This is a genomic window from Sulfitobacter sp. 1A12779, from assembly GCF_043557315.1.
GTDB classification, from domain to species: Bacteria; Pseudomonadota; Alphaproteobacteria; order Rhodobacterales; family Rhodobacteraceae; genus Sulfitobacter; species Sulfitobacter faviae.
Map to the genome: position 1 here is coordinate 113,445 of NZ_JBIFFU010000004.1, position 53,621 is coordinate 167,065.

General features: G+C 63.4%; 63 protein-coding genes and 1 pseudogene (2 of these 64 cut by a window edge). 20 read left to right on the forward strand and 44 right to left on the reverse strand.

The window, feature by feature from the left end:
* The 23 genes and pseudogenes from ACGYLQ_RS06875 to fabD all read right to left on the reverse strand — a co-directional run.
* On the reverse strand, positions 1 to 1,998 hold the 5' portion of the coding sequence (locus tag ACGYLQ_RS06875; RefSeq protein WP_394441441.1) for a glycoside hydrolase/phage tail family protein. Its footprint begins 1,932 nt before the window's first position; 1,998 of the gene's 3,930 nt are visible here — the first part of the coding sequence; the start codon lies at positions 1,996 to 1,998; the stop codon falls past the left edge of the window.
* Positions 1,998 to 2,444, reverse strand: a complete 447-nt coding sequence (locus ACGYLQ_RS06880) for an NlpC/P60 family protein (protein ID WP_394441444.1) — start codon at positions 2,442 to 2,444, stop codon at positions 1,998 to 2,000. The genes ACGYLQ_RS06875 and ACGYLQ_RS06880 overlap by 1 nt, the downstream gene beginning before the upstream one ends.
* Positions 2,441 to 3,328: a DUF2163 domain-containing protein gene (locus ACGYLQ_RS06885; RefSeq protein ID WP_394441447.1), complete on the reverse strand. Its 888-nt coding sequence runs from the start codon at positions 3,326 to 3,328 to the stop codon at positions 2,441 to 2,443. Before ACGYLQ_RS06885 ends, ACGYLQ_RS06880 begins: the two co-directional genes overlap by 4 nt.
* Entirely contained in the window at positions 3,328 to 3,960 is a 633-nt protein-coding gene (locus tag ACGYLQ_RS06890; RefSeq protein ID WP_394441450.1) for a TIGR02217 family protein, read from the reverse strand. Before ACGYLQ_RS06890 ends, ACGYLQ_RS06885 begins: the two co-directional genes overlap by 1 nt.
* 27 nt (positions 3,961 to 3,987) lie before the next feature.
* Positions 3,988 to 4,647, reverse strand: coding sequence for a phage tail tape measure protein (locus ACGYLQ_RS06895; protein ID WP_271691527.1), 660 nt, complete (start codon positions 4,645 to 4,647; stop codon positions 3,988 to 3,990).
* A complete protein-coding gene (locus ACGYLQ_RS06900) occupies positions 4,640 to 4,852 on the reverse strand; it encodes a rcc01693 family protein (RefSeq protein ID WP_394441453.1) in 213 nt (70 codons plus the stop codon). Before ACGYLQ_RS06900 ends, ACGYLQ_RS06895 begins: the two co-directional genes overlap by 8 nt.
* A complete protein-coding gene (locus ACGYLQ_RS06905) occupies positions 4,849 to 5,163 on the reverse strand; it encodes a gene transfer agent family protein (protein ID WP_394441454.1) in 315 nt (104 codons plus the stop codon). The genes ACGYLQ_RS06900 and ACGYLQ_RS06905 overlap by 4 nt, the downstream gene beginning before the upstream one ends.
* A gap of 2 nt (positions 5,164 to 5,165) precedes the next feature.
* Positions 5,166 to 5,588 carry a phage major tail protein, TP901-1 family gene (locus tag ACGYLQ_RS06910; protein ID WP_067263135.1) on the reverse strand — a complete coding sequence of 141 codons (423 nt, stop codon included), beginning with the start codon at positions 5,586 to 5,588 and terminating at the stop codon, positions 5,166 to 5,168.
* A 35-nt stretch (positions 5,589 to 5,623) separates the two neighbouring features.
* Complete coding sequence (locus ACGYLQ_RS06915) at positions 5,624 to 6,034, reverse strand: DUF3168 domain-containing protein (protein ID WP_394412611.1); 411 nt, start codon at positions 6,032 to 6,034, stop codon at positions 5,624 to 5,626.
* Positions 6,031 to 6,369 carry a head-tail adaptor protein gene (locus ACGYLQ_RS06920; protein WP_394441457.1) on the reverse strand — a complete coding sequence of 113 codons (339 nt, stop codon included), beginning with the start codon at positions 6,367 to 6,369 and terminating at the stop codon, positions 6,031 to 6,033. The genes ACGYLQ_RS06915 and ACGYLQ_RS06920 overlap by 4 nt, the downstream gene beginning before the upstream one ends.
* Positions 6,366 to 6,965 carry a head-tail connector protein gene (locus ACGYLQ_RS06925; RefSeq protein ID WP_394441460.1) on the reverse strand — a complete coding sequence of 200 codons (600 nt, stop codon included), beginning with the start codon at positions 6,963 to 6,965 and terminating at the stop codon, positions 6,366 to 6,368. The genes ACGYLQ_RS06920 and ACGYLQ_RS06925 overlap by 4 nt, the downstream gene beginning before the upstream one ends.
* Positions 6,966 to 7,131: 166 nt before the next feature.
* On the reverse strand, positions 7,132 to 8,310 hold the full coding sequence (locus tag ACGYLQ_RS06930) for a phage major capsid protein (protein ID WP_394441463.1): 1,179 nt from the start codon (positions 8,308 to 8,310) through the stop codon (positions 7,132 to 7,134).
* 29 nt (positions 8,311 to 8,339) lie between these two features.
* Positions 8,340 to 8,954 carry an HK97 family phage prohead protease gene (locus ACGYLQ_RS06935; RefSeq protein WP_394441466.1) on the reverse strand — a complete coding sequence of 205 codons (615 nt, stop codon included), beginning with the start codon at positions 8,952 to 8,954 and terminating at the stop codon, positions 8,340 to 8,342.
* Positions 8,955 to 8,977: 23 nt separating this feature from the next.
* Positions 8,978 to 9,202 (reverse strand): hypothetical protein, encoded by a 225-nt coding sequence (locus ACGYLQ_RS06940; protein WP_067261871.1) that lies wholly within the window; start codon positions 9,200 to 9,202, stop codon positions 8,978 to 8,980.
* Positions 9,195 to 10,373, reverse strand: coding sequence for a phage portal protein (locus ACGYLQ_RS06945; RefSeq protein ID WP_394441469.1), 1,179 nt, complete (start codon positions 10,371 to 10,373; stop codon positions 9,195 to 9,197). The genes ACGYLQ_RS06940 and ACGYLQ_RS06945 overlap by 8 nt, the downstream gene beginning before the upstream one ends.
* Positions 10,374 to 10,504: 131 nt before the next feature.
* Positions 10,505 to 11,876: pseudogene (locus ACGYLQ_RS06950) on the reverse strand (DNA-packaging protein).
* The gene (locus tag ACGYLQ_RS06955; protein WP_067261859.1) at positions 11,785 to 12,129 is read right to left on the reverse strand and encodes a hypothetical protein; all 345 of its coding nucleotides are present in this window, start codon (positions 12,127 to 12,129) and stop codon (positions 11,785 to 11,787) included. Before ACGYLQ_RS06955 ends, ACGYLQ_RS06950 begins: the two are co-directional and overlap by 92 nt.
* 222 nt (positions 12,130 to 12,351) lie before the next feature.
* Positions 12,352 to 13,536, reverse strand: coding sequence for an endolytic transglycosylase MltG (gene mltG / locus ACGYLQ_RS06960; protein WP_394441472.1), 1,185 nt, complete (start codon positions 13,534 to 13,536; stop codon positions 12,352 to 12,354).
* Positions 13,537 to 14,796 (reverse strand): beta-ketoacyl-ACP synthase II, encoded by a 1,260-nt coding sequence (gene fabF / locus ACGYLQ_RS06965; RefSeq protein WP_394441474.1) that lies wholly within the window; start codon positions 14,794 to 14,796, stop codon positions 13,537 to 13,539. It abuts the gene before it with no gap.
* A 142-nt stretch (positions 14,797 to 14,938) separates the two neighbouring features.
* On the reverse strand, positions 14,939 to 15,472 hold the full coding sequence (locus tag ACGYLQ_RS06970; RefSeq protein ID WP_394441476.1) for a GNAT family N-acetyltransferase: 534 nt from the start codon (positions 15,470 to 15,472) through the stop codon (positions 14,939 to 14,941).
* Positions 15,473 to 15,631: 159 nt separating this feature from the next.
* Positions 15,632 to 15,865, reverse strand: a complete 234-nt coding sequence (locus ACGYLQ_RS06975) for an acyl carrier protein (RefSeq protein WP_067261852.1) — start codon at positions 15,863 to 15,865, stop codon at positions 15,632 to 15,634.
* A gap of 202 nt (positions 15,866 to 16,067) precedes the next feature.
* Positions 16,068 to 16,805, reverse strand: coding sequence for a 3-oxoacyl-ACP reductase FabG (gene fabG, locus ACGYLQ_RS06980; RefSeq protein WP_209218758.1), 738 nt, complete (start codon positions 16,803 to 16,805; stop codon positions 16,068 to 16,070).
* 68 nt (positions 16,806 to 16,873) lie between these two features.
* The gene (fabD, locus tag ACGYLQ_RS06985; protein WP_394441479.1) at positions 16,874 to 17,806 is read right to left on the reverse strand and encodes an ACP S-malonyltransferase; all 933 of its coding nucleotides are present in this window, start codon (positions 17,804 to 17,806) and stop codon (positions 16,874 to 16,876) included.
* 223 nt (positions 17,807 to 18,029) lie between these two features.
* Here fabD and rpsF point away from each other — a divergent pair, with 223 nt between their 5' ends.
* From rpsF to ACGYLQ_RS07015, 6 genes are all read left to right on the forward strand, one after another.
* Complete coding sequence (gene rpsF, locus ACGYLQ_RS06990) at positions 18,030 to 18,383, forward strand: 30S ribosomal protein S6 (RefSeq protein ID WP_067261847.1); 354 nt, start codon at positions 18,030 to 18,032, stop codon at positions 18,381 to 18,383.
* 29 nt (positions 18,384 to 18,412) lie between these two features.
* Entirely contained in the window at positions 18,413 to 18,640 is a 228-nt protein-coding gene (gene rpsR, locus ACGYLQ_RS06995; protein ID WP_005852865.1) for a 30S ribosomal protein S18, read from the forward strand.
* Positions 18,641 to 18,651: 11 nt separating this feature from the next.
* Entirely contained in the window at positions 18,652 to 19,278 is a 627-nt protein-coding gene (rplI, locus tag ACGYLQ_RS07000) for a 50S ribosomal protein L9 (RefSeq protein ID WP_067261846.1), read from the forward strand.
* Between the two features lie 161 nt (positions 19,279 to 19,439).
* Positions 19,440 to 19,730 (forward strand): hypothetical protein, encoded by a 291-nt coding sequence (locus ACGYLQ_RS07005; protein WP_394441481.1) that lies wholly within the window; start codon positions 19,440 to 19,442, stop codon positions 19,728 to 19,730.
* A 127-nt stretch (positions 19,731 to 19,857) separates the two neighbouring features.
* Positions 19,858 to 20,343 (forward strand): transglycosylase SLT domain-containing protein, encoded by a 486-nt coding sequence (locus ACGYLQ_RS07010; RefSeq protein WP_394441484.1) that lies wholly within the window; start codon positions 19,858 to 19,860, stop codon positions 20,341 to 20,343.
* 72 nt (positions 20,344 to 20,415) lie between these two features.
* On the forward strand, positions 20,416 to 22,374 hold the full coding sequence (locus ACGYLQ_RS07015) for a bifunctional 2',3'-cyclic-nucleotide 2'-phosphodiesterase/3'-nucleotidase (RefSeq protein ID WP_394441487.1): 1,959 nt from the start codon (positions 20,416 to 20,418) through the stop codon (positions 22,372 to 22,374).
* Positions 22,375 to 22,667: 293 nt separating this feature from the next.
* Here ACGYLQ_RS07015 and tig read toward each other — a convergent pair whose 3' ends face one another.
* The 3 genes from tig to ACGYLQ_RS07030 all read right to left on the reverse strand — a co-directional run bounded on the left by tig (position 22,668) and on the right by ACGYLQ_RS07030 (position 25,483).
* The gene (gene tig, locus ACGYLQ_RS07020) at positions 22,668 to 23,999 is read right to left on the reverse strand and encodes a trigger factor (protein WP_067261839.1); all 1,332 of its coding nucleotides are present in this window, start codon (positions 23,997 to 23,999) and stop codon (positions 22,668 to 22,670) included.
* Positions 24,000 to 24,153: 154 nt separating this feature from the next.
* Entirely contained in the window at positions 24,154 to 25,071 is a 918-nt protein-coding gene (locus ACGYLQ_RS07025; protein ID WP_394441489.1) for a calcium/sodium antiporter, read from the reverse strand.
* A gap of 127 nt (positions 25,072 to 25,198) precedes the next feature.
* Complete coding sequence (locus tag ACGYLQ_RS07030; RefSeq protein ID WP_067261835.1) at positions 25,199 to 25,483, reverse strand: DUF2312 domain-containing protein; 285 nt, start codon at positions 25,481 to 25,483, stop codon at positions 25,199 to 25,201.
* A gap of 108 nt (positions 25,484 to 25,591) precedes the next feature.
* Between ACGYLQ_RS07030 and ACGYLQ_RS07035 the strand changes: the two genes are divergently transcribed.
* Together ACGYLQ_RS07035 and ACGYLQ_RS07040 are read left to right on the forward strand one after the other, a co-directional pair.
* Positions 25,592 to 25,831, forward strand: a complete 240-nt coding sequence (locus tag ACGYLQ_RS07035; protein WP_168612596.1) for a hypothetical protein — start codon at positions 25,592 to 25,594, stop codon at positions 25,829 to 25,831.
* 67 nt (positions 25,832 to 25,898) lie between these two features.
* A complete protein-coding gene (locus tag ACGYLQ_RS07040) occupies positions 25,899 to 26,321 on the forward strand; it encodes a TIGR01244 family sulfur transferase (RefSeq protein WP_394441492.1) in 423 nt (140 codons plus the stop codon).
* A gap of 32 nt (positions 26,322 to 26,353) precedes the next feature.
* On the opposite strand, the gene ACGYLQ_RS07045 is transcribed toward ACGYLQ_RS07040, so the two are convergent.
* The 4 genes from ACGYLQ_RS07045 to ACGYLQ_RS07060 form a co-directional block, all read right to left on the reverse strand.
* Positions 26,354 to 29,053, reverse strand: coding sequence for an ATP-binding protein (locus ACGYLQ_RS07045; protein WP_394441494.1), 2,700 nt, complete (start codon positions 29,051 to 29,053; stop codon positions 26,354 to 26,356).
* A complete protein-coding gene (locus tag ACGYLQ_RS07050; RefSeq protein ID WP_394441497.1) occupies positions 29,053 to 29,343 on the reverse strand; it encodes a hypothetical protein in 291 nt (96 codons plus the stop codon). The genes ACGYLQ_RS07045 and ACGYLQ_RS07050 overlap by 1 nt, the downstream gene beginning before the upstream one ends.
* 6 nt (positions 29,344 to 29,349) lie before the next feature.
* Positions 29,350 to 29,718: a response regulator transcription factor gene (locus tag ACGYLQ_RS07055; protein ID WP_067261826.1), complete on the reverse strand. Its 369-nt coding sequence runs from the start codon at positions 29,716 to 29,718 to the stop codon at positions 29,350 to 29,352.
* Between the two features lie 117 nt (positions 29,719 to 29,835).
* Positions 29,836 to 31,128, reverse strand: a complete 1,293-nt coding sequence (locus ACGYLQ_RS07060) for a helix-turn-helix domain-containing protein (RefSeq protein ID WP_394441499.1) — start codon at positions 31,126 to 31,128, stop codon at positions 29,836 to 29,838.
* Positions 31,129 to 31,362: 234 nt separating this feature from the next.
* Between ACGYLQ_RS07060 and ACGYLQ_RS07065 the strand changes: the two genes are divergently transcribed.
* The 8 genes from ACGYLQ_RS07065 (at position 31,363) to aat (ending at position 39,319) form a co-directional block, all read left to right on the forward strand.
* Positions 31,363 to 32,709: a substrate-binding protein gene (locus tag ACGYLQ_RS07065; RefSeq protein WP_209218749.1), complete on the forward strand. Its 1,347-nt coding sequence runs from the start codon at positions 31,363 to 31,365 to the stop codon at positions 32,707 to 32,709.
* 104 nt (positions 32,710 to 32,813) lie between these two features.
* Positions 32,814 to 33,842 (forward strand): branched-chain amino acid ABC transporter permease, encoded by a 1,029-nt coding sequence (locus tag ACGYLQ_RS07070; RefSeq protein ID WP_394441501.1) that lies wholly within the window; start codon positions 32,814 to 32,816, stop codon positions 33,840 to 33,842.
* 3 nt (positions 33,843 to 33,845) lie between these two features.
* Positions 33,846 to 35,051: a branched-chain amino acid ABC transporter permease gene (locus ACGYLQ_RS07075; protein ID WP_394441503.1), complete on the forward strand. Its 1,206-nt coding sequence runs from the start codon at positions 33,846 to 33,848 to the stop codon at positions 35,049 to 35,051.
* Between the two features lie 10 nt (positions 35,052 to 35,061).
* Complete coding sequence (locus ACGYLQ_RS07080; protein ID WP_067261818.1) at positions 35,062 to 35,826, forward strand: ABC transporter ATP-binding protein; 765 nt, start codon at positions 35,062 to 35,064, stop codon at positions 35,824 to 35,826.
* A gap of 32 nt (positions 35,827 to 35,858) precedes the next feature.
* A complete protein-coding gene (locus ACGYLQ_RS07085) occupies positions 35,859 to 36,611 on the forward strand; it encodes an ABC transporter ATP-binding protein (protein WP_209218746.1) in 753 nt (250 codons plus the stop codon).
* 197 nt (positions 36,612 to 36,808) lie between these two features.
* Positions 36,809 to 37,315 (forward strand): acetyl-CoA carboxylase biotin carboxyl carrier protein, encoded by a 507-nt coding sequence (accB, locus tag ACGYLQ_RS07090; RefSeq protein WP_394441506.1) that lies wholly within the window; start codon positions 36,809 to 36,811, stop codon positions 37,313 to 37,315.
* 9 nt (positions 37,316 to 37,324) lie between these two features.
* A complete protein-coding gene (accC, locus tag ACGYLQ_RS07095) occupies positions 37,325 to 38,677 on the forward strand; it encodes an acetyl-CoA carboxylase biotin carboxylase subunit (RefSeq protein ID WP_394441508.1) in 1,353 nt (450 codons plus the stop codon).
* Between the two features lie 6 nt (positions 38,678 to 38,683).
* Positions 38,684 to 39,319 (forward strand): leucyl/phenylalanyl-tRNA--protein transferase, encoded by a 636-nt coding sequence (gene aat, locus ACGYLQ_RS07100; protein ID WP_394441511.1) that lies wholly within the window; start codon positions 38,684 to 38,686, stop codon positions 39,317 to 39,319.
* On the opposite strand, the gene ACGYLQ_RS07105 is transcribed toward aat, so the two are convergent.
* The 14 genes from ACGYLQ_RS07105 to ACGYLQ_RS07170 all read right to left on the reverse strand — a co-directional run bounded on the left by ACGYLQ_RS07105 (position 39,283) and on the right by ACGYLQ_RS07170 (position 50,723).
* Positions 39,283 to 39,645, reverse strand: coding sequence for a DUF2155 domain-containing protein (locus ACGYLQ_RS07105; RefSeq protein ID WP_394441514.1), 363 nt, complete (start codon positions 39,643 to 39,645; stop codon positions 39,283 to 39,285). The genes aat and ACGYLQ_RS07105 overlap by 37 nt on opposite strands.
* Positions 39,646 to 39,700: 55 nt before the next feature.
* Positions 39,701 to 40,084: an NADH:ubiquinone oxidoreductase subunit NDUFA12 gene (locus ACGYLQ_RS07110; RefSeq protein WP_394441516.1), complete on the reverse strand. Its 384-nt coding sequence runs from the start codon at positions 40,082 to 40,084 to the stop codon at positions 39,701 to 39,703.
* A 103-nt stretch (positions 40,085 to 40,187) separates the two neighbouring features.
* A complete protein-coding gene (locus ACGYLQ_RS07115) occupies positions 40,188 to 40,556 on the reverse strand; it encodes a Rid family hydrolase (protein WP_394441519.1) in 369 nt (122 codons plus the stop codon).
* Positions 40,557 to 40,623: 67 nt separating this feature from the next.
* Positions 40,624 to 41,892, reverse strand: coding sequence for an ATP-dependent Clp protease ATP-binding subunit ClpX (clpX, locus tag ACGYLQ_RS07120; protein ID WP_067267540.1), 1,269 nt, complete (start codon positions 41,890 to 41,892; stop codon positions 40,624 to 40,626).
* A gap of 124 nt (positions 41,893 to 42,016) precedes the next feature.
* The gene (locus tag ACGYLQ_RS07125; protein ID WP_067267539.1) at positions 42,017 to 42,673 is read right to left on the reverse strand and encodes an ATP-dependent Clp protease proteolytic subunit; all 657 of its coding nucleotides are present in this window, start codon (positions 42,671 to 42,673) and stop codon (positions 42,017 to 42,019) included.
* Between the two features lie 121 nt (positions 42,674 to 42,794).
* Complete coding sequence (locus ACGYLQ_RS07130) at positions 42,795 to 43,853, reverse strand: c-type cytochrome (protein WP_394441522.1); 1,059 nt, start codon at positions 43,851 to 43,853, stop codon at positions 42,795 to 42,797.
* Entirely contained in the window at positions 43,837 to 45,099 is a 1,263-nt protein-coding gene (gene soxC, locus ACGYLQ_RS07135; RefSeq protein ID WP_394441525.1) for a sulfite dehydrogenase, read from the reverse strand. The genes ACGYLQ_RS07130 and soxC overlap by 17 nt, the downstream gene beginning before the upstream one ends.
* A gap of 73 nt (positions 45,100 to 45,172) precedes the next feature.
* A complete protein-coding gene (gene soxB / locus ACGYLQ_RS07140; RefSeq protein ID WP_394441527.1) occupies positions 45,173 to 46,873 on the reverse strand; it encodes a thiosulfohydrolase SoxB in 1,701 nt (566 codons plus the stop codon).
* Positions 46,874 to 46,960: 87 nt separating this feature from the next.
* Positions 46,961 to 47,812 (reverse strand): sulfur oxidation c-type cytochrome SoxA, encoded by an 852-nt coding sequence (gene soxA, locus ACGYLQ_RS07145; RefSeq protein ID WP_394441530.1) that lies wholly within the window; start codon positions 47,810 to 47,812, stop codon positions 46,961 to 46,963.
* Between the two features lie 44 nt (positions 47,813 to 47,856).
* Positions 47,857 to 48,186 carry a thiosulfate oxidation carrier complex protein SoxZ gene (gene soxZ / locus ACGYLQ_RS07150; RefSeq protein ID WP_168613464.1) on the reverse strand — a complete coding sequence of 110 codons (330 nt, stop codon included), beginning with the start codon at positions 48,184 to 48,186 and terminating at the stop codon, positions 47,857 to 47,859.
* Between the two features lie 31 nt (positions 48,187 to 48,217).
* On the reverse strand, positions 48,218 to 48,637 hold the full coding sequence (gene soxY / locus ACGYLQ_RS07155) for a thiosulfate oxidation carrier protein SoxY (RefSeq protein ID WP_168613463.1): 420 nt from the start codon (positions 48,635 to 48,637) through the stop codon (positions 48,218 to 48,220).
* 122 nt (positions 48,638 to 48,759) lie between these two features.
* Positions 48,760 to 49,236 (reverse strand): sulfur oxidation c-type cytochrome SoxX, encoded by a 477-nt coding sequence (gene soxX / locus ACGYLQ_RS07160; protein WP_197471006.1) that lies wholly within the window; start codon positions 49,234 to 49,236, stop codon positions 48,760 to 48,762.
* A 136-nt stretch (positions 49,237 to 49,372) separates the two neighbouring features.
* A complete protein-coding gene (locus tag ACGYLQ_RS07165; protein ID WP_394441533.1) occupies positions 49,373 to 49,957 on the reverse strand; it encodes a thioredoxin family protein in 585 nt (194 codons plus the stop codon).
* 28 nt (positions 49,958 to 49,985) lie between these two features.
* The gene (locus ACGYLQ_RS07170; protein ID WP_394441536.1) at positions 49,986 to 50,723 is read right to left on the reverse strand and encodes a cytochrome c biogenesis CcdA family protein; all 738 of its coding nucleotides are present in this window, start codon (positions 50,721 to 50,723) and stop codon (positions 49,986 to 49,988) included.
* 97 nt (positions 50,724 to 50,820) lie between these two features.
* Here ACGYLQ_RS07170 and ACGYLQ_RS07175 point away from each other — a divergent pair, with 97 nt between their 5' ends.
* The 4 genes from ACGYLQ_RS07175 to ACGYLQ_RS07190 all read left to right on the forward strand — a co-directional run.
* The gene (locus tag ACGYLQ_RS07175; RefSeq protein ID WP_394441538.1) at positions 50,821 to 51,192 is read left to right on the forward strand and encodes a hypothetical protein; all 372 of its coding nucleotides are present in this window, start codon (positions 50,821 to 50,823) and stop codon (positions 51,190 to 51,192) included.
* Positions 51,189 to 51,527 carry an ArsR/SmtB family transcription factor gene (locus ACGYLQ_RS07180; RefSeq protein ID WP_394441540.1) on the forward strand — a complete coding sequence of 113 codons (339 nt, stop codon included), beginning with the start codon at positions 51,189 to 51,191 and terminating at the stop codon, positions 51,525 to 51,527. Before ACGYLQ_RS07175 ends, ACGYLQ_RS07180 begins: the two co-directional genes overlap by 4 nt.
* The gene (locus ACGYLQ_RS07185) at positions 51,520 to 52,578 is read left to right on the forward strand and encodes a YeeE/YedE family protein (protein ID WP_394441542.1); all 1,059 of its coding nucleotides are present in this window, start codon (positions 51,520 to 51,522) and stop codon (positions 52,576 to 52,578) included. The genes ACGYLQ_RS07180 and ACGYLQ_RS07185 overlap by 8 nt, the downstream gene beginning before the upstream one ends.
* 65 nt (positions 52,579 to 52,643) lie before the next feature.
* Positions 52,644 to 53,621 carry the start of a PhoX family protein gene (locus tag ACGYLQ_RS07190; protein ID WP_394441545.1) on the forward strand. 1,044 nt of this gene lie beyond the right edge of the window, so the window shows 978 of its 2,022 coding nt (coding positions 1–978); its start codon is at positions 52,644 to 52,646; the stop codon falls past the right edge of the window.

The window sequence follows — 53,621 nt, forward strand, 5'->3', positions numbered from 1 at the left end:
CTGGTTCGCCCCTTTGTCGATGGCCGCGCAGCCGTATTCCGTGAACCAGATCGGTTTCGACATCGGCTGCCATTCCGTTGGAGCGGCTTGCCGCTGCCCGCCGATACGCGGGTGGTGCGGGCTCTCCCACCAACGACGCAGGTCTTTGTAGCGGTACACCCACGGCTCATCATGCGCGCCATCGGTGATCGGCGTGCGGATCTGCGCGTCGCGGGCCTCAAGCGAATGGTAGTACCAGTCATAGCCCTCGCCGCCTTCGATGTTGGATTTCAGATAGCCGACATCGTAGATCGCGGGCCAGTTCTCGCCGTCCAGATGCCCTTCCTCATCGCGCCAATCGGACAGCGGCATGTAGTTGTCGATCCCGATGAAATCGATCTGCGGATCAGCCCATAGCGGATCGAGGTGAAAGAAGACATCGCCGCTGCCATCCTGCGGGTGATAGCCGAAATACTCAGACCAATCAGCGGCATAGCTGATCTTAACCTCCGGCCCCAATAAAGCGCGCACCTCTCCGGCCAAGGCCCGCAGCGCGGCCACTGCCGGGAAACTGTTCCCCGCCGCGCGTATCTGCGTCAGCCCCCGCATCTCCGAGGAGATGCAAAACGCCTCGACCCCGCCTGCGGCGGCGCAAAGCGCGGCATAGTGCAAGATGAAGCGCGACAGGGTCCATTCCTCGGGGCCGTTGTAGATGACCGAGCCTTCGCCCACCGCGAAATCCGCAGCCGTGACGGTTCCGAAAAACGCCGCCACCTCGGCCTCTGCCGCCGCCGTACCATCCGGGCTGCCCGGCCGCCCCGGGGCCACCGAAAGCGTGATCCGTCCGCGCCACGGCAAGCGGGGCTGGTCCTCGGCATCGCTATAGGGGTCCGGCAGCCCGTTGCCTTCGATCTGATCCATCAAGATAAACGGATAGAACATCACCGCCTTGCCCGCTGCCTTCAGCAAGTGAATGGCCTCGACCACCGCGGCATCGGCTGGCGTGCCGCCGTAGATCGGGCGCGCGTCTTGCTGGGTGATCACCTGTGCCGTGCCACGCGTCACGCCAGAGACCCGCCAAGGCATGTTCTCCCCATCGATATCCGGGTCTTCGACCTTGGGCCGCAGGCGACAGTCACGGCAGCGCAAATCGCCGCCAAACCACGACACGACGAGAGAGGCCGCTTCCAACCGTGGCAATTCCTCGGTCAGACTTTCCAAGGACACCACGAAATCGGTCTTGGCGGCGGGCGAGTTCACATTGGCGCTCCACCGGCTGCCGGGGCCGTCGGTGTAATGCACCGGGGTCGTCGCCAGCGCGTATTCCCCTGTGCCGGGGATCAGGGCGACCCCCTGAACCCCATAGGCGGGCGCATGCTCCCAGCCCGGCGCTTGCGGCTGCTCGGGGCGCATCACCTCAAACGAGAACTGCGGCACCCGGTTGCCAAATTGCGCAAGCGGGAGGTCTTCCATCACCACATAGGCCGTGCCGCGATAGGCCGGCACCCGGTCCGCGCCCTCGATCGCGGCGATGGTCGGGTCGGGCTGCTGGTCCGCCGCGCCCCGGTAAACGCGCATATTCAGATCGTCCGGGGCAATCTCCTCCCCATCCGCCCAGATGCGCCCGACGCTGGTGATCTCCCCTTCGCAGAGCGCGATGGCAAGGCTGACGGTATAGCTGTATTCGGTGGTCTTTGGCGTCGGCGGGCCGCCCTTTCCGCCGCCACTGACTTCGGTGACTTCTTGGAACTGCGACGCCCAGATGACATGCCCCGCCAGTCGCATCCGCCCGTAAAGCTGCGGGATCGCGGCCCCCTCGCCCGAGCCTGTCAGGCGAAAGCGATCCACCTTACCGGTTTCGACCGCCTCCCCGCCTTGGCCCAGCAAGCGTTGATCCATCAATCGCCCAAGGCTCGCCCCCACTGCGCGGCCCACCGCGACCGAAGACAGCCCCGCCAGCGTGCCCCCAATGGAGCCGCCAACCGCCGCCCCCGCTGCCGAAAGAACAATCGTCGCCATCAGGAGACCTCCTTAGGAAATACAAAACGCGCCACGATGCGCTGTTGCCATGGCGGGCTGAACGGGCTTTCCACCACCCCGTGCCGCGCATAGGCGTGAATGAAACTGGCGCTGGCCCCGACGCGGGCTTGCAGCCCAAGGTGCTTTGCCACCGCGCCCTGCCGCATTCGAAAAAGCAGCACGTCACCGGGGGCCGCATCACCGCTGTCTTTCACCGCCATATGCCGCAGTGCCGCCGCCCAGAGCCGCTCCTCCCCCTGCGGCTCGGACCAATCCATCGAATAGGGTGGCACCGCCTCAGGCTCCGCGCCCAGCAACTCCCGCCAAAGCCCCCGGATCAGCCCCAGACAATCGCAGCCCGCCCCCTTTGTCGCGGCCTGATGCACATAGGGCGTGCCGATCCATCCGCGGGCGGCCTGCACCAAACGCTCTCCCGTAGCACTCATCGGCGCGACCCGCCGCCATTCGCACCGTCCGACCGGGGCACGGCCATCATCCAATCCTCCCCCGGCAGATCGGGAAAGCCGCGGTAGTTCAGCAGGTTGTTGAATTTCAGCCGACAGGTCTCCATCCGCTTGTCGCAGCCTGCGGTAAGCCGGATACGGGTGCCCGCCGCCACTGCGCCGCGGATCGGCTGCCAAAGCTCGATCACGCGCTGCCCGTCCTCATGGTAGTCACGTTTGACCATGCCCCAGAGCCCCGCCGCCGGCCCCTCCAGCACATCAAGCCGCCCCCGGGCGAACCAACCCTCCTCGTAGCCCGGAAAAGCGGCCCAACGAAAATACTGCGCCTCCGACACCGTCTCGACCGAGCGCGTCTCGGCATAGCCGGGCGCGGTGAGATCGAACCGGCAATCGCTATCCCCCAACACCGCCGAACAGGGCTTTTGATAGACCCGCCCCATAGGCCGGTTGAGCGGTTCCGTCAGCCCGCGCAACTCAGCGCGAAAGCTGCCTCCCGCACGGTGCATCTCACCGATTGAGCCGCGAAATTGCAGCCGTCGCTGCGCGGGATCCGCCCAGTTCACCAGCCACGCCTGCACCTCGGCGCCGTCAAAGCGGCCCTGTTCGATCTCATCCTCGCGGATCGCATCATCGCTGAGCGCGCCAAGCGCTTCAGTGTTATCAACCGCCAGCCCGCTGGTCTGGGCCAGCGCCCGCGCGCTCAGCCCGGTATCGGCGCGAAAGGTGATCCCGTCGAACACCAGCGGCATGTCGTGATCGGTAAAGGCAAACACCACCCCATCCGCGCGCGTCACCTGCCAGCAATGGCAGAGCGTCGTCACCCCCTGCGCGATATGGGCTGCAAAGCCCCTGTCCAGCCCCGCCATCAGACCCGCACCTCGATCACCGGCACGTCGGGCACCTGTCCGGCCTGAAAGCTCTCGACCGAGACCAGAATGCGGTCGGTATCAAAGCGCACCGGCACGTCGAACTCGAAGCCCGCGAAAATCTCGATCTCAGGGTCGGGCGGATGGGCGAAGGTGATGATCCCGCTTTCTGCGTCGACCTCATATTCGACACCCTCGCGCAACTCATCCTGCTCAAGCCCCACGCGCACGGTCCCCGCGACCGGTTTGGTGATCGGACGGCGATAGGACTGCGTGCCCGAGCGGTAGGTCTTGGTCAGTTGAAACGCCGCCCGGGCCCCATCCCCATAGCCGATGCTCTGATCGTCGAAAGCCACCGGAAGCGCCATTTTGCCCGACTTATAATCGGCCCAATCCTTCCAGCGAAACCCGTACATCTGCCCCATACGCGCCTCGAAAAAGGCAATCAGCACCTGTAGATCATCGATTGAGCGCATCCCCAGCCCGGCATCATAGACCCGCCGCGAATGGGCCCAGGGCGTGTTGCGCTCCTCATGACCGTTGGCCAAGGTGACCACATCTGTCTGCCGCCTCGGCCCCCCGACAGAGCCAAAGCTTAGCGACGGGGGAAATCTGACCTCGTGAAACTGCATGATCTACTCCTTTATCCGCCGCGTGGCCTATCGGTTGCGGTTGCCGGTGCTGAGGGCACGGCTCAACTGCGCGGCAATCTGGCTTTGGCTGCGCTGAAACCCCTGCACATCGGGGGTGGTGATATTCATCACGATGGTCGTCGCCCCGCCGCCGTTGCCGCGCACGCCCAGCTTGCCATCCGCCCCCCGTGCCAAGGGCATGATCGCCTCCGGCCCGGCCTCGCCCATCAGCCCCGTGCCGCCGCGCATGGGAAAGGCCGTCGCCGAGGTGACCACCCCGCCCTGCGCGAAGGGCATGACCTTACCTTGCGAGAAAGGCGCACCATCGGCGAAGGGCAATATCCCCTCTACGATGCTGCCCACGCCCTCGCTGATCAGCCCGCCGAAATGGTCCGTCACCGGGCGCATCGCGGCATTGTAGGTCGTGCGGATCATCGACTGCGCCAAGTCGCTCAGCGCGTCCGAGAGTTTGGCCCCGTCAAAGACCACCCCATCAAAGGCCCGCCGCAACCCACGGCTTAGCCCTTTCTCAAGGGTCGCCACGTCTTTGCCCGTCGCGGCAAGCGCGCCGCGCATCCGCCGCAGCTCACCATCGAACCCGGCCACCAAACCGTTGGTCTGCGCCAGCGTCTCATTCAGCCCCTCGGCGCGGCTCTCAAGGTTCTCGAAATCGTCAAAGTCAGCCATCACCGGCCCCTTTCGTCTCATCTGGATAGGCCGACATCAGCGCGGCGAGACCGTCGCTCAGCAGCGGCGCGGGTCCGGACTTCGGCCCCAGCATCAACTGCAACTCCGCCGGCGTCAGCGCCCAGAATTGATCCGGCGGCAGCCCCAATCGCGACAGCCCCACCCGCAGCAACGCGGGCCAGTCAAAGCCTCGTGCCGCGCTCACGCCTGCACCGTAAAGGCGCGCGCCAGCAATTCCGCCGCGGCCCGTGCCGCCGCCATCGGCCCACCCTCGATCTGCGCGTGCTCAAGCGTGGCGGCATCCATCTCCGCCCCACCCCCGCGCAGCCCGGCAAGCAACAGGGCCACGACATCACGGCTCGAAAAACGATTGCTTTCAAACCGTTCCACCAGAGCCACGAGGCTGTCGGCCTGCAACGCCGCCTCCAACTCGGCCAAGGCCCCGAGGGTCAGCCGCGCCCCATAAAGTTCGCCATCAATCACGAGGCTCACCTCGCCACGCCATGGGTTCGTCATGCTCACACCACCACATCGGGGGTAAAGATCAGCTCCCCCGCCGATTGCAGGCTAAGCTCAAAGGTGGCCTCCCCATTCAGCGACCCCGCGTATTCCAAAGCGGAGACCTGAAACGGCCCCTGCACCACGCCGAAATCCGGAATGATCACCTGAAAATCCGGCGTCAGCCCGTTGAAAAACAACTGCCGCGCCCGTTCATCCGTGCCCGCATCGCGAAACACCCCCGACCCGCTGATCGCGGCTGAACGGACACCCGCACCCGCCAGCAACTCCCGCCACCCGCCGCTTGAATCGAGCGAGGTCACATCCACCGTTTCGGCGTTGAAACTCACCCGTTTGGCCCTGAGCCCGGCGATCGTCTCGAACTGCCCATCGCTGGTCATATCCACTTTGACCAAAAGGTCCTTGCCCGCTTGAACTGCCATCACTGTCTCCTCGCACCAATCTGAAATCTAAAGTCTTATGCGTCCGCGACCCGGGCGCGGAATTGCAGGTCGATCCGCCGGGCAGAGGCCCCGTCGATCCGCCGCGCCGTCGCTTTGAGAAAGGCCATATCCACCACGCGCCCCCGGCTGAGCGCCGGCTCCGCCCCATGCAGCAGGTCTGAGATCACCGCCGCGCAGCCCTTCGCCGTGCTGAACCCCGGCGCGCTGGTGACCACCGACAGGGTCAGCCGATGCTCCGCCCCCGCGCCCTGCGGGTCCGACAGGTCCTTCGCCACCTCTTGGCCCAGCAGTACATAGGTCTCTGGCAGGCTCCCCCCCGGCACCGCGTCAAAGACCGCGTCACCGATCAGCGCGGTGAGCCCCGGATCGCTCTGCAACAGGTCATAAACCGCCGCCTGCAATGCCCCTGAAAGCGCATAGGTCATACCGCCACCTCCTCATCGGCAAAACAGATCAGATGCCGCCCGCCCGCATCGCTTTCGGCCACCGCCCGGATCACGAAGACCCGCGTGCCCTCGCGAAACCGCTGCTCGGGGGTTGGTCGCTGCGGGGCACCTTCCGGCGCCGCACGCACTGTGATCTTGACCCCCATCCGGCTGACGGCCACCCCGCCCTGCGCAGTCTCCCGCCCCGTCCGCGCGCGCACCTCGGCCCAGAGAGTGCCCACGGGCTGCCAGACCTCGCGATGCCCTCCCGCGCCATCGCTCACGCGCTGCGGCGCTTCCAATACAAGGGGCCGGTTCAACTGCGGGCGGCTCATGCCGTCCCCCCAAAGCCGAGGCGCACTCGGCGGTAGCGTTCGATCAGGCTGCTGACTCCAAAGGGCATGCACCCTTCGCCGAGCGCCGTGTCGTCGCGGTATTCGTAGTAATGCGCCGCCAGCAGCATCACCGCTTGGGCCAAATCATCCGGCAACCCGCCCCAATCAGCGGCCATGCCCGCGTCAAAACTGATCAGCGCGGCCCCCGCGCTTGGGATGCGCGGCAGGGCGGCGGTGCTGGCCCGCAAACGCGGCGTTTGCGCATCGCGCTCCAGCCAGTAGCGCTCGGGGTCCACCGCCGTCTCCACCCCATCCCGCGCCACCAGCGCCACCCGCGCGATCTCTTGCACAGGGGCCACGGGCAAGACCTGCACCGCCGCATCGCGCCAAAAGGTCAGCGACAGGGCAAACCGCCGAATGATCAACACCTTGCCCGTCCGCGCCTCCACCGCCGCCATCGCCGCGCGCAGGAAGCTGCGCAATACCGGGTCTTGAAGGCCGTCCTGCGCAAAGCCGGTGCCAAGGCGCAGATGCATTCTGAAGGCCTCAACCGGCAAGACCGCATCCGGCACATTTGTCTCTTCGATCAACATCATCGAACGTCTCCAAAAATCGCTCCCGCGCCCCTTGGGGCCATGCGGTTATTCCCGGACGCGCACCGGTTGCATTGCTCGGTCGGAGGGGAGCAGCTAGACAACGCAACCTCGCAGGCGCACGTCCGGACCGGGGCCAAGTTGCCCCGGCCCCGGCTTCGGCACCGGCTTAGGCCAGGCCGAATTTCATCAGCTTGATCGCCGCGAAATCGCTCACGTCGCCGCCGACACGTTGGGTGGCATAGAACAGCACATGCGGCTTGGCGCTGAACGGGTCGCGCAGGATCCGCAGATCGGGGCGCTCGGCCACGGTGTAGCCTGCGGAAAAGTCGCCAAAGGCGATGGCCATCGCATCGGTCGCCGGATCGGGCATGTCCTCTGCCACCAGCACCGGATAGCCCATAAGCCGCGCAGGCTCGCCTGCCGCCAACCCGTCGGACCACAGGAACCGCCCATCGGTGTCTTTCAACTTGCGCACCTTGGCCGTGGTCTTGGAGTTCATCACGAAGACCGCATTCTTGCGGTAAGCCGCGCCAAGGGCATAGACCAACTCGATGATCGCATCGGCCTCGGGGTTGGCGTTGGTGCCGCTGGGGACATAGCCTAGATTGCCCCAAGTCCAGACGTCGTTGTCCACCGCCGGATGGCTCAGAAAACCTGTAGGCTTGTCGATGCCGTCACCGCTGACAAAGGCCGCCGCCTCGGCCCGAGCAAATTTGTCGGCGATACGCCCCGCCAGCCAACCTTCGATATCAAAGGCGCTGTCATCCAGCAGACGTTGGCTCGCCTTGGGCAGGGCGCTCAGCTCATGCAGCGGCACGGTGATCCGGTCGATCTGGGGCGTGTCCGTCTCGGCCTGCGCGCCGCTTTCGGTCGCCCAACCAGCGCCCACATCGGCGTGATCGACCAGCACGTCATAAGACGTGGCCTCCACCTGCACCACCGAGGCAATCGCGCGGATCGACGCCCCCGCATTCAGCACAGACTGCACCCGGTCGGCGGTTTGCGGATCCACCAGATAGCCGCCGTCCGAATTGACCGCCGTCGACATCGATTTGCCGTCCAGTTCCAGCCCCCGCAGCCCGTCGTCATCGCCGTTGCGCAGATAGGCGCCAAAGGCTTTCTTATGCGGCGCATCGTGATCGATCGCGCCCCCCAAAGGGCTGCGGGCAGGCAGGGTCATCTTGCGGTCCATCATGGCAATTCGCTCTTCTGATTGTTGAAGTTTCGTATTGATCTCGGCCCGAAAGCCGTTGAAGTCACTGACAAAACCGCTCACGGCCTGCCGCACTTCCTCCGCCGGAGACAGGTCTTTGCCCGCCTTTGTGCTCATCTCACTCTTGGTCATCGCTTTTCCTTCGATCTGCTCAGTCAAACTCAGGCTCTGCCCCGCACCATCTCGGCCCGCGCGGCATCAAAGGCCGCCGCCATCTCGCGCAGGACATGGCCTACGGCCCTGAACTCCCCCTTGGCCCCGACCCGCGCCGAGGGCAGCATCGGAAAGGTCACCAAGGACACCTCCCAAAGCTCCAGTTCCGACAACAGCCGCAGCCCTTTGGTGGTCTTGCCCGCCTTCACGGTGCGGTAGCCGATGCTGAGCCCGTCGATGGCCCCCGCCTCGATCAGCGCCGCCGCCTCCCGGCCCTTGGCCACAGTGCTAAGGATGCGCCCCTTGACCCAAAGACCCCGGCCATCCTCGCGCACCTCGTCCCAAACGCCGATGGGCTGGGCCGGATCGTGCTGCCACAGCATCTTGACGCTGCGTCCCGCCTTCGCGACCGCCGCAAGGCTCGCCGCATAGGCCCCCGCCTGAACCACATCGCCGCCCTGATCGACCGCGCCAAAGAGGCTGGCATAGCCGCTGATCTCCAGCCCATCCTCCACCGGCGTCACCCTGCCGAAATGGGCAAATTTATGCTCCAACCCGCCGCCCGCAGGCACAGCTTCCCCGTTCTCCGGCCAGCCGCCGGAGGCATCCAATTGATAAGTCATCGTATTTTCCCTCGTTCAGCCCGCTATGGCGCCACCGCCAGAAAGGATTGCACCGCCTGCGCCAAGATCACCGCCACCACGCCGTAGACCGTCAGCCACAGCCGCCGTTCCAACCGCTCCATCATCTGCTCGATCCGGTCGAGCCGCTTTTGCATGTTCTCGCGATGCACCGCGCTGAGAGTCTCATGCGCCTGAAGCCGCAACCCCGGCGCGCATTCGAAGCGCTCGATCTCACGCAGCTCAGGCATTATCGGCCACCGCCGGAAGCCCCAACAGGCTGCGTTTCTCTGCATCGCTCAGAAACGCCGCCGCAGACACCCGCGCCCATTGCGCATCACGCTCCGCCGCCAATGCAGGCACTTGGTCGAGGTCCGGCTTCAAACTCACCGCCGCCCCCAGATACCCGCTCAGCCACTCCGCCAGCGCCGCCGTCACCCGTGTCGCCAAAGGCAGCACCGTCAGACGATAGAACGCCCGATGCGCCTCTTGATAATTCGCGTAAGTGGCATCGCTTTGCACCCCGATCAGCATCGGCGGCACCCCAAAGGCAAGCGCGATCTCCCGCGCCGCACTCTCCTTGGTCTTTTGAAACTCCATATCCGAGGGCGAAAAGCCCATCGGCTTCCAGTCGAGCCCACCCTCCAGCAGCATCGGCCGCCCGGCATTGCGCGCGCCCTGATGATGGCTCTCCATCTCGCTCACCAGCCGGTCATACTGATCCTCACTCAGCTTGCCCTGCCCCTCGGCCCCGCGATAGACGATCGCACCAGAGGGCCGCGCGGCATTGTCCAACAGCGCTTTCGACCAACGGCTCGCCGCGTTATGCACATCCATCGCCATGGCCGCCGCCTGCATGGGGCTGAACCCGTAGTGATCGTCCTGCGGGTGAAAGTTGCGGATATGACAAACCGGCGTCGCCGCACCGCTCGCATCGAAACGGTGCTTGCGCCCGCCCACCGCGTATTCATAGGCCACTGGCCAGCCATCTGCCCCCGGCACCACGCTCATCCGGTCCGAGCGCAGCACATGCAGTTCTACCGGCAAACCGCTCTCACCGCCCACGGCTTCGACATAGCCATCGCCGCTCAAAAGCATCTGCCCATAAAGCGCCTCAAGCATCTCCGCCCGGCCCTGGCCCGCATTCGGGCGGCGCATCAGCTCGATCAGCGGGTGTTCGTCATAGCGCCGCGCGCTGTCCTGCACGACCAGCGGCAACGCCGCCGCAGCCTCGGCAATCAGCTTGACCGAGCGAAACCCAACCGGATTGCCGCAGAACCCGGCACGCGTCAGGCTCACGCTATCGCGCGGGCTCCAAGCGACACGGCCCGAGGTCTGATAGGCGACGACCGGCCCCGTGGCGGATGCTTTGCGCTCCGCTGTCTCACCTGCCGCGCCACGCCGTAGAAAATCGAATACCATGTCGTCGCTCCTCATTCTGCCCTGCCCCGGCGGCGAAGACCTGCCCCGCATTGCCCGGCGTTGTCAGACTTTCCCCGAAATCCATTAACGCTGAAGAAACCCACCGTGCGCTGTCCCACGCAACAGCCCGATCAGAGGCTCCGCACCCCTGGGCTGCGCCACTGCGCGGCAGGCTCGATCATCAGCTCATGCAGCGCCCAAACCAGCGCATCGACGCGGTCCGGGCTGCCCTTGCCCTCGTAGCCCCGCGCCGTCATCAGACACATCTGATCCTCCAGCGCATCAAGCCCCGGCAAATGGCTCACCCGCCCCTGCTCATAAAGCGCGGCCACAGGCTCCGCCCGCGCCACCTTGCCCCGGGCCGCATGCACGGTCTTGAGCGAGACCAGCGGATCGACCTGTCGCAAGACCTCGGCCACCAACTGCCCGCCCTGATTGACCTCAGCCACCAACCGATCCGCTCCGTAGCGCGTCATCGCCGCAATCGCCGCCTGCGCCCAGCCATTGGGCGTGGCCCCCTGCACCGTGCAATCGGCCAGCACCACCGCCCGCCACTCCTGCGGCGACCCCTTGGTCAGCGCCCCCACCACCACGATCCCGCACTCATCCGAGCCCGCTCCACTCGTCGTCGCCGGGTCGAGGCCCACCACGATCCGGTCCAGATCCGGCACCTCTCGCACCCGCCCCGCCTCCAGCAAAGCCGAGGTCCACAGCGCCCCCTCCGCGTCCGCCAAGAGCACGCCATCCAACTCCTGCCGCCCTAGCCGCGTGCCACGGTAGCGCGCCCGCACTTCTTCCAGAAACGACCCCGCCAGATTGGCCGCATTCGCCTCCGTCGGCGCATGGGTCGTCACCGTCGAAGGCGCGGCCAAAAGCGCCTTCAACACATCCACGTTGCGCGGCGTCGTCGTCACGCAGACCTGAGGCCGCTCGCCCAAGCGCAGCGCAAACTGCAACTGATCCCAAGCCTCCTGCCCGCGCTTCCATTTCGCCAATTCATCCACCGAAAGCCGCATCAAACTGCGGCCCGCGCAGCCCTTCGGGGTCATGCGCCGTATGCACCGTGGCAATCGCCCCATTCGGCCAGACCAACCGCTTGCGCGTCGCCTCCCAATCGGGCCGCCGATCCGGCGGGCTACAGGCCAGAATGCCGCTGTCGCCAAAGATCATCACCTCGCGCACCTGCTCGATGGTCTCGCCCACCAGCGCCACGCGGCTGCACGCACCGGGGTCGAGCGGCAGGCTCCCTTCAACCTTGCTGCGCACCCATTCCGCACCGGCCCGGGTCTTGCCCGCTCCGCGCCCGCCCATGATCACCCATGTCCGCCAATCGCCCTCAGGCGGCAGTTGGTGGTCAAGCGCCCAGAACTCAAACAAAAAAGGGAGAGCCAGAAGCTCTCCCTCACCGAGTTCATTCAGAAACTGCGCCTGGGTCTGAGCATCGGCGCAGGCGATCCAGCTTGCACCCGATGTCAGCCCGCGCTTTGTCCATGTCGAGGGCATAGCCCCCGCGCGCGATTCCAGCTTGTCGGTTTCTACAGTCATTCAGCGTGTTCTCCGCTTTCAGGCAATGCGCCAGCAGTCCCGCCACTTTGGACGTTTTGCCAGACACCGCAGTTTCCTTGAGTTCCCCCCCGGACCGGGCCTGTTCCGTCAGACCTTCGATTTCCCGACGCAGCGCGCCGATTGCTTCTTGGAGACCGCGCAGGATTTCCGCGCTGTCTTCCGTCTCTTGCTCCGGGGTAATGATCGTCATCGCTTTACCTCTTGTTGGTTATCCCCAACCGAGCAGACACAAAAAAACGACCGCCGGGTCACCCCGGGGCCGTTCGCCCATGTCCTCTAGCGTGCCACAAGTCCTACGTCAGACCGTGCGCAAAGTCAAGAAAAACTGCGTTAACAATACCTTACAGCGCCGCGCGGCAAGCTCTCCGCGCAAATAAAAACCCCGCTGTTTCCAGCGGGGTTTTTAGTGGTCTCAGTTTCCGCCGGTTGAGGCATTGCCCGCAGCTTCCGCACCGCGCTCCGCCTCGATCTGACGCCAGCGCGCAACGTTGCGGTTATGCTCGTCCAAGGTTTCCGCAAAAGCGTGCCCCCCGGTGCCATCCGCCACGAAGAAGACGTAGTCCGTCTCCGCCGGTTGCGCTGCGGCCATCAGGCTCGCCCGGCCCGGGTTGGCGATGGGCGTGGGCGGCAGACCGTCGATCACATAGGTGTTCCACGGCGTCTCTGCCCGCAGTTCCGAGCGCCGCAGCCCCCGGCCCAGCACGCCCTTGCCTTCAGTCACCCCGTAGATCACCGTGGGGTCGGTCTGGAGCCGCATGCCTTGGTTCAAACGGTTCACGAAAACGCTCGCCACCTGCTCACGTTCGGCGGCGACACCGGTTTCCTTTTCGATGATCGACGCAAGGATCAGCAGGTCCTCGGGCGTCTCAATCGGCAGATCGGGGTCGCGCGCTTCAAAGGCTTCGGCCAAGAGCACCTCCTGCGCCGCGGCCATCCGTCCGATCACCTCGGCGCGGTCGTCGCCCGGACGCACCTCATAGCTATCGGGCGCGAGGCTGCCCTCTGCCGGAAGCTCCTCAACCTCGCCGGTCAATTGCTCGACCTGCTTGAGCGCTTCGACAACCTGCCAGCTGGTCACCCCTTCGGCCAATGCCACACGAAACCGAGTGTCATTCGCGCTTGAGATTTCGGTATAGGCTTCGGGAGCCTCTTCCTCACCCGGGGTGAATTCCGCGCGTTCGACAAAACGGCTGGTGACCGGGTCCAACTCACGGACCTGCACGCTCACCCGGTTCACGCCCACCCGGTAGACAACCTCAGTGCCGCAGGTGCTGGCCCCGCCTTGGGTCACGATGTCCACGATCCCCTGCATCGACGTGCCGGGCTGAACAAGAAAGCTGCCCGCTTTCAGGCTGCTCGACTTCTCCTCATAATCCGCGCCCATGCGAAAGATCGCAGGCGAGGAAACCGCGCCCTGCTCCTCAAGGTTCTGGCTGACCTGCCGCATGTTCGAGCCGCGCTCGACCTGCACACAGATCGCCTGTTCCAACGGCCCTTCGGAGACATAGGTCGACTTGCCCCAGAGGATGATCCCCCCAAGCAGAAACAGGCCGACCAACAGAAACGTCACGGCGTTAGAGGCGATATGACGCCACATTTAGCTGACTTTCCCGAACAGAACCGATGCGTTGGTGCCGCCGAAACCGAAGGAATTGCTGAGCGCCACATCAATCTTGCGCTCGACCTTCTTGTTCGGCGCCAGATCAATCGGGGTTTCCACCGCCGGATTGTCGAGGTTGATCGTCGGCGGCGCCACCTGATCGCGGATCGCGAGCATGCAGAAGATCGCCTCGATCGCGCCCGCGGCACCCAAAAGGTGCCCGGTCGCGGATTTGGTCGACGACATGGTCACATTGTCCGCCGCATCGCCCATCAGACGCTCGACCGCGCCCAGCTCAATGGTGTCGGCCATGGTCGAAGTGCCATGCGCGTTGATGTAATCGACATCCGCAGGCTCCAGCCCCGCGTTCTTCAGCGCCGCACGCATGGAGCGTTCGCCGCCCTCGCCATCCTCGGAAGGGGCGGTGATGTGATGCGCATCGCCCGACAGACCATAGCCCAGCACTTCGGCGTAGATCTTGGCACCGCGCGCCTTGGCGTGTTCATACTCTTCCAGCACCACGATGCCCGCGCCCTCGCCCATGACAAAACCGTCGCGGTCCACATCATAGGGGCGGCTGGCCTTTTGCGGTTCGTCGCCGCGTTTGGTCGAAAGCGCCTTGCAGGCGTTAAAGCCCGCCATGCCGATCTCACAGATCGCCGCCTCGGCACCGCCTGCGATCATCACATCCGCATCGCCGTATTTGATCAGCCGCGCCGCATCGCCGATGGCATGGGCGCCGGTCGAACAGGCGGTCACGACCGAGTGGTTCGGCCCTTTGAAACCATAGCGGATCGACACCTGACCCGAGATCAGGTTGATCAGCGCGCCCGGCACGAAGAAGGGGCTCACGCGGCGCGGGCCCTTTTCGTGCATCATGACGGCGGTATTGGCGATGGAGTTCAGCCCCCCGATGCCCGAGCCGATCAGAACGCCGGTGCGCTCCTGATCTTCCTGTTCGGTCGGCTTCCAGCCCGAATCCTCAACCGCCTGCTGGGCGGCGGCCATGCCGAAGAGGATGAAGGTATCGACCTTGCGCTGCTCTTTCGGCTCCATGTATTTATTGGCGTCGAAGGTGCCATCGCTGCCATCGCCCAAGGGCACTTCGCAAGCGTATTGAGTCACCAGTTTGCTGGCATCAAAGCCGGTGATCGGCCCGGCCCCGGATTTCCCATCAAGGATCCGTTTCCAGCTTTCTTCCACGCCGTCCGCGAGCGGGGTAACCAAACCCAAACCCGTTACTACAACTCTGCGCATCTCAGTGCCCCTTGCCGATAATGTCTCGGCGAACCTCTTACCCTGCAAAAGCCTGTAGGCACAAGCATATCGGCGGGGGTCCGCAGGCAGAGCGCAAAAATGCCGATGGGTCGAATCTCAGGGCCCGTCGCCCGATTGGGGCTCAGCCCGGCGGGCCGCGCCGGGTCATCAGATGCACCGCACCGCCCGCCGTCTTGACGTCGCGCAGTCCCTGATAGCCAAGCGCCCTCGCGATCCGCAAAGCGGCCTCATTCCCCGCAAAGATCATGCAGACCGTGCGGCCCGTGATCACCCGATCAAACCACTCATGCGCCGCCCGGGCGGCTTCTGCCCCAAGTCGCTGGTCTTGGGCCTGAGGGGCCAAGACCAGCCGCGCCTCGGGGTAAGTGTCGAAATCCTCACCGAAATTGCGGGAGCCGAAAACGAAACCCGTCTGGCCCAACATCTCGCGCTGGCGGTGAAGCTGCACCGCCCACTGCCCAAAGCCGGTGATCTGCCAATGGCCCGCGTTGCGCAGAAAAGCGTCCCATGACTGGCCCTTGGGCCGGGGTTGGTCGAGGATCCGGTCCGCCACATCGGGCATCGCCCAAATCTCGGCATAGCGCTGAAAATCCTCGGCGCGCATGGCGCGCAGGGTCAGTCTAGCGGTGTTGATGGTCGGGATCGTGCGGGACATGGGGTGAATTGCCTTCACGCTTGAAACTTCTTGGCGCAGACATGCGACCTCCGGCTCCAAGGGACAAGCCCGCCCCGTTCAGACAAATAAAAACGGCGTCATTCCGCTAGGAACAACGCCGTTTTCAAAACTCAAATCCGCCGGTTGCCCGGCAAAGCCTTAGGAGGCTTCTTTGATGAACTTGACCGCATCGCCAACGGTCTGGATGTTCTCAGCCGCGTCATCGGGGATCTCGATGCCGAACTCTTCTTCGAACGCCATCACCAGTTCCACGGTGTCGAGGCTGTCTGCGCCGAGATCGTCGATGAACGACGCATTCTCAGTCACTTTGTCCTCTTCCACGCTCAGGTGTTCTACAACGATCTTTTTCACGCGGTCTGCGACGTCGCTCATAATAAGTCCTCATGTCTTCGGGCCATTCAAGGCCCCTTTTGGTTTCCGCCCGCCGATGATCAGCGTTTGGAGGATGCCCCAAAAGGGGCGGCTATTTCCTTGTTCGCACAAGGCGCAGGGGGTGATCAAGCACCCTCCGTTTCGATTCTGCGCCCCCTTTAGCACATGCGCCGGGCTTGGCAAACGCTATTGAGGCGCAGGGTCACAACATGGCCATACCGCCGTTCACATGCAAGGTGGTCCCTGTCACGTAAGCGGCCTCGGGGCTGGAAAGATAGACCACAGCGGCGGCGATCTCATCCGGGTCGCCCATGCGGCCTGCGGGAATTTGCCCCATGATTCCAGACTTTTGCTCATCCGTCAGCTTGTCGGTCATGGCGGTGGTGATGAACCCCGGGGCCACGGCGTTCACGGTGATCCCGCGGCTTGCCACCTCATAGGCCAGCGACTTGGACATGCCCACGACACCCGCCTTTGAGGCCGCGTAATTCGCCTGACCGGGGTTACCCGTGGCGCCCACCACGCTGGAGATATTGATGATCCGGCCCCAACGCGCCTTCATCATGCCGCGCATCACCCCTTTGCAGAGCTTGAAGGTCGCGGTGAGGTTCACGTTCAGCACCGAATTCCATTCGTCATCCGACATGCGCATGAAAAGATTGTCGCGGGTGATGCCCGCATTGTTCACCAGAATATCGACCGAGCCCATGGCCTCTGCCGCCTGTTTCGGCAGCGCGTCGACCGCCTCCATATCGCTGAGGTTGCACGGCAGCACATGGGCGCGTTCGCCCAACTCGGCCTTCAGCGCCTCAAGCGGTTCGGTCCGCGTGCCCGACAGGCCAACGGTAGCCCCTTGGGCGTGCAGCTTGCGCGCGATATCCGCGCCGATGCCGCCCGAAGCGCCGGTGATCAGGGCATTCTTTCCTGTAAGATCGAACATGTCTCTTCCTTTATTCTCTTAAAGGGCGCGAGGCCCCGACGCGGCGGAAATGCCGCCTATTTCATGCCTCAGGCGTCAGACGTGGCCTTTACCTCATCCGGCGTGCCGATGCTGCGGGTAGCCACGCTCTTGTCGATGCGCCGGATCATGCCCGAAAGCGCCTTGCCCGCGCCGATCTCCCACGCCTCGGTCACGCCCTGCGCGGCCATCCACTCGACCGAGGAACGCCAGCGCACGCGGCCTGTGACCTGTTCAACCAGCAACTCGCGAATGCGGGCGGCCTCCGTCACCGCCTCGGCGGTGACATTGGCCACCAGCGGCACGGCGGGATCGTTGAAGGTCACCTCGCCCAGTGCTTTCGCCATCTCTTCCGCAGCCGGCCTCATCAGCAGGCAATGGAAAGGGGCGGAGACGGGCAGCAGCAGCGCGCGCTTGGCCCCGGCCTCTTTCGCCATGGCAACGGCCCGCTCTACCGCGGCCTTCTCGCCCGAAAGCACGTTCTGGCTCGGGTCGTTTTCATTGGCGACCTGACAGACGGCCCCTTCGGCAGCGGCTTCGGCCAGTTTCTCGGTCTCTTCGATGCCGAGGCCGAGAATCGCTGCCATGGCGCCCTCGCCCACCGGCACGGCGGCCTGCATGGCTTTGCCGCGGATGCGCAGCAGCCGCGCGGTGTCAACCAGCGACAGCGCGCCGGCAGCACAGAGTGCGGAATATTCACCAAGGCTGTGCCCCGCCACGAAAGCTGCCTTCTCTACACTAACACCCTCGGCCTTCAACGCGGCCATGGCAGCCATTGAGGTCGCCATCAGCGCGGGCTGGGCGTTCTCGGTCAGGGTCAGCGTCTCGATGTCGCCCTCCCAGATCAGCTCCGACAGTTTCTCGCCCAAGGCCGCATCGACCTCGTCGAAAACGGCGCGGGCTTCGGGGTAGGCTTCGGCCAGATCGCGGCCCATGCCGATGGTCTGGGCGCCCTGCCCGGGGAAAACGAATGCGATGCTCATGGTTGCAGCCTCTTATTAGCGATTTCATCCGATGTATCGCGTCCCATGCCGCAAGGGCAAGCCCGTCCCGACCCGCGCGCCCGCGCCGGGGGTTGCCGTGGCCGGGAAACCGTGTATACGGGCGCTTCCTTGCAAAGCATATGAACCGCGCAGACTCTCGTGGTGGGGAGCAAGGATGAACGCCCCGCCTATGAAATGCGCCTTGATACAAATAGGAGTGCACATGCCGCTTTATGAGCATGTTATGATTGCGCGTCAGGACCTGTCCAACACGCAAGCAGAAGGCCTCATCGAACACTTCGGCACCGTTCTCGCGGACAACGACGGCAAGCTCGTCGACAGCGAGTACTGGGGCGTCAAGACGATGGCCTACAAGATCAACAAGAACCGCAAGGGCCACTATGCCTTCCTGCGTTCGGACGCACCCGCGACCGCCGTGCAGGAAATGGAACGCCTGATGCGCCTGCATGATGACGTGATGCGCGTTCTGACCATCAAGGTCGACGAGCATAAGGAACTGCCCTCGGTGCAGATGCAGAAACGCGACGAACGCGACAACCGTCGCGAGCGCCGTTGATCGCCAGCTTGAAGAAGAGGACATAAACCATGGCTGCAAAACCATTTTTCCGCCGTCGCAAAGTCTGCCCCTTCTCGGGCGACAACGCACCTGCGATCGACTACAAGGACACACGTCTGCTGCAACGCTACATCTCTGAGCGTGGCAAGATCGTTCCTTCCCGCATCACCGCCGTATCGGCCAAGAAACAACGCGAGCTGGCCCGTGCCATCAAACGCGCCCGTTTCCTCGCCCTGCTGCCCTACGCCGTCAAGTAAGGAGAGAGCACATGCAAGTTATCCTTCTGGAACGTGTGGCCAAACTGGGCCAGATGGGCGAAGTCGTGGACGTAAAGCCCGGCTATGCCCGCAACTACCTGCTGCCGCAGGGCAAGGCGCTGTCGGCCTCCAAGGCCAACGTCGAAGCCTTTGAGGGCCAGAAAGCCCAGCTCGAAGCACAGAACCTTGAGACCAAGAAAGAAGCCGAGAAACTCGCCGAGAAGCTGAACGGTCAGCAGTTCGTCGTGATTCGCTCCGCTTCCGACGCCGGCGCGCTCTACGGCTCCGTCACCACCCGTGACGCCGCCGAAGCCGCGACTGCCGAAGGTTTCTCGATCGACCGCAAGCAGGTCGTTCTGGGCAACCCGATCAAGGAACTGGGCGTGCATGACGTGCGCATCATCCTGCACCCCGAAGTCGACGCCACAATCGAGCTGAACGTTGCACGTTCGCCCGAAGAGGCCGAGCTTCAGGCATCGGGCAAATCGATTCAGGAACTGGCCGCCGAAGAGGAAGCCGCCGCTGAATTCGAGATCTCCGAACTCTTCGACGACATCGGCTCTGCCGCTGACGAAGACGGCGACTCGGACGTGGTGCGCACCCCCGAGGGCGACGCACAGGACGACAGCAACAGCTGATCCGGCCTGTTCGATCTGACATGAAACGCCGCGCGGTCCTCCGCGCGGCGTTTTCTTTTGCGCATGCCTTCCAACCGCCCCGCACGCGCCTCTGACGCAAACCCCTGCAAAAACAGCGCGATTTATGCTATGATACCTCCATCCAGCATGGAGGATGACACATGCGCTACATCACCATCACCACTTGGGAACTTGCCGACGGGGCGGATTACGACGTGGCCCTGCGCGCCATCGAAAAAAAGCGCCTGCCCGCCCTAAAGGGCTTTGGCGCCAGCCGCATCACCGTGGTCCGCACCTCTGAGCGCACGAGTGCCGCAATCACCGAATGGCCCGACAGGGCCACGCGCGACGCCGCCGAACTCAAGATCGACGAGGTCCGCCGTTCGGTAAAACGCGAAGATCAGAGCCGCATGACCGGCGAAATGAAAGGCGAAATCGTCGCCGACGTTTAAGCATGGCGAAAAGCCGCGCCTGAGGGTCCAAGGCTTGGGCAAGGGGCCGCGTATCCTGCGCCTCCGCTCTTGCCCGATGGCCCCCTTGGGGCGATCCTCGGAGCGAGATAACAAGCCCCGGTGCATCATGCCTCAGACCACACGCCGCATGCTCCTTTCCCTCATCGCCGCCAGCACGCTCACCGCCTGCAACGCCGCGCCCGAAGTCTCCCCCACGCCGCCGAAGCGCCCCGCCCTGCCGCTGCACCCGAATGAGACGCCCGAGTTGCGGCGCAAGATCAACCACTGGGCCGACGTCTACGACCTGCCGCGCCCATTGGTGCACCGTCTGGCCATCCGCGAAAGCAGCCACAACCCTCGCGCCCGCAACGGCCCCTACTACGGGCTGCTGCAAATTCTCCCCGCCACCGCGCGGTCGATGGGGTTCCAAGGCAAACCTTCCGATCTTTTAGACGCCGATACCAATCTGAAATACGCGCTGAAATATCTGCGCGGCGCCTGGCTCCTGTCGGACGGTGACCATGGCACCGCCATCAAATGGTACGCCCGCGGCTACTATTACGAGGCCAAGCGTCGCGGCATGCTTGTGGAAACCGGCCTACGGGGCGGGTGATTAATTTTCGGGCTTGCGCGGCCTCTCGCTTCGCCTCAGGTAGGTGTTAATCACGTCAAGAAGGAACGCCGCATGACCCTCCGCCTTAACCGCCGTCACTTCCTCGCCGGCACTGCCGGATTGCTGGCCCTCCACCCCTTCTCTCTCCGCGCCGCGGCCAATCAGGCGCATCTGCGGTTGATGGAGACGACTGACCTGCATGTGCATGTCTTTCCTTACGACTATTACGCCGACAAAGAGGTCGACACCGTGGGCCTTGCCCGCACCGCCAGCATCGTCAAATCGATCCGCGCCGAGGCGACCAATACCCTGATGCTCGATAACGGCGACTTTTTGCAGGGCAATCCGATGGGCGATTACATCGCTTATGAGCGCGGCATGAAAGAGGGCGACATGCACCCGGTGATCCAAGCGATGAACACGCTTGGCTATGACGCCTCGACCCTTGGCAATCACGAGTTCAACTACGGGCTTGATTTCCTGATGAAATCCCTCGCCGGGGCCGAGTTCCCGGTGGTCAGCGCCAATGTCGTCAAAAAGATCGGCGCCAAGCCGAGCGACGATGAGACACTGGTCAAACCCTATGTCCTGCTCGACCGGATGCTGACCGATGGCGCAGGTGAGACGCATCCGATCAAGATCGGCATCATCGGCTTCGTTCCGCCCCAGATCATGAGCTGGGACCGCCGCCATCTCGAAGGCAAGGTGCAGGCCCGCGATATCCTCGAGTCCGCCCGCGCATGGGTGCCTCAGATGAAAGAGGCAGGGGCCGACATCATCATCGCGCTGTCGCACTCGGGCATCGGTACGGCCAAGGAAGAGGATATGATGGAGAACGCCTCAGTCCCTCTCGCCGCCGTTGAGGGGATCGACGCCATCATGACCGGACACAGCCACCTCGTCTTCCCCTCGGGCAGCTATGCAGACTATCCGGGCGTGGACGTTAGCGAAGGCACGATCCACGGCAAACCCGCCACCATGGGCGGCTTCTGGGGCAGCCACCTCGGCCTGATCGACCTGATGCTTGAGCGTGACGGCAGCGGCTGGCGCATCGCCAGCCACAGCGCCGAGGCCCGCGCGATTTCGCAGCGCAACGAAGACCGCTCTGTAATGCCGCTGGTGGAAAGCGATGCCGAGGTGCTTGCCTCCGTCCAGCAGGAACACGATGAGACGCTGGCCTATGTTCGCCGCGCCGTGGGCAAGACCGACGCCAATCTGCACAGCTATTTCGCGCTGGTCGCGGATGACCCTTCCGTGCAGGTCGTCTCCAACGCGCAGCGCTGGTATATCGAACAGATGCTGAAGGGGACCGAACATGAGGGGTTGCCGATCCTCTCCGCCGCCGCCCCCTTCAAGGCCGGTGGCCGTGGCGGGCCAGAGTATTACACCGATGTGCCGAAAGGCGATGTAGCGATCAAGAATGTCGCGGACCTCTACCTCTACCCCAACACAGCCCGCGCGGTGCGCGTGACCGGGGCGCAGGTGAAGGATTGGCTTGAGCGGTCAGCGGGGATGTTCAACCAGATCACCCCCGGCAAGGCCAACCAACCGCTGCTGAACCCCGAGTTCCCCAGCTACAATTTCGATGTGATCGACGGGGTGACCTATCAGATCGACCTTAGCCAGCCTTCCAAATTCGGTCCCAAGGGCACCGTGGCAAACCCTGAGGCGAGCCGGATCGTGAACCTTGAGTTCGAAGGGCAACCCCTTGATCCCGAGGCCGAATTCATCATCGCCACCAACAATTACCGCGCCAGCGGCGGCGGGGCTTTCCCCGGCGCGATGGGCGATACCATCGTCTTTGAAGGGCCCGACACCAACCGCGATGTGATCGTGCGCTACATCGTCGAAAAAGGCACCATCAGCCCCCGCGCCGATGGCAACTGGCGCTTCGCGCCGTTGGAGGAAACGAGCGTGATGTTCGAAACCGGGCCAAAGGCGGCGGACTACGTCGATGAGGTGACAGGGGTAGAGATGGAACAGGTCGGCGACACGGAAGACGGCTTCGCGCAGTTCCGGATTACTTTGTGACGTCCCCGATACGTATCAGCATCTGACACTGACACAAAAGGCAGCGCCTTCCCTGGGGGGCGTTGCAACGATGGTGGCCTGCGGTCGCCCCCATCGCATGAGACCGCTGCGAATTTTCGAGACCTTGCAAATCGCCCCCCGGGGTGCCCCCGGGCGGGACCTCGACAGTAGGGTCGGTAATCCTTCACGCCCATCCAGAGTGACAGGCAAAGGCCCCGCTTCTCACACAGCCCAAACGAAACAGGGGCGACGGTTTCCCGTCGCCCCTGCTCCAAAATCCGAACCGGTAAGACTTACTCGTCTTCCAGCTCTTCAACAGCTTTCTGAAGCTCTTCTTTCGAGATTTCTTTCTCGGTCACCTTGGCCTGCTCGACCACGTGATCGACGACCTTGTCCTCGAAGATCGGCGCGCGCATCTGCTGCTGCATCTGCTGGTTCTGCTGCACGAATTCAAAGAACTGACGCTCCTGACCCGGGTACTGACGCGCTTGGTTCATGATCGCTTGGGTCATCTCGGCGTCGGTCACCTGAACGTCGGCTTTCTGGCCCAGCTCGGCCAGCAGCAGGCCCAGACGGACGCGGCGCTCGGCCAATGTCTTGTGCTCGTCTGTCGGCTCGATCTCGGGGTGGTCGTGGCCTTCCACATCGGGGTTTTCCTCGTGCCACAGCTGATGCGCGATCTGCTTGGCTTCGGCATCGACCAGCGACGGCGGCAGGTCAAAGCTGACCTCTTTGTCGAGCGCGTCCAACAGGTTACGCTTCATCACGGCGCGCGATGCACCGGCATATTCCGCTTCCAGACGCTCAGCAATCTGACCTTTCAGCGCGTCGAGATCCTCGGCACCGAATTTCTTGGCCATCTCGTCGTTAACCTCGGCGGCGACGGGCTCTTTCACTTCTTTCACGGTGCAAGCAAAGGTCGCTTCCTTACCGGCCAGATGTGCGGCCTGATACTCTTCGGGGAAGTTCACGACGACGGATTTCTCTTCGCCCGCTTTCACGCCGACCAGTTGCTCTTCGAAGCCGGGGATGAAGGAGTTGGAGCCCAGCACCAGCGGGTAATCTTCCGCCGCGCCGCCTTCGAATTCCTCGCCGTCTACGGAGCCTTTGAAGTCGATCACAACCTGATCGCCATCTTCGGCCTTGGCACCCTCTTCGCGGGCTTTGAAGTCCTGCGCGGTTTCGGCAAGGCTTGCCAGCGCTTCTTCGACAGCCGCATCGTCAGCTTTGACCACCATCTTTTCCAGTTCGATCTTGCTCAGATCAACTTCGGGAATCTCAGGCAGTTTTTCGTAGGACATGGAGACTTCGACGTCGTCGCCTTCTTTCCAGTCCTCATTGGTCATCTTGACCTCGGGCTGCATCGCGGGGCGGTCGCCGGTCTTTTCGAAATGCTCGTTCATGGCGCCGTCGATGCTTTCCTGCATCGCTTCACCCATGATCCGCTGGCCGAACTGCTTTTTCAGCAGCGCCATCGGCACCTTGCCCTTGCGGAAGCCCTTCATCTCGACTTCGGGCTGCGCTTCGGCCAGCTTCTCGTTGACCTTGGCTTCAAGCTCATCGGCGGTGACGGTGATGTTGTAACCGCGTTTCAGACCTTCGTTCAGCGTCTCGTTGACCTGCATGTGTGCTCCATAGGGTAAGGCCGCGCGGCGGGGGCGCGGGCGAAAATTTGTGTCCTTCTATGGGTGTTGAACCGCCTGCGCAAGGGGGTCCGCGGCCCATCGCGCCACATCCGCAGAAATCGCCCCCACCCCCGCCGGACAACCCTGTGCCGGGTTACACCAAAAGCACGGCAACATAGGCCACATAGGCCAGCGCAAAGAGCGCCCCCTGCCCGCGTGTCACGCGCCCGCCAAAGGCGCAGGCGATCAGCGCCACCGTGGCCCCCAGCATCACCCAGATGTCGAGCGTGGCGATCTGCGCAGCCACCCCCACCGGCTGGATCAGCGCGGTGATGCCCAGAACGCCGAGGATGTTGAAGATGTTGGAGCCGACCACGTTGCCCAATGCCACATCGCTCTGTCCGCGCCTTGCGGCGATGACCGATGTGACCAATTCCGGCATGGAGGTGCCCACGGCCACGATGGTCAGGCCGATCACCGCCTCGGACAGCCCCACGGCCTGCGCAAGCGCCACGGCGCCGGTGACCAGAAACCGCGCCGAAAGAATGGTCAGCAAAAGCCCACCCAGCAGCCAGACGAGCGCCAGCCAAAACGGCGCTTGATCCGGCAGCGGCGCCATCGCCTCTGCCCCGCTTCGATCGCTGCGAAAGGTGTAAATCAGATAGGCCGCCAGCCCCACGAGGGCGGCGCCCCCCGCCAGCCGATCCACCTGCCCCAGCAGCACAGTGCCGAGGCAGAGCAGGCTCGCCGCCAGCATGACCGTCCCGTCCCGCGCGAAACTACGTCCGGAGATGGCCACCGGGGCGATCACCGCGGCGAGCCCGAGAATCAGCAGGATATTCGCGATATTCGACCCCACCACATTGCCAAGCGCGATGTCCGGCGCGCCCAGCAAAGCCGCCTGAACCGAGGTCACCAATTCCGGGGCAGAGGTGCCAAAGCCCACCACCGTCAGCCCGATCACCAAGGGCGACAAGCCTACCCTCTGCGCCAGCGCCACGGCGCCGCGCACCAGATACTCACCACCGAGCACGAGCCCCAGCAGACCACCAAGGACAAACAGAATGTTCACGGGAAAAATCTCACCGGCCTCAGACCATCGGGCGCCGCAGAGACCGCGCAGACGCCCGATGCAAATGGGGATGGGCCGGAAGCATTCAAGGCCGCGCGGAAAATTCAGTCCCGCCGCGGCAGGGCGCTCACATGCCCAAGGCTTCTTTGTACATTTCCATCACCGCTTCTTCTTCGGCGATGTCGTCCTTGTCCCGCTTGCGCAGGGCGATCACCTTGCGCAGCACCTTGGTGTCGTAACCGCGCGATTTTGCTTCGGCCATCACCTCTTTTTGCTGTTCGGCAAGGTCTTTCTTCTCGGCGTCCAAACGCTCGATCCGCTCGACGAACTGGCGCAGCTCATTGGCGGTGACCCGGTAGGTCGCATCACCTTGGGATTCGACGACATCGGGATTGGTGCTGGTATCGCTCATGGGAAGTCCTCACGGAATGGCTGGCTCTGGCGGGTTTGACTACAGGCTGCACGCCCAGCCCGCAAGCGGGACTTGCCCCCCTTGGCGGTTTGGCGTAGCTCTGCCGCCATGGAAAGCGCAAACACATCTATTTTCGATCTCATGGTCTGGGGCGGCGCCGGCCTGTCCCTCTTGGGATTGCTCGGTCTGGGCTGGTGCATCATCAAGGTGAGCCGTGCAAAACGCGCGCAGCTCGACGATGAGGAGATGCGCGTGGTGCTGCGCAAAGTCGTGCCACTGAATATGGGCGCGCTGTTTCTCTCCGTGATCGGCCTGATGCTGGTGATCCTCGGGATTTCGCTGGGCTGATCGGCGCGTTTGAACGGCCCGCCCCGGCGGTGCTGGACAGGGCCGCTGCATCTGCTTAAATCGGCCCATGGATATTCGCCAAATCACCCCCCGCTATTTCGTCGCCCCGCAGATCGAGCCCGGTGACATGGAAAGCCTGCGCGCCCAAGGCATCACCCGCATCCTGTGCAACCGCCCCGACGCGGAAGTGCCGCCCAGCCATCAGGCCGCCGCCATGCGCGACGCCGCCGAGGCCGCGGGGATTGCCTTTGCCGAACAGCCGCTGACCCACCAGACCATGACCCCAGATGTCATCGCCAAGAACCGCGCCCTTGGCGTGGAGACCGATGACACCGTGCTGGCCTATTGCGCCTCGGGCACCCGTTCGACCATCGCTTGGGCCTTGGGCCAAGCCGGTGAGATGGACAGCGACGCGATCATCGAAGCCGCACGTCAAGGCGGATATGACCTTGAGAACATGCGCCCCATGCTGGGGCAAAGCTATACCTGAGGTCTCTGCCGGTCCCCTTGGGGGCCGGTATTCTACGCCGCCGCGGTCAGGGCGCTGGCGGGCAGTTGCACACGGAAGGCCGTGCCGGGCACATCCCGCAGGAAGCTGATCTCTCCGCCCAAGCGGCACATGATCTCGCGACAGATGGCAAGGCCAAGGCCCGCGCCATCGCCCTCCCCCGTGATGCGCGAGAACTTCTCGAAAATCAGCGCCTCCGAGCCTGCGTCGATCCCATGGCCGTTGTCGACGAAATCAATCACCAGCCCCTGCGCCGTCACCCGCGGCGTGATCACCAGTTGCGGGTCATCCGCAGCGCAATATTTGCGGGCGTTGGTGACGAGGTTGATAAAGACCTGCACCAGCCGGTCGAGATCGCTGGTCAGCACAATATCCTCGGCCTGCGGATCACGCAGCACCTTGAGCGGCCGTGTAGCCCCCGCCTGCGCCGTGGTCACCGCCAGATCCAGCAGATCGCGCAGGTTGCCTTCGCGCTGGTTCAGCGTCACCTGCCCGTTTTCCAAAACCGACAGATCCAACAGATCGTCGAGCAGCCGCGTCAGACGGATCGTCTCGCTATGGATGATCGTGGCATAGCGGTTCTTGTCGGCGTCCGTGAGACCGGGCGCATCGCGCAGGATCTCGGAGAATGACCGGATCGAGGTCATCGGCGTGCGCAATTCATGGCTGATCTGGCTGAGGAAACTGTCCTTTTGCAGCGACAACTGCGTCAGCTTCTCATTGGCCGCGCGCAACTGCGCTGCCGTCTCGGTCAACTCGCGCGACTTGGCCTCCAACTGGCTGGAATACTCCAGCATCTGCGCGGATTCGTCGGCCACAGCCAAGAGGTCTTGGACCGAGACCGAGGCCCCGCCGACGATCTGCGCCACCATCGCATGGGCCGTGGCCGCCCCGACTGAGGCTGCCAACTCCCGCTCCAGCGCCTGCACGAATCGTGGTGTGGGCTCGGGCAGACGTTGCCCCTGCCCCTGCCGTTCTGCCTCGCGGGTGAAAAACGCTTGCGCCTCCGTCGCGCCCAAGATGCGCTGCGCCATGATCATCAGGTCTTCGCTGCCCGCGACCGAGGCCGTCCACCCCCGCGCCGGGCCGGAATGGTCAAAAACATTAACGAATTGCGCGCCCTGTAGCCGCTCCAACGGTGTAGGGAAGCTAAAGAGAGAGACGACGACGAAAACCAGCGTGTTGAGCGCGAGGCTCCAGACCACCGCATGCACCGTCGGGTCGATCCCCGCGATGCCGAAAAGCGCCTCGGGGCGCAGCCAAGCGAGCCCCCAAAGCCCCTGTTCCAAGGTCGTGCTCGACAGGGCCACATCCGCGCCAAAGCTGGGCAGCAGCATGGTAAAGACCCAAAGCACAAAGCCCGTGCCCAGCCCGCAAAGCGCGCCAGTCCGCGTGGCCCCGCGCCACAGCACCCCGCCCAGCATCGCGGGCAGAAACTGCGCCACCCCGCCGAAGGAAATCGTGCCAATCGCGGCCAGCGCCCCGCTGCCGCCTGAGGCCCGATAGTAGAGATAACCCAAGCCCACCACGCAGAAAATCGACAGCCGCCGCGCAAGGATGACGATATTGCGCACATCCCCCGACTGCGTCGCCCCATCGCGGCGCAGCGCCAGCCAGATCGGCATGACGATATGGTTGCTGACCATGGTCGAGAGCGCCAGCGTGGCGACGATCACCATCGAGGTCGCCGAAGAAAAACCGCCCAAGAAAGACAGCATCGCCAGCCCGTTCTGCCCTTGGCTGAGCGGCAGGCTCAGCACGAAAAGATCGGGGTTCGCGCCTTCGGGCATCAGGTCTAGCCCCACCACCGCGATGGGCACGACGAAAAGGCTCATCAGCATCAGGTACAGCGGGAAGGCCCAGCTAGCGATTTGCAACTGTCGCTCGTCGTCGTTCTCGACCACCATGACCTGAAACATGCGCGGCAGGCACAAAAGCGCGGCCCCCGAAAGCACGGTCAACGCGGCCCAACGGCTGCCCTGCACCTCCCATTGCCCGATGTCTGAGGCGTCGATCCGCGCCAAGGTCTCGCCCAAGCCCCCGGCCAGCCCCCAGATGACGTAGACCCCCACTGCGACCAGCGCCAAGAGCTTGACCACCGCCTCCACCGCGATGGCGATGACCACGCCGTGATGCCGTTCGTTTACGTTCAGGTTCCGGGTGCCGAAAAGCACGGTAAAAAGCGTCAGCCCCGCCGCGACCCAAAGCGCCGCCTGCCCCCGGTTGATCACATCGCCCCCCGCCTCGGCCAGCGGCACGTCGGCGGCGGCGAAGATCGACAGCGACAGGATAACCGATTGCAATTGCAGCGCGATATAGGGCGTCACACCGATCACGGCCATCACCGTCACCACGATCGCCAGCGTGTTGGACTTGCCGTAGCGCGATGAAATCAGGTCCGCGATCGAGGTGACGCGATGGCTTCGCCCGATCCGCACCAAACGGCGCAGCCCCCACCACCAGCCGATCATCACCAGCGAAGGGCCGAGGTAGATGGTCACATATTCCAGCCCCGAGCGCGCCGCATAGCCCACCGCGCCGTAAAAGGTCCAAGCGGTGCAATAGATCGACAGCGACAGGGTATAAACCAGTGGCGAGCGCAGCAGCCAGCCGCCCTGCCCGCGCAGGGCCGCGCGTTCGGCGGCGAAGGCCACGATGAACAGCCCTGCCACATACATCAGGCAGACCACGACCAGCTGGTTGAGCGATACCATCAGCGCATCCCGTCCGGCTGTGCTGCATCCTCACCCGAGGCCACATCCCGGGTCCGCCGCCAGAGCGCCCATGTCCCCAAGATCAGCAACGCCCAAACCCCGAAAAGATAGCGCAGCGCCACGCTCATCGGGATGGTCGGTGCCGTGGGGTCCGTACTGCCCGCTGGCACGGGCCAAAGCAGCGGCACCATCCACAGCATCAGCCCCAGAAACGGCAACAGGCGCACCGCATCCATCATCCGCCGCTGACGGTAGCCGCGTTTTTCCAAAAAGATCGGCCTACGGGGCATGGCGGGTCAACTGGCGATCAGGTCGCGCACCGCGTCCAGCATCTCGGCATTCGAGAACGGCTTGGTCATGAAGCGGCTGACACCCGCCTTTTCGGCCATGGCGCGGTCCCGGCTTTGGCCCCGCGCGGTCAGCATCAGCACCGGCAATGCGCCGGTTTCGGGGTCACCGCGCAGCTCGTCCAATATCTCGAAACCGCTCTTGCCCGGCAGCATCACGTCGAGCATCACCAGATCCGGCGATGCCTTGCGGATCACCTCCACCGCGCCTGACCCATTGGCCAAGGTCTCCACACGCCAACCCTCTTGGCTCAGCAAAAAGCGGATGGCCTCGGCGATATTCACCTCGTCCTCCACCAGAACTACGAGTTTGCTCATCGGCAAAAAGTCTCCCCCCTCGGTGTGCGGCCGCCCCGTCTTGCTGCGGGGTCTCGCGCACCGGGGGGAGCATGCATCGGTTTGCCAGCCCTGTCAAAAACTGCCTGCCGCGCCGCCTCAGATTCCCTCGCGCAGGATCGAAGGCTCGCGCCGCGCGCGGCATCCTTCGACCGGGCAAATGCGACAGGTCGCCCCCACCGGCTGCGCTGGCGCCGCCCCCGAGGGGACCGGCAAGAGCAGCATGACCGATTGGCTGAGTGGCGGCGTGTTATAGGCAGCGGCGGCCTGCACCTCGCAGGTGGCAATCGCCTCGAACTCCGCCTGCCCGCGCCCCATCTGCATGACGCGGGATTTCATCACCAGCCCCGGCTGCCCCTGCACCGCAAAGAGCGGCCAAAGCGGGCAGCAGGCGCCAAAGCGCGGCACGGTGAAACCTTCGACCGACTTGGCGAATGTCACGCTGCCAGAACGGTCACAGACCACCAGCCCCGCGCCGAGGTCGGGCAGTGACGCCAAGCGCCGCAGCACCCGGCCCATCGGCTGGTCGAGTGCCTGCGCCAGTTCGGCAGGATCGTGACCCATCTCCCCCGCCGCCCGCTCCAGCCGCGCCAAAGGCAGCGCCGCCGCATCGCGGGCGATCTGTTGCAACACCCCCGTCGCGATATGCTGCGCGGCCTTGGTCTTGAGCGTATCGGCCTGTTCGACCAGCGCCGCAATCGCCGCCTGCGGGGCGCGCGCCTCTTCCAAAGGATCGAAACGGTAGTCATGCGCGGCGAGGAAACTTTCAACCTCGGCCTGTGGCGAATGGGCCACCTCGCGGGTCTCGGCGGCATTGTCGAAATAGGTCACCAGCGCCTGCGCACTGTCAGATAGGCGGCGGCTGTCTTGGTGGATATTGGCGTGAAACCTATCGCGCCATTCCGCTTGCAAACTGTCCGTTTCTGCTAGAATCGCGGCGGTGGAGCGGATCGCCGCGGCTGTGCTGAGCAATTCATGCATGGAGGTGGCAAGCTGCGGGTCATGGGCCAAACGGTCAGAAAGTGCCTCAACCGTCTGCTCCAATGCCGCGATGCGGCGCTGGCTGTTGGCCAGCACCTTGGCCCAGCCCGGAAACCGCCCCGCGAATTCATCCGCCCGCTCGCTGTCTGGCCCGGTCAGCCCCGCGTCCTCTGCCGCCTCGCGCAGCGTGGCGATCAGCGCGGCTTCGGCGCCTTCGGTCAGCGCCTGCGGCTCGACCCCAAGCGCATGGGCGATGTTGAGCAAGAGCTTGCCGCCGATTCTGCGCCGATTGTGCTCAATGAGGTTGAGATAGCTGGCCGAGATGCCGCTTTGCTGCGCAAGCTCGGCCTGTTTCAGCCCCGCCATCACGCGCCGTTCACGGATACGGCTGCCGGTCAGCCCCTCACGCATGGGACGGCCCCGCGGGATTTTTCGCCCGTTGTTTCAAGGTCTTTCTGCGCCGCAATATCATATTTTTTACAGGCCCGCCGATGCGATTGCGAATATATTTACAAAAAAATCGTTTCGATCAAGCGCCTTATTGATCGGTTTTCATTTTCCGCGCCATAGTTTCTTTGCACTATTGCGTGTTGTGGCATCGGGGGGAGGTTCCGCTGCCGCGACTTACAAAAATGGGAGGACTTCATGTCGTTTACGAAACTGACACGCCGCGGGCTGATCCAGACCGGCGCGGTTGCCGGTGCAGGGTTGGCGCTGCCGACCTATCTGCGCGCGGAAAATCACGCGGGCTTCACCAATGCCCCCACGGGCAGCACCGTGACGCTGGGCTTCAACGTCCCCCAGACCGGCCCCTATGCCGAAGAAGGTCTGGATGAGCTGCGCGCGCAAGAGCTTGCGGTCGAACACCTCAATGGCGGGGGCGACGGCGGCATGATGAACACCTTCAGCTCCAAGGCGCTGAAAGGGAACGGCATTCTGGGCAAGAAGGTCGAATATGTCACCGGCGACACCCAGACGAAATCCGACGCCGCCCGCGCATCCGCCAAGGCGATGATCGAAAAAGACGGCGCCGTGATGATCAACGGCGGCTCGTCCTCGGGCGTGGCTGTGGCGGTTCAGGGCCTGTGTCAGGAAGCGGGCGTGATCTTTATGGCCGGTCTGACACATTCAAACGACACCACTGGCAAAGACAAAAAGGCCAACGGTTTCCGTCACTTCTTTAACGGTTACATGTCCGCCGCCGCCCTCGCGCCGGTGCTGAAAAATGCCTACGGCGAAGACCGCCGCGCCTATCACCTGACGGCGGATTACACATGGGGCTGGACCCAGCAGGAATCCATTGCCGCCGCGACCGAAGCGATGGGCTGGGAAACCGTCAACAACGTGCTGACGCCGCTCGCCTCGACCGACTTTAGCTCCTACATCGCGCCGGTTCTGAACTCCGGTGCCGATGTGCTGGTCCTGAACCACTACGGCGGCAACATGGTGAACTCACTGACCAACGCGGTGCAGTTCGGCCTGCTCGACAAAGAAGTAAACGGCAAGAAATTCGAAATCGTCGTGCCGCTTTACTCCGAGCTTATGGCCGCCGGTGCCGGGTCCAACGTGCAGGGCGTTATCGGTTCGATGAACTGGAACTGGCAGTTGCAGGATGAAGGCTCCAAAGCCTTCGTGAAATCCTTTGGTGAGAAATATGGCCGTCCGCCCTCCAACTCCGCGCACACCTGCTATGTGCAGACGCTGCTCTATGCGGATGCGGTCGAACGTGCGGGCACCTTCAACCCCTGCGGTGTGGTCGAAGCGCTTGAGGATTTCGAGTTCGACGGTCTGGGCAATGGTCCGGTGCTGTATCGCGGCGATGACCACCAGTGTTTCAAAGACGTGCTGGTCATGAAGGGCAAGGAAAACCCAACCAACGAATACGACACGCTGGAGATCGTTGAGGTCACCCCGCGTGCGCAGGTCGAATACGCCCCGGATCACCCCATGTTCGCCGGTGGCGAATTGGGCAAGTGCAACCCGGGCGCCTGATCCACTGAACCTTTGGGGGGCGCATCGGCCTTGCGCCGCGCGCCCCCTTTTCTCACCACATGGGGCGCGCCCTCATGTGAACGCATCCCTTACAGGTGGGGTCCATGGACGCTGTTCTTCTGCAAATACTTAACGGGCTCGACAAGGGCTCGGCCTATGCGCTGATCGCGCTTGGGCTTACATTGATCTTCGGCACGCTTGGCGTGGTCAACTTTGCCCATGGGGCGCTGTTCATGATCGGGGCCTTCTGCTCGGTCACATTGCAGCGGCTGCTGACGCTGAGTTTTGAGACCATCGACGAGACCCAGAAGGATTTTCTGGGCAATCCGCTGAAAATCAAAACCCCCTATGTCGAGAGTTGGTTCGGCCCCGAGATGGGACAGGCCATCATCGACTGGTCGGTGCCGCTGGCGATCCTCTTTGCGATCCCGGTGATGCTGCTTATCGGCTTCATCATGGAACGCGGTCTGATCAAACATTTCTACAAGCGCCCCCATGCGGATCAAATCCTCGTGACCTTCGGCCTCGCCATCGTTTTGCAGGAAGTCGTCAAATATTTCTACGGCGCCAACCCGATCCCCACCCCTGCCCCCGATGCCTTCAAAGGCAGCTTCGACTTTGCGCCGCTCTTGGGCTTGGACACCTCGCTGGCCTACCCCTACTGGCGTCTGGTCTATTTCGGCTTCTCCACAGTCATCATCGCCGCGGTCTTTGCTTTCTTGCAATTCACCACCTTCGGCATGGTGGTCCGCGCCGGCATGGCGGATCGTGAGACGGTGGGCCTTCTGGGCATCGACATCGACCGCCGCTTTACCATCATGTTCGGCATCGCCGCCGCCGTGGCGGGGCTTGCGGGCGTAATGTATGCGCCAATCAACTCGCCCAATTATCACATGGGCATGGACTTTCTGGTGCTGAGCTTCGTCGTCGTTGTGGTCGGCGGCATGGGCTCGCTGCCGGGCGCGGTGCTGGCGGGGTTCCTTTTGGGCATCCTCGAAAGCCTCGCGTCCATGAATGAAATCAAAAGCATCATCTACGGTATCGACCAGATCATCATCTACGTCGTTGCCATCGTGATCCTGCTGGTCCGCCCGCGCGGTCTGATGGGACGCCGCGGCGTGATGGAGGAATAGGACATGTTCGGACTGGAAAAACGCGATACGCTTCTTTTGGGGGTCGTGATCGTTCTCACGCTCTTCGCCCCCTTCATCCTCAACCCCTTTCCGGCGGATTCGGGCCTTGCACAGTTCAACGCGGGCTACCCCGACCTGATGCAACGCTTTGTGATCTTTGGCATCTTTGCCATCGGGTTCAACATCCTCTTCGGGCTGACCGGCTATCTCTCTTTTGGCCATGCGGCCTTTCTGGGGGTCGGTTCCTACTCTGCCGTCTGGATGTTCAAACTGCTCAGCTACAACGTCGTGCCCGCGCTGGTGCTGGCCGTCATCATGGCGGGGCTGTTCTCGGCACTCATCGGCTACATCAGCCTGCGGCGCTCGGGCATCTACTTCTCGATCCTGACGCTGGCCTTCGCGCAGATGTCCTTCAACCTCGCCTATTCGGTGCTGACGCCGATCACCAATGGTGAGACGGGCTTGCAGATTTACAACTCCGACCCGCAGTATCTCCAGTCTGTCGATGCACCTTCATTCCCGAACCTCTTTGGTGCTGCGATGAACTCCTCGACGACGCTGTTCTTCGGCGGTTGGACCTTCACCTTCTCGGTCGGCTACTATTTCTGCGCGGTCTTCCTGATCCTCGCCTTCTATCTGGCGATCCGCATCTTCCGCTCGCCCTTTGGCATGATGCTGCGGGCGGTGAAATCGAACCAGCAGCGGATGAACTACACCGGGCTGAACACGCGGCCCTACACGCTGGCGGCCTTTGTCATCTCGGGCATGTATGCCGGGCTGGCGGGCGGTCTGCTGGCGGCGATGGACCCGCTGGCGGGGGCCGAGCGGATGCAGTGGACGGCCTCCGGCGAGGTGGTGCTGATGACGATCCTTGGCGGCGCGGGCACCTTGATCGGGCCGGTGCTGGGCGCGGGCTTCATCAAGTATTTCGAGAACATCTTCGCCAAGATCAACGACAACGTCCTGCACGGCTGGTTCGCCTTCATGCCCGACGGGATCGAAGACGCGATGGTCGCGATCATCCACCCCTTCGTCGGCAAGGGCTGGCATCTGACGCTTGGCCTTCTGTTCATGCTGGTCGTGATCTTCCTGCCCGGTGGGCTGGTCGAGGGCGGGCAACGTCTGGGCCGGGTCTTCCGCCGCCGGGACAAGAACGCGGGCTCGGTCGAGGCCGACGCCGCCCAACAGCGCAGCGAAGCCGCGGAATAGGAGAGACATCATGGCCATTCTCGAAGTCAAAAATGTCGGCAAGCGCTTTGGCGGGTTGCAGGCGCTGAGCGATGTGAACCTCAGCGTGGCGGAGAACTCCGTCCACGCGATCATCGGCCCCAATGGGGCGGGCAAATCCACCCTGCTGAACTGTCTGGTGGGCAAGCTCATCCCCGACACCGGCTCCGTCATGTTCGACGGGCAGTCGGTGCTGGGGCGCAAACCCTATGAGATCAACCAGATGGGCATTTCCCGCGTGTTCCAAACGCCCGAGATCTTTGGTGATCTGACGGTGATGGAAAACATGCTGATCCCCTGCCTCGCCAAACGCGACGGGGCGTTTCAACTGAACGGCTGGTCGCGGGTCGTGGGCCAGCGCGACATGATCGACAAGGCCGAGGAAATGCTGCGCGACATGCGTATGATCGACAAACGGCACATGCCTGCCGCCTCCATGTCGCGCGGGGACAAACGGCGGTTGGAGATCGCCATGTGCCTCGCCCAAGACCCCCGTCTGCTGCTCTTGGACGAACCGACCGCCGGGATGGCGCGGGCCGATACCAATAACACCATCGACCTGCTCAAACAGATCAAGGACGAGCGCGACATCACCATTGCCATCATCGAACACGACATGCATGTCGTCTTTTCACTAGCCGAGCGGATTACCGTGCTGGCCCAAGGCACTCCGCTGGTCGAAGACACGCCCGACCGGATCAAGGGCCACCCCAAGGTGCGCGAAGCCTACCTCGGCGAAAGCCAAGACGCCGCCTGACCCCTCCCTTTGCCGCAGATCTAGGACAGCATATGACCACCAGCACGCTCGACAAAAACGCCAACCACGCCCAAACCGCCCCCGCCTTCCTCTCGGTCTGGGACATTCACGCCTATTACGGCGAAAGCTACATCGTGCAGGGGGTGAGCTTTAACGTCCATGAAGGGGAGATTCTCGCCCTGTTGGGCCGCAACGGGGCGGGCAAAACCTCGACCCTGCGGGCCATCGCGCGGGTGAGCGACCCAGAGCTGAAACGCGGCGAGGTTTGGCTTGACCATCAGCCGCTGCATAATATGGCCAGCCACCAAGCCTCTGCCGCGGGGCTGGCGCTGGTGCCCGAAGACCGGCGCATCATTTCCGGCCTTACGGTCGAAGAGAACCTCAAACTCGCCCAGATCGCCCCGCCCATCGGCTGGTCGCTCGACCGGCTCTATGACCTCTTCCCCCGCCTGCGCGAACGCCGCAACCAAGAGGGGGTGACCCTCTCGGGCGGGGAGCAGCAGATGCTCGCCATCGCCCGCGCTTTGGCCCGTGACATCAAGGTGTTGCTGCTCGATGAACCCTACGAAGGGCTGGCGCCGGTGATCGTGGATGAGATCGAAAAAACGCTGGGGCTGATCAAGGCGCAGGGCATCACCACGATTCTGGTCGAACAAAACGCGGTACGGGCGCTGAAACTGGCCGACCGGGCGGTGATCCTCGACACCGGCGGCGTGGTCTTTGACGGCACCGCCGCCGAGGTGCTGGACAACGCGGAACTGCGCGCGGAATACCTCGCGATATGACCTAAGGTCACTCAGGTCCGGCGCGCGCGGCTGAGGCCCAGCCTCACTCTCGCGCCCGGGATCGCTTTGCGCGACAAAAAACCGATCCTACCCCCTAGACAACAGTTGGCTTTTCATGGCTTTGCCCATGCCCTATAAGCGTGCCAATCAATCGCGCAGCGACGGGCCGCAGGCCTGCCGAAATCTTCGAGGATCCAATGACAAACAAAACCCATGACGCTGACGTGGCCTTCATCAAGGCCCTCGCCGAGCTGCTGAACGAAAACGACCTGACCGAGCTTCAGGTGAAACGCGACTATGCCGAGGATGACAGCCTGAACGTGCGCGTCAGCCGCAAGCCCCCGCAGCAGGTCATGGCCGCCCCACAGCAGCAGTACCAAGCCGCCCCGGCGCCGGCCGCCGCACCGGCGCCCGCCGCTGCCCCGGCAGCCGCTCCGGCCCCTGCTGCCGACGCCGATCCGGCTGATCACCCCGGCGCCGTGACGTCGCCCATGGTCGGCACCGTCTACCTGCAAGCCGAGCCGGGCGCGCCGGCGTTCATCTCCGTCGGGGCCTCCGTCTCCGAAGGTGACACGCTTCTGATCGTCGAGGCGATGAAGACCATGAACCACATCCCCGCCCCCCGCGCCGGCACCGTCAAGCGCATCCTCGTCGGTGACGGCGATGCCGTGGAATTCGGCGCGCCGCTGGTCATCCTGGAATAAGGGCCGGACATGTTCAGCAAAATCCTAGTCGCCAACCGGGGAGAGATCGCGCTGCGCGTCATCCGCGCGGCCCGCGAGATGGGCATCCAGACGGTCGCGGTGCATTCCACCGCCGACAGTGACGCGATGCACGTGCGCATGGCCGACGAATCCGTCTGCATCGGCCCGCCCTCCTCGACCCAATCCTACCTCTCGATCCCCGCGATCATCGCAGCCTGCGAGATCACCGGCGCCGAGGCGATCCACCCCGGCTACGGTTTCCTGTCGGAAAACGCCAATTTCGTGCAGGTGATCGAGGATCACGGCCTCACCTTCATCGGCCCCACCGCCGAGCATATCCGCGTCATGGGCGACAAGATCACCGCCAAGGACACGATGAAAAAGCTCGGCGTGCCCTGCGTGCCCGGCTCCGAAGGCGGGGTCACCTCGCTGGAAGAAGCCAAGCGCATCGGTGAGGAAATCGGCTATCCGGTCATCATCAAGGCGACCGCAGGTGGCGGCGGCAAGGGCATGAAAGTGGCCCAGACCGCAGCCGACATGGAAAAAGCCTTCCAGACCGCGCGGGCCGAGGGCAAGTCGAACTTCGGCAACGACGAAGTCTACATCGAGAAATACCTCACCACGCCGCGCCACATTGAGATTCAGGTCTTTGGCGACGGCAAGGGCAACGCCGTCCATCTGGGCGAGCGGGACTGTTCGCTGCAACGCCGCCACCAGAAGGTCTTTGAGGAGGCCCCCGGCCCTTCGATCACCGCCGAGGAACGCGCGCGCATCGGCAAGACCTGCGCCGACGCCGTGGCCAACATCAACTACATCGGCGCCGGCACGATCGAATTCCTCTACGAGAACGGCGAGTTCTACTTCATCGAGATGAACACCCGTCTGCAGGTGGAACACCCGGTGACCGAGGCGATCTTTGGCGTCGATCTGGTGCGCGAGCAAATCCGCGTGGCCGAAGGCCTGCCGATGTCCTTCACGCAGGATGATTTGCAGATCAACGGCCATGCCATCGAGGTGCGCATCAACGCCGAGCGTCTGCCGAACTTCGCGCCCTGCCCGGGCAAGATCACGCAGTATCACGCCCCCGGCGGGCTTGGCGTGCGGATGGATTCGGCGTTGTATGACGGCTATTCGATCCCGCCCTTCTACGACAGCCTGATCGGCAAGCTCATCGTGCATGGCCGCGACCGTCCCGAGGCGCTGGCCCGACTGGGGCGCGCTCTGGGTGAGCTGATCGTGGACGGTGTCGACACCACGGTGCCGCTGTTCCACGCCCTGCTGGCCGAAGAAGACATCCAATCGGGTGGCTACAACATCCACTGGCTTGAGCATTGGCTGGAAACCAACCTCGGCGACGGCTGACATGACATGTCGGATCTGACGCCCGAGATCCTGCTCCACGGCTATTCCATCGGGATTTTCCCCATGGCGGAACACCGCGACGACCCGGAAATTTTCTGGGTCGATCCGCGGCGCCGTGGGGTGATGCCGCTCAACGGTTTCCACATCTCGCGCTCTCTGGCCCGCGCCATCCGGCGCAGCGCGTTCCACCATACGATCAACGGTGATTTTCAAGCTGTCGTCGCCGGTTGCGCCGACCGCGAAGACACATGGATCAATGCCGAGATCACCGCGCTTTACACCGCACTGCACCGCGCGGGCTATGCCCATTCGCTTGAGGTTTGGGACGGTGACGCGCTGGTGGGCGGTGTCTATGGCGTGACACTGGGCCGCGCGTTCTTTGGCGAGAGCATGTTTTCGCGCCGGACCAATGCGTCAAAAATAGCGCTGGCGGCGCTGGTAGATCGGCTGCGCCGCGCGGGATTCATCCTCTTTGACACGCAGTTTCTGACCGATCACCTCGCCTCTCTCGGGGCGGTGGAGATTTCGCGGGCGGACTATCACGCGCAGCTCGATGTGGCGAAACGCGGCAATGCGCGGTTCAGCGCGCCTAAGTTGGACAGCCTTCAGGACGTGCTGCAGCGCATGACCCAGATGTCATAGCGAAAATGCTCCAGCGCGTGCAGCGCCGGGGCCGAGGCGATCATCCAACCGGAAAACAAGGCGCTGTCGCTGCCCTCTTCGGTGATCTCAAGCGCGGCATAGGCATTGGCCGCCGGATCCCCCGCCGGATAGCGGCAATCGACCATGGTGATCTGCAAATTGCCCAAGGTCAGGCGGTCACCCTTGGCGATCTTAAGATCGGTCGTATCGCCCGAAATCTTGTCCAAGGCACGCAACACGCCACCCGGGGCACTGGCGACCTGCCCGCCCTCTTGAGCGTGAAGCGGCGCGGCCAGCACAAGCGCGGCCAAGAAAAGCTTTTTCATGGGTCCACCCGGATTGCGTGAGCTTTGGGGCCGCGCGAAAGGCGCGGCCAACCGATCATTCAGGCTGCCACGCCTCGTAATCCTTACGTTCGACAGGTTCGGCGCGGCGCAGCGACCCGGCGGGCGCATAGGCCATGGCGGTGCCGGTGCGATTCTCCACATGGGCCTTTTCCCAAGGCTTATGCGCCAGCGGCTTGTCGGTCGGCGGCTCATTCCATGTGCGGTGTAGCCAGCCATGCCAATCAGGGCTCACGCGGCTCGCCTCGGCCTCACCGTTGAAGATGACCCAGCGTTTGCTGTCATCGGCGTTGCGGTAATAGACGTTGCCCTGCGCGTCTTCGCCCACCTTGCTGCCCTTGCGCCAAGTGAAAAGCTGGGTGTTCAGCGTCTGGCCGTTCCACCACGTGACACTGCGCAGAAGTGAATTGAGAATGCCCATTGAGGTCTCCGTTCCTGTTGCCCGTTATATGCACCATGGAGGCTTGGGCGTCCAGCCTCACCGCGCAGGAGGTTCCACACGCGGCAGGATTCGTCGTCGAGAATCAGCCCTCTACCGCCGCACGTAAAAGGGCCGTGCATTCGATCTCAATCCGGTATTTCGGGTCGATCAGCCCACATTCGATCATCGTCGCGGCGGGTGGATGCGCGCCGAAGGCCGCGCGTAGAAGCGGCCAACAGGCTTCGAACTCCGCCGCGTCGGGCAACATATAGGTGACGCGCACCACATGGGCGAAATCACTTCCTGCCTCGGCCAAGGCCGCCTTGATCGTTGCCAGTGCCGCCGCGCATTGCGCCGTCACCTCTGCCCCCTCACCCACGGTGCCGGAGACATGGACCATGCCCCCCGCCACCACAGCGCGGCTGTAGCCGATCTTGTCCTCATAGATCCCGCCAGATGAAATGCGCCGCATAAAACCCTCCCCTGAAACGCGAAAGGGCGGACCAGATGGCCCGCCCCTATGACTTTGCCTTTTGCGCTTAGCCCGCGCTGGCTGGTTCTTTGCTTTCGCTGTCGGCGTGGATCATCAGCGGCTTGGCCTCGGATGAGACGGCCTCCTCGTTGACGACCACTTCGCTCACCGTCTCCAGCCCCGGCAGTTCGAACATCGTGTCGAGCAGGATGTCTTCGAGGATGGAGCGCAGACCCCGCGCGCCGGTCTTCCGCTCAATCGCGCGTTTGGCGATTGCCTGCAGCGCGTCATCGGTGAAGGTCAGCTGCGTGTCCTCCAATTCGAACAGACGCTGGTACTGCTTGACCAAGGCGTTCTTCGGCTCGGTCAGGATGGTGACCAGAGCGTCCTCGTCCAGATCTTCGAGTGTCGCCAGAACTGGCAGACGTCCCACGAATTCCGGGATCAGACCGAACTTCAGCAGGTCTTCGGGTTCGAGGTCAGTGAAAATCTCACCAATGCCGCGGGCGTCATTGTCACGCACATCGGCGCCAAAGCCCATGGCAGAGCCTTTGCCGCGCTGCGCGATGATCTTGTCGAGACCGGCAAACGCACCGCCGCAGATGAAGAGGATGTTCGTGGTGTCCACCTGCAGGAATTCCTGCTGCGGATGCTTGCGCCCGCCCTGCGGCGGGACGGAGGCCACGGTGCCTTCCATCAGTTTCAACAGCGCCTGCTGCACGCCCTCACCCGACACGTCGCGGGTGATCGAGGGGTTTTCAGACTTGCGGGTGATCTTGTCGACCTCGTCGATATAGACGATGCCGCGCTGTGCCCGCTCGACGTTGTATTCCGACGCCTGCAACAGCTTGAGAATGATGTTCTCCACATCCTCACCCACATAGCCCGCTTCGGTCAGCGTGGTCGCATCGGCCATGGTGAAGGGCACATCGAGGATGCGCGCCAGCGTCTGCGCCAGCAACGTCTTGCCGCAGCCGGTGGGGCCGATCAGCAGGATGTTGGATTTCGCCAGTTCAATATCGCCGCCCTTCTGGGCGTGGTTCAACCGCTTGTAGTGGTTGTGGACCGCCACCGAGAGCACGCGCTTGGCCATCGCCTGACCGATCACATAGTCGTCCAACACGCCGCAGATGTCGCGGGGAGTGGGCACGCCATCGGTCGCCTTGAGGCCCGAGGCTTTGGTCTCTTCTCGGATGATATCCATGCACAGCTCGACGCATTCGTCGCAGATGAAAACGGTCGGCCCCGCAATCAGCTTGCGCACCTCGTGCTGGCTCTTGCCGCAGAAGCTACAGTAGAGCGTATTTTTGCTGTCGTTGCCGGAATTATTCGCCATCTCAAACCTTTCAGGTCTGTCGTGTATGTCCGCCCCGGTCTTGGGGCCGCGAGATTTGGCCTCAAGCTTAGGCCAGTGACCCCGGCGCTACAATCGCAAAATATGCAGCGCCGGGCCCCTTCGATTACTTGTCTTTCTTGTCCTTGCCACCGGCGGCGGCCTCATCGGCCTTGCCACGGCTTTCGACGATCTCATCGAGATGGCCCCATTCCTTGGCTTCCTCGGGCGTCATCCACAGATCACGGTCGAGCGCTTTTTGGACGGTTTCCAGCGGCTGGCCGGAGTGTTTGACATAGAGCTGATACATCCGCTCACGGGTGCGTTCGATGTGGCGCGCCGAGATCAGGATATCTTCGGCCATGCCCTGCGAGCCGCCAGAGGGCTGGTGGATCATCACTTCGGCATTGGGCAGCGCGAAACGCATGCCCTTTTCGCCGCCGATCGCGATGACCGACCCCATAGAGGCCGCCATGCCGCAGATCAGGGTCGAGACCTTGGGCTTGATGTATTGCATCGTGTCGTAAATCGACAGGCCCGCCGTTACTTCGCCGCCGGGCGAGTTGATGTACATGCTGATTTCCTTGGAGGGGTTTTCGGCCTCAAGGTGCAACAGCTGGGCGACGACCAGATGGCTCATCCCGCTGTGGATCGGGCCATTGACGAAGATGATCCGCTCTTTCAGCAGACGCGAGAAGATGTCGTAGGACCGCTCGCCCCGGCTGGTTTGCTCAACCACCATCGGGACAAGCGTGTTCATATAGGTGTTGATCGGATCGTTCATGCGTGCCTGCCTCAGTTCCTGTTCGCGGGACCATACCCGCAAAACTGTTACCCAGAGATTAGTCCCCCCGGTATGGGGGTTCAAGGGGGGCAGGCACGACAGTCTGCGCTAATCGCGCCGATCACTCCGACGCGTCGCGCAGGTAGGCGATCAACGCGTCGATATCCTCGGGCTTGCGCACGCCCCGGAACGACATTTTAGTGCCTTTCATGAAGCCCTTAGGGTCCGCCAGAAAGGCGCTCAACTCATCGTGAGACCAGACCAACCCCTCTGCCGCTGCGGCCTGCATGGCTTTGGAGTAGCGGAAGCCGTCAACCGCACCCGCCGGGCCATCCACGATGCCGTTCAGCATCGGGCCGACACGGTTCTTGGCCTTGGCGCCGATCTGGTGACAGGATTTGCATTTGCGAAACGCCTTCTCCCCGGCCTTGATCTGCGCGGGATCGGCGGCGGGGGCTTCGGCCACCTCAACCGGCGCGGGGGTCTCTTCGGGGGCAGGCTCCGCCGCGGCTTTGGTCTCTTCGGCCTTAGCCTCTTCGGCTGCGGCCTTGGCGGCGGTCTCCTCGGGCGTCACGTCCAGCACGGCTGCGCGCATGGTGATCTCGACCGAGGGTTTGCAATCGCTCATGCAGGGCTCTTGCTTGAAGGACGCAAACTCGACCTCCGCCCGGTCATCGGGTTTAAAGGCCGCCTCATTCGGCAGGCGCAGCTCGGCGAAGTTCTCTGACGAGAGCACGAAACCCTCATCTACCTCGTCATTGAGATAGAGCAGATAGGCTGTGATCGCATAGACCTCGTCATCGCTCAGCGACTGCGCATCGCCAAAGGGCATCGCACGATTTACATAGTCGTAAACCGTTGAAAGGTATGGCCAATAGCTACCGATCGTTTTGACGGGGCGCATGTCGGTCAGGCTGCCCTGCCCGCCCGCGAGCACCGGCCAACGGCCCGTGCCCTCGCCAAAGACGCCGTGGCAGGAGGCGCATTTCGCGGTGTAAATCTCATCCCCGGTCATCACGTCGCCACGGCCCTCAGGCAGACCTGTGCCGTCAGGGCGCACGTCGATGTCCCACAGCGCGATCTCTTCAGGAGTGGCGGCGCGGCCAAGGCCCAAAGGCTCGGCGGCCAGCGGGCTCGCCAGCGCGGTGGTCAGGAGGGCAGCTTTAAGAAATCTCGACATTTTCGGCCTTTCCGTCTGCATCGACCGCCCAGGTCTGGATGCCGTTGTTGTGGTAGATCGAATTCTCGCCCCGGACCGCGCGCAGCGCGTGTTTGGTGGGTTGGACGTAGCCGGTGCTGTCATGCGCGCGGCTTTGCAGCAGCAGGGGTTTGCCGTCCCATTCGAAGTCGAAATAGAAGCGGTGCAGCGCCTTGGGCGTGCTCGGCCCGTCCATCCGCGCCTGATGCCATGTGATGCCGCCATCCAGCGTCACGTCCACGCGCGGGATCGTACCGCGGCCCGACCATGCCAGACCGGTCAGAACGGTCGGCCCCGGGCCATGGGTGATCGGCGCCTGCGGGCTGGGACTGGTGATGACCGATTTCGCATCCATCTCCCACGTGAACCGCCGCGCCACACCATCGGCCATGAGGTCGGTATATTTGCTGGTCTCCTCGCGGTGGTGCCAAGGCTGGTCGCCGACTTCGAGCCGGCGTAGCCATTTGACCCACATGTTGCCCTCCCAGCCGGGCACGACGAGGCGCACCGGGTAGCCCTGTTCGGGGCGCAGCGCCTCGCCGTTCATCTTGAAGGCCACGAGGCAATCGTCGAGCGCCTTTTCCATCGGGATCGACCGGCTCATCGCCGCGGCATCCGCGCCCTCGGCCAGCAGCCACTTGCCCTCGGGCTTCACGCCCGCTTCCTCCAGCACCAGCCGCAGCGGCACGCCTGTGTATTGAACGTTGTGGATCATGCCATGGGTGAACTGGCAGCCATTAAGCTGCGATCCGCGCCACTCCATCCCGGAGTTCGCCGCGCATTCGAGGAAATAGACATGGTTCTCGCGGGGGAAACGGTGCAGGTCGTCCATCGTCAGCACCAGCGGCTTGTTGACCAGCCCGTTGATCATCAGACGGTGCTGCGCGGGATCCACTTTGGCCACGCCCGAGTGGTGCCGTTCAAAGCAAAGCCCGTTGGGGGTGATGGTCCCATCAAGGTCATGCAGCGGGGTGAAGTTAATCGAGCTCACCGGGTCGGCAGTCAGCCATTCCACGGTGCGGCGTTTCACGTCCGCCTCATGCGGCGAGGGCATCCCGTAGGGGGCGACATCGACGCCGTCGCCCAACTCCTGCATCCATGGATGGATCGCGATGCCCGGATCGGTCTGCGCGACACTGGCCCCGCCCGCCAGCGTCCCCGCGGCCGCCGCCCCTGCCCCCGTCAGAAAGGCACGGCGCGATGGCCCCTTGTGGTTCTCTTCTGTCATGTCGTGGCCCTCACATATTCAAATTCATTTTATTGAATTTGTATCTATGTGAGAACCCCTATTCTCATTTTTCTTACTTTGGCAGAACGATTTTCACCGGGGTCCGGGCGCCTTCGCCCACGGTGTTCAGTTTCGAGATATGGCTCTCCACCACGTCCCAGATCGGCGGACCTTCGGTGCCCTCGTTGACCGAGGCCCAACCGGCCACGACATAGCTGCGCTGCGGATCAATCGGCTCGCCGGTGCTGAGCAAGGTCATCTCGCTAATCCGCTCGCCCTGCGGCTTGGCGATGTCCATCTTGAAGCCCATGCCACCGACGCGCACCATGTCGCCGCCTTGCTGGTAATAGGGATCGGGGTTGAACAGGTTGTCGCCCACGTCCTCCAACACGACTTTCAGGAATTCGCCCGTCATTTCCGTGCGATAGGCATTCGGATAGGTCATCGAAGTGACGTTGAAGATGTCCTCGCGGGTGATGTCCTGCCCCGGCAAGATCGACGGCCCCCAACGCACCCCGGGGCTGAGCGCGATCTCGGCGTCGCGCTCGCTCAGCAACGCGTCGCAGATGAGGTCATCCCACGTCCCGTTGAAATTGCCGCGGCGGTAGAGCAGCGCATCGCTCTGCCCCACCACATGGGTCAGATCCTCAAGGAAGGGCGCGCGCTGCGCGTCGATCAGCTTGGCCACCTCCGCGTCCGGCGTGATCAGATCCGAGAAGATCGGGATCAGCTTGTGCCGGATGCCCATCATCTTGCCGTCGCGCACGTCCAGATCCACGCGGGAGACGAATTTCCCATTCGAGCCGGAGGCGATGATATGGGTCTCGCCCACCAGAACCGGTTCGGGCAACGCGTCATGGGTGTGGCCCGAGAGGATCACGTCGATCCCCTTGACGATGCCGGCCATCTTCTTGTCGACGTCGAAACCGTTGTGGCTGAGGCAGACGACCAGTTCGGCCCCCTGCGCGCGGACCTCGTCGACCATCTGCTGCATATGCTCGTCGCGGATGCCAAAGGAGTATTCGGGGAACATCCAGCCGGGGTTGGCGATGGGCATATAGGGAAAGGCCTGCCCGATGACGGCGATCTTCACGCCCCCGCGCTCGAAGAATTCGTAAGGCTTGAACAGTTCCGCCGGCTCGTCCCATTCACGGTCAAAAATGTTCTGGCCGAGGGCAGCAAAGGGCAGCCCCTCGACGATCTCCTGCACCCGTTCGGAGCCCAGCGTGAACTCCCAGTGGAAAGTCATCGCATCGGGCTTCAGCGCGTTCATCACGTTGACCATGTCCTGCCCCTCGGTCTTCAGGCAAGTCATCGAGCCGTGCCAAGTATCGCCGCCGTCCAAGAGCAGCGCGTCGGGCCGGTCGGCGCGGATGGCATTGAGCACGGTGGCCACGCGGTCCAGCCCGCCGACCTTGCCGTAGGCCTGTGCTTGGGCCACGAAATCGTCGTAGGTCAGGGCATAATCCAGCGGCGTGCCGCCGCCGATGCCGTAGCGGACGCGGAAATCCTCGCCGGTGATATGGGGCACCTTGCCGCGGTTCTCGCCCACGCCGATGTTCACAGACGGTTCGCGGAAATAGATCGGCTTTAGCTGGGCATGGATGTCGGTCACATGCATCAGGGTGACATTGCCGAAGGTCTCGAATTCCAGCAACGCGTCCTGATCAAAGCGGTCCTGCGCCGCCAGCCGCGCCCAGTTGCCGAAGCCCGAGCCGCCATAGATAGAGGCCGCGGCCATGGACATTTGCAGAAAATCACGGCGAGACAGCATGTTACGCTCCAGCACTTGAAAACAGGGAAAGGCCCCGCCCCCATGCGGGGGGCGGGATCAGGTCAGGCGAAACGCCCGGAAATTAAATCAGTTACGCACCGAGGGGGCTTCGACCGACAGGCCGTTGCCGCGGCTGGCGACGTAGAGTTCCAGCGCCACGAACTCGGGGCTGCCGGGCTTGAATGTCTCGGCCCGCGTGTCGCGCACGCAGCCCTTGAAGCGCGCATGGGCGCTGTTGAGCTTGGTGTTCTTCAGACGGTAGACCGGGAAGCCGTTGATCTGGCCTTGGCTCAGGTGGTCGGCCCGGATCATGTTGCCGTAGTTGTCCTCGTGGCAATTGGCGCAGCTCAGCTCAAGCTGGCCGTAGCGGGTGTAGTACATCTCCTTGCCCTGCTCCCATGTGCTCTGGGCCGGGCCGTCGATCGCCACGTTGACCGGCATGCCGCGCGACTGGACCGAGATCAGCGCCTCCATCGCGGTCATCTGGCTGCCGGTGTACTTGTAGGGCTCGGCGCCCATCTGGTTCTCGCGGCAGTCGTTGATCTGCTGCGCCAGCGTGCGCACTTCGCCTGCGTCCTCGTTCCACTTCGGATAGACCGCGCGGACCCCCTTCATCGAGGTCTCCACGTCGTTGTGACACGACGCACAGGACTTGCCCTCGCTGCCCTCTGCCGTGTCCCACGCCGCCTGCGCCTGATCGACAAAGATCATGCCGGAGTTGTCGAAGTCGTCCATTTGAAGCTGCTGCGTCTCGTCCGAGCGGAACCGCCAGCCAGACATGATCTCGGGCAAGGCGCCGTCGAGATGCGCAGGCGCATCGGTCTTGGTCACCATCTCGATCTCGCCGTTGACGACAAGCTCGGCCTCCTCATCGGCGGCCCCCAGCGTGGGGGCGGCCACCAAAAGCGCCGCGACCGCGGTCATTGCCTTGAATTTCATGTCTTTCCTCCCTGTTCCATGCGCCGCTTGGCTGACCCGATGGGTCAGCCGATGGCGATGGATTTGACTTCTTCGTAGACCGAACCGTCGTCGTCGTACCACGTGAATTTGAACTCACCCGCTTCCGGAACGGTGGCGTCGAATTCGAAATAGGGGTTGGTCGACATCGCCGGTTCCATCTTCACGTCGATCACGTTCTCGCCGTTGAACTCGGCGGTGAAGCGGTTGATGATCGAACGCGGGATGACGTTGCCGTCGCTGTCCTTGCGCTGGCCCGATTCCATCGGGTGGCTGATCAGCGTCTTGATCGTGATGACCTCGCCGGCCTCGGCCTTTTTCGGCACTTTGACGCGGGGTGTTACACCTTCTGCCATTTTCTAAACTCCTGATTTGGGGCGCGCGGGCTTAGCCGCCGCAGCCACCGATTGTAACTTTGATCTCGGCGCTGGTGCGGGCAAATGTGCCGTCTTCCAGCTTGGCGATGGCGATGACATCTTGGGTCTGCGCCAGCCGGATGCGGGTGGAGGCGCTGCGCGAGCCTGCCAGCGGGCCGAAGTTGAAGGTGCCCACGGGCGGCGTCGGGTTGCCTGCGGCCAGCACCATGATGGCCGAAGCGCCCGGTGCCTCGACCGAGATTGGCACGGTGTTGCCGTTCTCGGCGATTTCGGGCGCGGTCAGGGTCACGCCGGTGTCGGCCATGTCGGCCCCGCCGGTGAATTCTGCGATCAGTTCGTCCACCGTGGCGGCCGAAGCCCCCACCGGCAGGATGGTCAGCGCCATGGCGCCAAGGCCGAGGCCCAGAGTTTCACGTCTTGAGAAGTTCATCTCTCATCTCCTTGTTCGTCTGCGGCGCGGGGCGCCGTCATTCCGTTCCACGAGGCTTAGGCTCGCGATCTCTTGCACCGGTCCACCGCCGCCGCCTGCTTTCGCAGGGCAGCGGGGCCGCGTTACTCTTCCTTAAGCGTCGCCAGAAAGGCCACGACATCTTCGATTTGCTGCGCGTCGAGCAGCGGCGGCAAAGGTTCGGTCCCCGCTTTGCCGGTGAAGCCGTCGCCGGGGCGGATATAGCCGCTGGTCTTGTAATAGGAAGGCATCATCGAGCCTTCGAAGGTCATCTTGCTATTGGCCACGATGCCGCGCAACTCGGCCTCGTTCCAGCGGTCGCCAGCCCCGTCGAGCATCGGACCGATTTCGCCCTGAAAAGGAACCTCGCTAAGCGCGCTGATCTGGTGGCAGGCCACGCAGTTGCCCGCCTTCTTGCTGCCGACGATGGCCGCACCCTTGGCGGCATCGCCGGGTGTCCCGGTCAGGGATTGTTCAACCGAACCATAGTCATCATAGGTCACGTCGGCAGGTGCCACGGTTTCAGCGGCGGCCAGAACGGGCGCGCCCGACACAATTGCGGCGGCGATCCATCTCATCATCGAAAACTTCCTCCCAGTGCCGATCACGGTGATGTGTGATCCGGTTTACCTGACCCTAAGACAGGGATGCGGCGCGGCGCAACAACAAATTCAAACTTTTGAATAGCTTTCCCCGTGCGGCGCCGCTTTTCCTCGGTCAATCCGTGCTGCCATTGTTGCGCTCTTGGATCATCCGCGCGTGGTAGCGTTGGAAATCCTCATCGCCGTCGAGCGCGTAGCGTTCCTCGTTCACCCAAGTGAGCATATCTAGCGTCGTGCCCTTGCCGAACGCCCCCGGCATCACCGCCACCGCCGCCTGCGGCACGGTCGCCTCTTCGGGCACCTCATGGGGCAGGAACATCAGCGTCGGGGTGAAGAGAATCCCCCATTTCCGCGCCATCTGCTTTTCCGAAAGCGTCTCCCCGTCGAAATCGGTCACCTCGATATCGCCATGCAGGTTCAGCTGCACAACAAAGTAATTCTCATCGATGTAGTCGGCGATTTCGGGGGTTGGGAAAACCTCTTCGTGCATCTTGGTGCAATAGATGCAGCCGCGTTGCTCGAACATCAGCATCAGACGTTTGTCCTCGCCCCGAGCCTCCTCCAGATCCTCGCGCAGATCTTTGAAGGTGTCGCGCATCCAGGGTGTCTTGTGCAGCCCGTCGTCGCCCAGTTCCGCCGCGGCCAAAGGCCATGCGAGCATCGCCGCCGCCACTGCGGCCCCTATCCTCGATCCGATCATCTTGGCGTCCTCCTCCTGATTGTTGCGTCTATCCTAGCGTCGTGAAGCTGGGGAACCAACGGATCATCGCATCCGCGATCAGTTGCACCCCGCCGGTCACGATCAGCACGGCAAAGAGGATCAGCATCACCCCCATCGCCTTTTCCACCTTTTGCACCAGCGCCATATGCCGCGCGGCCCAGTTGAGAAACGGTTTGGCGAAAAGCGCGGCCACCACGAAGGGCGCGGTCATCCCCGCGCCATAGGCGGCCAGCAACAGCCCGCCCCGCGCGATATCGCCCATGCCTGAGGCGATCATCAAAATCGCCGCCAGCGCGGGGCCGACGCAGGGTGTCCAGCCAAAGCCGAAGGCCAGCCCCATGACATAGGCGCCCCAGACCGAGGTGGGCTTGCCGCCCCCCTCCAGCCGCGCCTCGCGGTAGAGCAGCGGCACCTTGACCACGCCGAGGAAGTGCAGGCCAAAGACCGTCAGGATCGCGGCCGCCACCCAGCTCAGCGGCTCAAGGTACTGGGTGAACACCTGCCCGATGGCCGTGGCACCCATGCCGAGCAGAACAAAGATCGTCGTGACCCCGAGCGCGAAGAGCACCGAGGACAGCACCAAGCGCCGCTGCGCCCCCGGCGCGATTGCACCATCGCCGCGCAATTCGGTCACGCTGAGCCCCGCCATATAGCTGAGGTAGAATGGCACCATCGGCAGAATGCAGGGCGTAAAGAAGCTGAGCAGCCCTGCAAAAAGCGCGCCTGCATAGGTGATGTCGAACATGTTACCCCCCGCCCGCGCCGCGCCGGTCCGCCGCGCTTGAACAATTCACATATTCAAATTACGTTGAGTGTCGTCCAAACGTCAATCAGGCAAGCCGATGATCCGCACACTGACCGCCTTGAGCCTTGCGGCCCTGACCGCCCTGCCCGCCCAGCCCGTCGAGGCGGTGGAACTGGTCATGGTCGAACAACCCGGCTGCATCTATTGCCAGCGTTGGGACGAAGAGATCGCCCCCGCCTACCCCAAGACCGCCGAAGGGGCTTTCGCCCCACTGCGCCGCGTCGATATCTCGGCCGTGGAGGAAAGCGTCACCCCGCAGCGTAAGGTGATCTTCACCCCGACCTTTTTGCTGGTCGAAGAGGATGTCGAATTGGGCCGCCTCGAAGGCTACCCCGGTGCGGAGTTCTTCTGGCCCATGCTTGATACGCTCTTGCACGACAAGACCGATTTCGAGGACCCGACCGAATGACAACCTTGCCCGTGATGACCCCCGACATGTCCCAAGAGGACATGGACCGGATGCTGACCAACGCCGTGACCGCGTCGAACTTCCTTAAGGCGATCAGCCATGAGGGGCGGTTGATGATCCTGTGTCACCTCGTTTCGGGAGAGAAGTCGGTGAGCGAGTTGGAAGCCCTGCTCTCGACCCGGCAAGCCGCCGTATCGCAGCAGCTGTCGCGCCTCAGGCTCGAAGGGCTGGTGACTCCGCGTCGGGACGGTAAAACGATCTACTACCGGCTTGCCGATGACCGGCCCCGCAAAATGCTGGAACTGGTCTACGAATTGTTCTGCAAGGATGATTGAGCTTTGGGGCCAGCCGCTGACCGCCGCCCTTCTGGGCGGGCTGGGCGGCGTTTTGCTGGGCCTCGCCGCACGATTGGGGCGGTTTTGCACCCTCGGCGCGATCGAAGACCTGCTCTATGGCGGATCGGGCGACCGAATGCGGATGTGGGGGCTGGCCATCGGCGTGGCGATGCTGGGCAGTTTCACGCTTGCTAGCTTGGGGCTGATCAACCTCGACCGCGCCTTTCACCTGACGATTGCCTTCTCTTGGGCGCCTGCGGTCTTTGGCGGGCTGATCTTCGGCTATGGCATGGCGCTGGCGGGCACCTGCGGCTTTGGCGCTTTGGCGCGGTTGGGCGGCGGTGATCTGCGCGCCTTCGTGATTGTCTTGGTCATGGGGCTTGCGGCCTTTACCGTGCTCTCCGGCCCGCTTGCCCCGGCGCGCGCCCTGCTGTTCCCGCGTCGGATGAACGCCGGGCCGCCGGATGGGATCGCCCATGCGGTCGCCGCGCTTACGGGCGGATCGGTGGCGCTGATCGGCATTCTGCTGGGCCTTGCAGTCTGCCTGCTGATGCTCAGCGCCCGCAGCTTTCGCCGCGATCTGCGCAAAGTGGTCTGGGGCGCCGTGGCCGGGCTGGCGATCACCTCGGGCTGGGCGGGCACGGCGTGGCTGGCGCAGACCGGTTTTGGCGCGCAAACGCTGATGTCGCATAGCTATGCCGCCCCCGTGGGGGAGACGCTGCTCTATGCAATGCAGGGCTCGGTCCGCCCGCTCAGCTTTGGCATCGGCTCGGTCGCGGGGGTCTGGGTCGGGGCCTTTCTGGGTTCGCTCTGGCAGGGGCATTTCCGCTGGGAAGCCTGCGAAGACCCGCGCGAACTCCGCCGCCAGATATTCGGCGCGGGGCTGATGGGGGCTGGTGCGGTGATCGCCATGGGCTGCACCATCGGGCAAGGCATCTCGGCCATCTCGGTGCTGGCCTTCAGCGGGCCGGTGACCCTCGCCGCAATCTTTGCGGGCGCGGCTTTGGGCCTGCGCCAACTCATCGTAGGATTTCGCCGCAGCACAGTCTGACGCGTCATAAAACCGTGACAGTCATGGTGCAAATGGAGGCCAGCCAAGTCACCTGAGGAAGCATGATGACCCGCCGCGAGATTCTCAACGACCCCGCCATCGGCAACAAGGCCGAAGCCTTTGAGGCCTTCGACGACATCCCCACCAACGCGAACCTGTCGCGTACCATCGGCGATGTGATCAACGCCCGCTATGGCCGCCGCGACATCCTGCGCGGGATGCTTGGGGTGTCGGCCACCACCGCCCTTTTCGGCAGCGCCGCCGTCATCGCCCCATCCAAGGCCAGCGCCGCCGAAAGCCGCTATGTCTTTCACGAACTGGCATGGGGTAATGACGAAACCCACCACGTTGCCCCCGGCTATGACGCGCAGATCCTGCTGCGGTGGGGCGACCCGATCACCGCCGATGCGCCGGAATTCGACGTGATGAACCAGACCGCCGCGGCGCAGTCGAAACAGTTCGGCTATAACAACGACTATGTCGGCTTCGTGCCCCTGAACGACGACGCCAGCCGCGGGCTGCTCTGCGTGAACCACGAATACACCAACGAAGAGGTCATGTTCCCCGGTCTTGGCCGTCAGGACAAGGTGAACTTCAAAGGCATGACGCCTGAGTTGATCGACATCGAAATGGCAGCCCACGGCGGCTCGGTCGTCGAGATTGCTCGCGATGCGGCGGGCAAATGGCAAGTGGTGCGCGACGGCAAGATGAACCGCCGCATCACCCCACTCGACACCGCGATGACGCTGAGCGGCCCCGCCGCCGGTCACGCGCGGCTGCAAACCAACGACGACCCCAGCGGCACCAAGGTCATCGGCACGCTCAACAACTGCGCGGGCGGGCTGACCCCTTGGGGCACATGGCTGATGGCCGAAGAAAACTTCCACGGCTATTTCTGGACTGACAAACTGGATGCCGACGGCAAGCCCGACATCACCGGTGCCGCGGAAGAGAAATCTTGGGACCGTTACGGCGTGCCGGGCATGTGGTACGCTTGGGGTCAGAAACACGACCGTTTCAACGTGGACGCCGAGCCGAACATG

Bases quoted from the DNA above. Each gene is read 5' to 3' on its own strand.
- ACGYLQ_RS06880 (WP_394441444.1), bottom strand. From the start codon at position 2,444: ATGAGTGCTACGGGAGAGCGTTTGGTGCAGGCCGCCCGCGGATGGATC.
- ACGYLQ_RS06885 (WP_394441447.1), bottom strand. From the start codon at position 3,328: ATGGCGGGGCTGGACAGGGGCTTTGCAGCCCATATCGCGCAGGGGGTG.
- ACGYLQ_RS06890 (WP_394441450.1), bottom strand. From the start codon at position 3,960: ATGCAGTTTCACGAGGTCAGATTTCCCCCGTCGCTAAGCTTTGGCTCT.
- ACGYLQ_RS06895 (WP_271691527.1), bottom strand. From the start codon at position 4,647: ATGGCTGACTTTGACGATTTCGAGAACCTTGAGAGCCGCGCCGAGGGG.
- ACGYLQ_RS06905 (WP_394441454.1), bottom strand. From the start codon at position 5,163: ATGACGAACCCATGGCGTGGCGAGGTGAGCCTCGTGATTGATGGCGAA.
- ACGYLQ_RS06910 (WP_067263135.1), bottom strand. From the start codon at position 5,588: ATGGCAGTTCAAGCGGGCAAGGACCTTTTGGTCAAAGTGGATATGACC.
- ACGYLQ_RS06915 (WP_394412611.1), bottom strand. From the start codon at position 6,034: ATGACCTATGCGCTTTCAGGGGCATTGCAGGCGGCGGTTTATGACCTG.
- ACGYLQ_RS06920 (WP_394441457.1), bottom strand. From the start codon at position 6,369: ATGAGCCGCCCGCAGTTGAACCGGCCCCTTGTATTGGAAGCGCCGCAG.
- ACGYLQ_RS06925 (WP_394441460.1), bottom strand. From the start codon at position 6,965: ATGATGTTGATCGAAGAGACAAATGTGCCGGATGCGGTCTTGCCGGTT.
- ACGYLQ_RS06930 (WP_394441463.1), bottom strand. From the start codon at position 8,310: ATGACCAAGAGTGAGATGAGCACAAAGGCGGGCAAAGACCTGTCTCCG.
- ACGYLQ_RS06935 (WP_394441466.1), bottom strand. From the start codon at position 8,954: ATGACTTATCAATTGGATGCCTCCGGCGGCTGGCCGGAGAACGGGGAA.
- ACGYLQ_RS06940 (WP_067261871.1), bottom strand. From the start codon at position 9,202: ATGCCTGAGCTGCGTGAGATCGAGCGCTTCGAATGCGCGCCGGGGTTG.
- ACGYLQ_RS06945 (WP_394441469.1), bottom strand. From the start codon at position 10,373: ATGGTATTCGATTTTCTACGGCGTGGCGCGGCAGGTGAGACAGCGGAG.
- ACGYLQ_RS06955 (WP_067261859.1), bottom strand. From the start codon at position 12,129: ATGACGATCATTACCCCGGAGCAAGAGACGGAAGACAGCGCGGAAATC.
- mltG (WP_394441472.1), bottom strand. From the start codon at position 13,536: ATGTGGCGTCATATCGCCTCTAACGCCGTGACGTTTCTGTTGGTCGGC.
- fabF (WP_394441474.1), bottom strand. From the start codon at position 14,796: ATGCGCAGAGTTGTAGTAACGGGTTTGGGTTTGGTTACCCCGCTCGCG.
- ACGYLQ_RS06970 (WP_394441476.1), bottom strand. From the start codon at position 15,472: ATGTCCCGCACGATCCCGACCATCAACACCGCTAGACTGACCCTGCGC.
- ACGYLQ_RS06975 (WP_067261852.1), bottom strand. From the start codon at position 15,865: ATGAGCGACGTCGCAGACCGCGTGAAAAAGATCGTTGTAGAACACCTG.
- fabG (WP_209218758.1), bottom strand. From the start codon at position 16,805: ATGTTCGATCTTACAGGAAAGAATGCCCTGATCACCGGCGCTTCGGGC.
- fabD (WP_394441479.1), bottom strand. From the start codon at position 17,806: ATGAGCATCGCATTCGTTTTCCCCGGGCAGGGCGCCCAGACCATCGGC.
- rpsF (WP_067261847.1), top strand. From the start codon at position 18,030: ATGCCGCTTTATGAGCATGTTATGATTGCGCGTCAGGACCTGTCCAAC.
- rpsR (WP_005852865.1), top strand. From the start codon at position 18,413: ATGGCTGCAAAACCATTTTTCCGCCGTCGCAAAGTCTGCCCCTTCTCG.
- rplI (WP_067261846.1), top strand. From the start codon at position 18,652: ATGCAAGTTATCCTTCTGGAACGTGTGGCCAAACTGGGCCAGATGGGC.
- ACGYLQ_RS07005 (WP_394441481.1), top strand. From the start codon at position 19,440: ATGCGCTACATCACCATCACCACTTGGGAACTTGCCGACGGGGCGGAT.
- ACGYLQ_RS07010 (WP_394441484.1), top strand. From the start codon at position 19,858: ATGCCTCAGACCACACGCCGCATGCTCCTTTCCCTCATCGCCGCCAGC.
- ACGYLQ_RS07015 (WP_394441487.1), top strand. From the start codon at position 20,416: ATGACCCTCCGCCTTAACCGCCGTCACTTCCTCGCCGGCACTGCCGGA.
- tig (WP_067261839.1), bottom strand. From the start codon at position 23,999: ATGCAGGTCAACGAGACGCTGAACGAAGGTCTGAAACGCGGTTACAAC.
- ACGYLQ_RS07030 (WP_067261835.1), bottom strand. From the start codon at position 25,483: ATGAGCGATACCAGCACCAATCCCGATGTCGTCGAATCCCAAGGTGAT.
- ACGYLQ_RS07035 (WP_168612596.1), top strand. From the start codon at position 25,592: ATGGAAAGCGCAAACACATCTATTTTCGATCTCATGGTCTGGGGCGGC.
- ACGYLQ_RS07040 (WP_394441492.1), top strand. From the start codon at position 25,899: ATGGATATTCGCCAAATCACCCCCCGCTATTTCGTCGCCCCGCAGATC.
- ACGYLQ_RS07045 (WP_394441494.1), bottom strand. From the start codon at position 29,053: ATGGTATCGCTCAACCAGCTGGTCGTGGTCTGCCTGATGTATGTGGCA.
- ACGYLQ_RS07050 (WP_394441497.1), bottom strand. From the start codon at position 29,343: ATGCCCCGTAGGCCGATCTTTTTGGAAAAACGCGGCTACCGTCAGCGG.
- ACGYLQ_RS07055 (WP_067261826.1), bottom strand. From the start codon at position 29,718: ATGAGCAAACTCGTAGTTCTGGTGGAGGACGAGGTGAATATCGCCGAG.
- ACGYLQ_RS07060 (WP_394441499.1), bottom strand. From the start codon at position 31,128: ATGCGTGAGGGGCTGACCGGCAGCCGTATCCGTGAACGGCGCGTGATG.
- ACGYLQ_RS07065 (WP_209218749.1), top strand. From the start codon at position 31,363: ATGTCGTTTACGAAACTGACACGCCGCGGGCTGATCCAGACCGGCGCG.
- ACGYLQ_RS07070 (WP_394441501.1), top strand. From the start codon at position 32,814: ATGGACGCTGTTCTTCTGCAAATACTTAACGGGCTCGACAAGGGCTCG.
- ACGYLQ_RS07075 (WP_394441503.1), top strand. From the start codon at position 33,846: ATGTTCGGACTGGAAAAACGCGATACGCTTCTTTTGGGGGTCGTGATC.
- ACGYLQ_RS07080 (WP_067261818.1), top strand. From the start codon at position 35,062: ATGGCCATTCTCGAAGTCAAAAATGTCGGCAAGCGCTTTGGCGGGTTG.
- ACGYLQ_RS07085 (WP_209218746.1), top strand. From the start codon at position 35,859: ATGACCACCAGCACGCTCGACAAAAACGCCAACCACGCCCAAACCGCC.
- accB (WP_394441506.1), top strand. From the start codon at position 36,809: ATGACAAACAAAACCCATGACGCTGACGTGGCCTTCATCAAGGCCCTC.
- accC (WP_394441508.1), top strand. From the start codon at position 37,325: ATGTTCAGCAAAATCCTAGTCGCCAACCGGGGAGAGATCGCGCTGCGC.
- aat (WP_394441511.1), top strand. From the start codon at position 38,684: ATGTCGGATCTGACGCCCGAGATCCTGCTCCACGGCTATTCCATCGGG.
- ACGYLQ_RS07105 (WP_394441514.1), bottom strand. From the start codon at position 39,645: ATGAAAAAGCTTTTCTTGGCCGCGCTTGTGCTGGCCGCGCCGCTTCAC.
- ACGYLQ_RS07110 (WP_394441516.1), bottom strand. From the start codon at position 40,084: ATGGGCATTCTCAATTCACTTCTGCGCAGTGTCACGTGGTGGAACGGC.
- ACGYLQ_RS07115 (WP_394441519.1), bottom strand. From the start codon at position 40,556: ATGCGGCGCATTTCATCTGGCGGGATCTATGAGGACAAGATCGGCTAC.
- clpX (WP_067267540.1), bottom strand. From the start codon at position 41,892: ATGGCGAATAATTCCGGCAACGACAGCAAAAATACGCTCTACTGTAGC.
- ACGYLQ_RS07125 (WP_067267539.1), bottom strand. From the start codon at position 42,673: ATGAACGATCCGATCAACACCTATATGAACACGCTTGTCCCGATGGTG.
- ACGYLQ_RS07130 (WP_394441522.1), bottom strand. From the start codon at position 43,853: ATGTCGAGATTTCTTAAAGCTGCCCTCCTGACCACCGCGCTGGCGAGC.
- soxC (WP_394441525.1), bottom strand. From the start codon at position 45,099: ATGACAGAAGAGAACCACAAGGGGCCATCGCGCCGTGCCTTTCTGACG.
- soxB (WP_394441527.1), bottom strand. From the start codon at position 46,873: ATGCTGTCTCGCCGTGATTTTCTGCAAATGTCCATGGCCGCGGCCTCT.
- soxA (WP_394441530.1), bottom strand. From the start codon at position 47,812: ATGAAATTCAAGGCAATGACCGCGGTCGCGGCGCTTTTGGTGGCCGCC.
- soxZ (WP_168613464.1), bottom strand. From the start codon at position 48,186: ATGGCAGAAGGTGTAACACCCCGCGTCAAAGTGCCGAAAAAGGCCGAG.
- soxY (WP_168613463.1), bottom strand. From the start codon at position 48,637: ATGAACTTCTCAAGACGTGAAACTCTGGGCCTCGGCCTTGGCGCCATG.
- soxX (WP_197471006.1), bottom strand. From the start codon at position 49,236: ATGATGAGATGGATCGCCGCCGCAATTGTGTCGGGCGCGCCCGTTCTG.
- ACGYLQ_RS07165 (WP_394441533.1), bottom strand. From the start codon at position 49,957: ATGATCGGATCGAGGATAGGGGCCGCAGTGGCGGCGGCGATGCTCGCA.
- ACGYLQ_RS07170 (WP_394441536.1), bottom strand. From the start codon at position 50,723: ATGTTCGACATCACCTATGCAGGCGCGCTTTTTGCAGGGCTGCTCAGC.
- ACGYLQ_RS07175 (WP_394441538.1), top strand. From the start codon at position 50,821: ATGATCCGCACACTGACCGCCTTGAGCCTTGCGGCCCTGACCGCCCTG.
- ACGYLQ_RS07180 (WP_394441540.1), top strand. From the start codon at position 51,189: ATGACAACCTTGCCCGTGATGACCCCCGACATGTCCCAAGAGGACATG.
- ACGYLQ_RS07185 (WP_394441542.1), top strand. From the start codon at position 51,520: ATGATTGAGCTTTGGGGCCAGCCGCTGACCGCCGCCCTTCTGGGCGGG.